General features: G+C 65.5%; 44 protein-coding genes and 2 pseudogenes. 21 read left to right on the top strand and 25 right to left on the bottom strand.

Annotated elements, in window-relative coordinates; translation table 11 throughout:
- Positions 1–47: 47 nt before the first annotated feature.
- Positions 48–578 carry a DedA family protein gene (locus Q2M23_RS23640; protein ID WP_028332199.1) on the bottom strand — a complete coding sequence of 177 codons (531 nt, stop codon included), beginning with the start codon at positions 576–578 and terminating at the stop codon, positions 48–50.
- Positions 579–763: 185 nt separating this feature from the next.
- Between Q2M23_RS23640 and Q2M23_RS23635 the strand changes: the two genes are divergently transcribed.
- From Q2M23_RS23635 to Q2M23_RS23620, 4 genes are all read left to right on the top strand, one after another.
- Positions 764–1,132, top strand: coding sequence for a hypothetical protein (locus Q2M23_RS23635; RefSeq protein ID WP_057018594.1), 369 nt, complete (start codon positions 764–766; stop codon positions 1,130–1,132).
- 126 nt (positions 1,133–1,258) lie between these two features.
- The gene (parE, locus tag Q2M23_RS23630; protein ID WP_316397211.1) at positions 1,259–3,319 is read left to right on the top strand and encodes a DNA topoisomerase IV subunit B; all 2,061 of its coding nucleotides are present in this window, start codon (positions 1,259–1,261) and stop codon (positions 3,317–3,319) included.
- A gap of 226 nt (positions 3,320–3,545) precedes the next feature.
- Positions 3,546–4,337 (top strand): outer membrane protein, encoded by a 792-nt coding sequence (locus Q2M23_RS23625; RefSeq protein WP_028332202.1) that lies wholly within the window; start codon positions 3,546–3,548, stop codon positions 4,335–4,337.
- 197 nt (positions 4,338–4,534) lie between these two features.
- Positions 4,535–5,305 (top strand): glucose 1-dehydrogenase, encoded by a 771-nt coding sequence (locus Q2M23_RS23620; protein WP_316397210.1) that lies wholly within the window; start codon positions 4,535–4,537, stop codon positions 5,303–5,305.
- Between the two features lie 39 nt (positions 5,306–5,344).
- Here Q2M23_RS23620 and Q2M23_RS23615 read toward each other — a convergent pair whose 3' ends face one another.
- Positions 5,345–6,589: an FAD-dependent oxidoreductase gene (locus Q2M23_RS23615; RefSeq protein ID WP_082653893.1), complete on the bottom strand. Its 1,245-nt coding sequence runs from the start codon at positions 6,587–6,589 to the stop codon at positions 5,345–5,347.
- Positions 6,590–6,660: 71 nt separating this feature from the next.
- On the bottom strand, positions 6,661–8,157 hold the full coding sequence (locus Q2M23_RS23610; protein ID WP_141341088.1) for a caspase domain-containing protein: 1,497 nt from the start codon (positions 8,155–8,157) through the stop codon (positions 6,661–6,663).
- 230 nt (positions 8,158–8,387) lie between these two features.
- On the opposite strand from Q2M23_RS23610, the gene Q2M23_RS23605 reads away from it, so the two are divergent.
- The 4 genes from Q2M23_RS23605 to Q2M23_RS23590 all read left to right on the top strand — a co-directional run bounded on the left by Q2M23_RS23605 (position 8,388) and on the right by Q2M23_RS23590 (position 13,519).
- Positions 8,388–9,341 carry a helix-turn-helix transcriptional regulator gene (locus Q2M23_RS23605; protein WP_316397209.1) on the top strand — a complete coding sequence of 318 codons (954 nt, stop codon included), beginning with the start codon at positions 8,388–8,390 and terminating at the stop codon, positions 9,339–9,341.
- Positions 9,342–9,548: 207 nt separating this feature from the next.
- Positions 9,549–10,289: a helix-turn-helix transcriptional regulator gene (locus Q2M23_RS23600; RefSeq protein ID WP_316397208.1), complete on the top strand. Its 741-nt coding sequence runs from the start codon at positions 9,549–9,551 to the stop codon at positions 10,287–10,289.
- A 251-nt stretch (positions 10,290–10,540) separates the two neighbouring features.
- Positions 10,541–12,034, top strand: coding sequence for a DEAD/DEAH box helicase (locus Q2M23_RS23595; RefSeq protein ID WP_057018600.1), 1,494 nt, complete (start codon positions 10,541–10,543; stop codon positions 12,032–12,034).
- A gap of 417 nt (positions 12,035–12,451) precedes the next feature.
- Positions 12,452–13,519, top strand: coding sequence for a GGDEF domain-containing protein (locus Q2M23_RS23590; protein ID WP_038386764.1), 1,068 nt, complete (start codon positions 12,452–12,454; stop codon positions 13,517–13,519).
- Positions 13,520–13,638: 119 nt separating this feature from the next.
- On the opposite strand, the gene Q2M23_RS23585 is transcribed toward Q2M23_RS23590, so the two are convergent.
- The 8 genes from Q2M23_RS23585 to Q2M23_RS23550 all read right to left on the bottom strand — a co-directional run bounded on the left by Q2M23_RS23585 (position 13,639) and on the right by Q2M23_RS23550 (position 21,342).
- A complete protein-coding gene (locus Q2M23_RS23585; RefSeq protein ID WP_316397207.1) occupies positions 13,639–14,106 on the bottom strand; it encodes a TfoX/Sxy family protein in 468 nt (155 codons plus the stop codon).
- Between the two features lie 177 nt (positions 14,107–14,283).
- The gene (locus Q2M23_RS23580; protein WP_050384272.1) at positions 14,284–14,673 is read right to left on the bottom strand and encodes a HesB/IscA family protein; all 390 of its coding nucleotides are present in this window, start codon (positions 14,671–14,673) and stop codon (positions 14,284–14,286) included.
- A 158-nt stretch (positions 14,674–14,831) separates the two neighbouring features.
- Positions 14,832–15,203: an SUF system Fe-S cluster assembly protein gene (locus Q2M23_RS23575; protein WP_016845787.1), complete on the bottom strand. Its 372-nt coding sequence runs from the start codon at positions 15,201–15,203 to the stop codon at positions 14,832–14,834.
- Positions 15,200–16,447 carry a cysteine desulfurase gene (locus Q2M23_RS23570; protein ID WP_141343348.1) on the bottom strand — a complete coding sequence of 416 codons (1,248 nt, stop codon included), beginning with the start codon at positions 16,445–16,447 and terminating at the stop codon, positions 15,200–15,202. Before Q2M23_RS23570 ends, Q2M23_RS23575 begins: the two co-directional genes overlap by 4 nt.
- On the bottom strand, positions 16,444–17,766 hold the full coding sequence (gene sufD / locus Q2M23_RS23565; RefSeq protein WP_316397206.1) for a Fe-S cluster assembly protein SufD: 1,323 nt from the start codon (positions 17,764–17,766) through the stop codon (positions 16,444–16,446). Before sufD ends, Q2M23_RS23570 begins: the two co-directional genes overlap by 4 nt.
- 17 nt (positions 17,767–17,783) lie before the next feature.
- A complete protein-coding gene (gene sufC, locus Q2M23_RS23560; RefSeq protein WP_057018615.1) occupies positions 17,784–18,536 on the bottom strand; it encodes a Fe-S cluster assembly ATPase SufC in 753 nt (250 codons plus the stop codon).
- 57 nt (positions 18,537–18,593) lie between these two features.
- Positions 18,594–20,090, bottom strand: a complete 1,497-nt coding sequence (gene sufB, locus Q2M23_RS23555) for a Fe-S cluster assembly protein SufB (protein ID WP_316397205.1) — start codon at positions 20,088–20,090, stop codon at positions 18,594–18,596.
- Between the two features lie 94 nt (positions 20,091–20,184).
- A complete protein-coding gene (locus Q2M23_RS23550; protein WP_253590347.1) occupies positions 20,185–21,342 on the bottom strand; it encodes a cysteine desulfurase family protein in 1,158 nt (385 codons plus the stop codon).
- A gap of 462 nt (positions 21,343–21,804) precedes the next feature.
- On the opposite strand from Q2M23_RS23550, the gene Q2M23_RS23545 reads away from it, so the two are divergent.
- Positions 21,805–22,452 carry an alpha/beta hydrolase gene (locus Q2M23_RS23545; protein ID WP_016843213.1) on the top strand — a complete coding sequence of 216 codons (648 nt, stop codon included), beginning with the start codon at positions 21,805–21,807 and terminating at the stop codon, positions 22,450–22,452.
- Between the two features lie 98 nt (positions 22,453–22,550).
- On the opposite strand, the gene Q2M23_RS23540 is transcribed toward Q2M23_RS23545, so the two are convergent.
- The 3 genes from Q2M23_RS23540 to Q2M23_RS23530 form a co-directional block, all read right to left on the bottom strand.
- A complete protein-coding gene (locus Q2M23_RS23540; protein ID WP_316397204.1) occupies positions 22,551–22,880 on the bottom strand; it encodes a multidrug efflux SMR transporter in 330 nt (109 codons plus the stop codon).
- 3 nt (positions 22,881–22,883) lie between these two features.
- Positions 22,884–23,561 (bottom strand): glutathione S-transferase family protein, encoded by a 678-nt coding sequence (locus Q2M23_RS23535; RefSeq protein ID WP_316397203.1) that lies wholly within the window; start codon positions 23,559–23,561, stop codon positions 22,884–22,886.
- Positions 23,562–23,643: 82 nt separating this feature from the next.
- Positions 23,644–24,747, bottom strand: a complete 1,104-nt coding sequence (locus tag Q2M23_RS23530; RefSeq protein WP_057020017.1) for an anhydro-N-acetylmuramic acid kinase — start codon at positions 24,745–24,747, stop codon at positions 23,644–23,646.
- Between the two features lie 152 nt (positions 24,748–24,899).
- Here Q2M23_RS23530 and tyrS point away from each other — a divergent pair, with 152 nt between their 5' ends.
- Entirely contained in the window at positions 24,900–26,153 is a 1,254-nt protein-coding gene (gene tyrS, locus Q2M23_RS23525; RefSeq protein WP_057020016.1) for a tyrosine--tRNA ligase, read from the top strand.
- A 56-nt stretch (positions 26,154–26,209) separates the two neighbouring features.
- Positions 26,210–27,457 (top strand): MFS transporter, encoded by a 1,248-nt coding sequence (locus Q2M23_RS23520; RefSeq protein WP_316397202.1) that lies wholly within the window; start codon positions 26,210–26,212, stop codon positions 27,455–27,457.
- Positions 27,458–28,131: 674 nt separating this feature from the next.
- Here Q2M23_RS23520 and Q2M23_RS23515 read toward each other — a convergent pair.
- Positions 28,132–31,836, bottom strand: a complete 3,705-nt coding sequence (locus tag Q2M23_RS23515) for a DUF3971 domain-containing protein (RefSeq protein ID WP_316397201.1) — start codon at positions 31,834–31,836, stop codon at positions 28,132–28,134.
- A 227-nt stretch (positions 31,837–32,063) separates the two neighbouring features.
- On the opposite strand from Q2M23_RS23515, the gene Q2M23_RS23510 reads away from it, so the two are divergent.
- Both Q2M23_RS23510 and Q2M23_RS23505 read left to right on the top strand, forming a co-directional pair.
- A complete protein-coding gene (locus Q2M23_RS23510; protein ID WP_253639874.1) occupies positions 32,064–32,774 on the top strand; it encodes a peroxiredoxin in 711 nt (236 codons plus the stop codon).
- Positions 32,775–32,874: 100 nt separating this feature from the next.
- Positions 32,875–34,230 carry a M23 family metallopeptidase gene (locus tag Q2M23_RS23505; protein ID WP_076832288.1) on the top strand — a complete coding sequence of 452 codons (1,356 nt, stop codon included), beginning with the start codon at positions 32,875–32,877 and terminating at the stop codon, positions 34,228–34,230.
- Positions 34,231–34,300: 70 nt separating this feature from the next.
- On the opposite strand, the gene Q2M23_RS23500 is transcribed toward Q2M23_RS23505, so the two are convergent.
- Genes Q2M23_RS23500 through Q2M23_RS23490 form a run of 3 tightly spaced genes read right to left on the bottom strand, consistent with a single transcriptional unit; the run spans position 34,301 to position 35,775 of the window.
- Positions 34,301–34,504: a hypothetical protein gene (locus tag Q2M23_RS23500; protein WP_076832286.1), complete on the bottom strand. Its 204-nt coding sequence runs from the start codon at positions 34,502–34,504 to the stop codon at positions 34,301–34,303.
- The gene (locus Q2M23_RS23495; protein WP_316397200.1) at positions 34,501–35,376 is read right to left on the bottom strand and encodes a DUF6502 family protein; all 876 of its coding nucleotides are present in this window, start codon (positions 35,374–35,376) and stop codon (positions 34,501–34,503) included. Before Q2M23_RS23495 ends, Q2M23_RS23500 begins: the two co-directional genes overlap by 4 nt.
- A 42-nt stretch (positions 35,377–35,418) precedes the next feature.
- Entirely contained in the window at positions 35,419–35,775 is a 357-nt protein-coding gene (locus Q2M23_RS23490; protein WP_316397199.1) for a hypothetical protein, read from the bottom strand.
- Positions 35,776–35,840: 65 nt separating this feature from the next.
- Here Q2M23_RS23490 and Q2M23_RS23485 point away from each other — a divergent pair, with 65 nt between their 5' ends.
- The 5 genes and pseudogenes from Q2M23_RS23485 to Q2M23_RS23455 all read left to right on the top strand — a co-directional run bounded on the left by Q2M23_RS23485 (position 35,841) and on the right by Q2M23_RS23455 (position 41,452).
- Positions 35,841–36,053 (top strand): hypothetical protein, encoded by a 213-nt coding sequence (locus tag Q2M23_RS23485; RefSeq protein WP_229193436.1) that lies wholly within the window; start codon positions 35,841–35,843, stop codon positions 36,051–36,053.
- A pseudogene (locus tag Q2M23_RS23480) lies at positions 36,050–37,992 on the top strand (glycosyltransferase). The gene Q2M23_RS23485 and the pseudogene Q2M23_RS23480 overlap by 4 nt, the downstream one beginning before the upstream one ends.
- Positions 37,993–37,995: 3 nt before the next feature.
- Positions 37,996–38,808: an ABC transporter ATP-binding protein gene (locus Q2M23_RS23470; RefSeq protein ID WP_316397196.1), complete on the top strand. Its 813-nt coding sequence runs from the start codon at positions 37,996–37,998 to the stop codon at positions 38,806–38,808.
- Positions 38,732–40,159, top strand: a pseudogene (locus Q2M23_RS44070) (glycosyltransferase family 4 protein). Before Q2M23_RS23470 ends, Q2M23_RS44070 begins: the two are co-directional and overlap by 77 nt.
- Before the next feature lie 6 nt (positions 40,160–40,165).
- A complete protein-coding gene (locus Q2M23_RS23455) occupies positions 40,166–41,452 on the top strand; it encodes an O-antigen ligase family protein (protein WP_316397193.1) in 1,287 nt (428 codons plus the stop codon).
- A gap of 198 nt (positions 41,453–41,650) precedes the next feature.
- Here Q2M23_RS23455 and Q2M23_RS23450 read toward each other — a convergent pair whose 3' ends face one another.
- A complete protein-coding gene (locus Q2M23_RS23450) occupies positions 41,651–42,886 on the bottom strand; it encodes an ABC transporter substrate-binding protein (RefSeq protein WP_057020008.1) in 1,236 nt (411 codons plus the stop codon).
- A gap of 160 nt (positions 42,887–43,046) precedes the next feature.
- Here Q2M23_RS23450 and Q2M23_RS23445 point away from each other — a divergent pair, with 160 nt between their 5' ends.
- Complete coding sequence (locus Q2M23_RS23445) at positions 43,047–45,200, top strand: carbamoyltransferase C-terminal domain-containing protein (protein ID WP_253623913.1); 2,154 nt, start codon at positions 43,047–43,049, stop codon at positions 45,198–45,200.
- Here Q2M23_RS23445 and Q2M23_RS23440 read toward each other — a convergent pair.
- The 6 genes from Q2M23_RS23440 to Q2M23_RS23415 all read right to left on the bottom strand — a co-directional run bounded on the left by Q2M23_RS23440 (position 45,160) and on the right by Q2M23_RS23415 (position 53,686).
- Complete coding sequence (locus Q2M23_RS23440) at positions 45,160–46,095, bottom strand: DMT family transporter (RefSeq protein WP_076832278.1); 936 nt, start codon at positions 46,093–46,095, stop codon at positions 45,160–45,162. The two genes, Q2M23_RS23445 and Q2M23_RS23440, sit on opposite strands and share 41 nt — an antisense overlap.
- 83 nt (positions 46,096–46,178) lie before the next feature.
- Positions 46,179–47,048 (bottom strand): NAD(P)-dependent oxidoreductase, encoded by an 870-nt coding sequence (locus tag Q2M23_RS23435; protein ID WP_057020005.1) that lies wholly within the window; start codon positions 47,046–47,048, stop codon positions 46,179–46,181.
- A 3-nt stretch (positions 47,049–47,051) separates the two neighbouring features.
- Positions 47,052–48,183, bottom strand: a protein-coding gene (gene prfB, locus Q2M23_RS23430; protein ID WP_156436500.1) for a peptide chain release factor 2 whose coding sequence is annotated in 2 segments (ribosomal slippage) — positions 47,052–48,113 and positions 48,115–48,183 — 1,131 coding nt in all. Because the reading frame shifts where the segments join, the coding sequence is not laid out codon by codon here.
- 106 nt (positions 48,184–48,289) lie between these two features.
- On the bottom strand, positions 48,290–50,791 hold the full coding sequence (locus Q2M23_RS23425; RefSeq protein ID WP_137483477.1) for a penicillin-binding protein 1A: 2,502 nt from the start codon (positions 50,789–50,791) through the stop codon (positions 48,290–48,292).
- Between the two features lie 237 nt (positions 50,792–51,028).
- Positions 51,029–52,339, bottom strand: coding sequence for an N-acetylmuramoyl-L-alanine amidase (locus tag Q2M23_RS23420; protein ID WP_057020002.1), 1,311 nt, complete (start codon positions 52,337–52,339; stop codon positions 51,029–51,031).
- A gap of 615 nt (positions 52,340–52,954) precedes the next feature.
- Positions 52,955–53,686: a hypothetical protein gene (locus tag Q2M23_RS23415; protein ID WP_199805339.1), complete on the bottom strand. Its 732-nt coding sequence runs from the start codon at positions 53,684–53,686 to the stop codon at positions 52,955–52,957.
- Positions 53,687–53,707: 21 nt separating this feature from the next.
- Here Q2M23_RS23415 and Q2M23_RS23410 point away from each other — a divergent pair, with 21 nt between their 5' ends.
- Both Q2M23_RS23410 and Q2M23_RS23405 read left to right on the top strand, forming a co-directional pair.
- On the top strand, positions 53,708–56,239 hold the full coding sequence (locus tag Q2M23_RS23410; protein WP_410469758.1) for an Rne/Rng family ribonuclease: 2,532 nt from the start codon (positions 53,708–53,710) through the stop codon (positions 56,237–56,239).
- Between the two features lie 106 nt (positions 56,240–56,345).
- Entirely contained in the window at positions 56,346–57,578 is a 1,233-nt protein-coding gene (locus Q2M23_RS23405; RefSeq protein ID WP_310884710.1) for an NAD(P)/FAD-dependent oxidoreductase, read from the top strand.
- The last annotated feature ends 93 nt before the right edge of the window (positions 57,579–57,671 follow it).

The raw sequence follows: 57,671 nt of genomic DNA, 5'->3' as shown, positions 1-57,671 counted from the left end.
TTACCCTCCCGCCTAACCCCTGCAGGTCGGCCTTATTCCGGAGCTTGCTACACCACCCGCCACACCCACTCGATGGCATGGGCAATGACGTCGCCGAACAGCAGCAGTGCCGCCGACCAGACCAGCGCGGAGACGAAATTGGCGATCTGGAATTGCCAGTACGACATCTCGAAAATGCCGGCCGCAAGCGGCACCGAGGCGCGCAGTGGACCGAAGAAGCGGCCGATGAAGATGCTGGGCACGCCCCAGCTCTTCACGAAGGCCTCGCCCCGCGGCAGGATCTCCGGGTAGCGCGACAGGGGCCACATCTGCGCGACCTGCTCCTTGTAGCGATAGCCGAACCAGTAGGAGACCCAGTCGCCGAGCGCGGCACCAACGCCGCCCGCGATCCAGATCGGCCAGAAGCTGATCCCGCTGACGCCGATCAGGGCGCCGATCGCGACCAGCGCGCCCCAGGCCGGAACCAGCAATGAAATGAAGGCGAGCGATTCAGCGAACGCCAGCAGCATGACGATCGGAGCGGCCCAGGCCTGGTGGTGCCGCACGAATTCGGCCAGGGCCCGCGCAAGGTCTTCCATCTCGTCGTGTGCCTTCCCGCTCCGTTGAACCTCGAATGAACCTTTCTAGCGGCACGCAGCCTAAGAACAGGTAAGCCAGCCGATTGCGTGACATCAAGTCACAAAGGCGGGGATCGACCGTGATTTCCCGTAAGGCCCCTGAGGTCCAGGTTGGCATCTCCCTCACAAGAAAAAGGAATTACTGGATGATCGGATCGCTGATGATGTGCGTGAGCGTTCTCGTCCTGCTGTTCGGAATGCTCGCGGGCATCGCCATGGGTATCCAGCACGACTTCACGTTGGGGCCGGCGCATGCGCATCTCAATCTGGTCGGCGGCGTGCTGCTGTTCCTGTTCGGCCTCTACTACCGGCTGGTGCCGGAAGCGGGCAGCATGCTGCTCGCCAGAATCCAGGGCTGGCTGCATATCGTCGGCGGCGTCCTGTTCCCGGCCGGCGTGGCCGCCGTGCTGCTGAAGGGACCGTCGTTCGAGGCGGCGCCGATCGTCGGGTCACTGCTGGTGGTCGCCGCCATGGCCCTGTTCACGGTCATTGTAATCCGCACCTCGCAGGCGTAATCGCGGTTTCCTATCTATGGGGATGGCCGGGCTCCAGGGCGCGGCCGTCCCCATTGGCAGCCCATCCGTGGCATAGTCAGAGCAACCGATTCGCCGCGCCGTGACCGGCGCGTCACTTGAAGAACCATGGCCAAATCATTGAAGTCGAACGCCAAAAGTAAATCTGCCGACGATCTGTTCGGAGCCCCGGAACTGAAGGGACGCGCCCCGGCGAAGGCTGCTTCGCGATCCGCTGGAAGCGCCGAAGCCGGCTATACGGCGGCTGACATCGAGGTGCTGGAAGGGCTGGAACCGGTCCGCCGGCGCCCCGGCATGTATATCGGCGGCACCGACGAGAAGGCCCTGCACCACCTGTTCGCCGAGGTGATCGACAACTGCATGGATGAGGCGCTGGCGGGCCACGCCACCTTCATCGACGTGGAGCTGACCGCCGATGGCTTCCTGACCGTGACCGACAATGGCCGCGGCATTCCGGTCGACCCGCATCCGAAATTCCCGAAGAAGTCGGCGCTCGAAGTCATCATGTGCACGCTGCACTCGGGCGGCAAGTTCGACTCCAAGGTCTACGAGACCTCGGGCGGCTTGCACGGTGTCGGTGTCTCCGTGGTCAACGCCCTCTCCTCGCGGCTCGAGGTCGAGGTTGCGCGCAGCGGGCAGTTGCATCGCATGACCTTCGAGCGCGGCCACCCCAAGGGCAAGCTCGAAGACCTCGGCAAGGTCAACAACCGCCGCGGCACGCGCATCCGCTTCAAGCCGGACACCGACATTTTCGGCGCCAAGGCGGCTTTCAAGCCGCAGCGTCTGTTCAAGATGACGCGCTCGAAGGCCTATCTGTTCGGCGGCGTCGAGATTCGCTGGCACTGCGACCAGGAGCTCCTGAAGGGCGTCGAAGACGTCCCGTCGGAAGCCAAGTTCCACTTCCCCGGCGGACTGAAGGATTATCTGGCCGCGGCGATCCACGCCGATACGCTGGTGCATCAGGATATCTTCTCCGGCAAATCCGGCCGCAGCGGCGCGCATGGCGCTTGCGAATGGGCCGTGGCCTGGACGGCCGATGCCGACGGCTTCCTGTCGTCCTACACCAACACGGTGCCGACGCCCGATGGCGGTACGCATGAATCCGGCCTGCGCAGCGCATTGTTGCGCGGTCTGAAGGACCACGCCGAACGCGCGGGCCAGGGCAAGCGCGCGGCGTCCATCACCTCGGAAGACGTGATGGTGGGCGCGGCCGTGATGCTCTCGGTGTTCGTGCGCGAGCCTGAATTCCAGGGCCAAACGAAGGACCGCCTCGCCACCGCCGAAGCGCAGCGCATCGTCGAACAGGCGATGAAGGATCCGTTCGACCACTGGCTGTCAGGCAATCCGAACCAGGCCAACCGGCTGCTCGATTTCGTGATCGATCGCGCCGAGGAGCGGCTGCGCCGCCGCCAGGAAAAGGAGACCGCGCGCAAGACGGCCGGCAAGAAACTGCGTCTGCCCGGCAAGCTCGCCGACTGCTCCGACGCCGGTACCGAAGGCTCTGAGCTCTTCATCGTCGAAGGTGACTCGGCCGGCGGCAGCGCCAAGCAGGCGCGCGACCGCAAGACGCAGGCCGTGCTGCCGCTGCGCGGCAAGATCCTCAACGTCGCCTCTGCCGGCAAGGACAAGCTGACCGCCAACGCGCAGCTCTCCGACCTCGTGCAGGCGATCGGCTGCGGCACGCTCGCGCATTACCGCGAAGAGGATCTGCGCTACCAGCGCATCATCATCATGACCGACGCCGACGTCGACGGGGCGCACATCGCATCGCTCCTGATCACCTTCTTCTACCGGCAGATGCCGCGGCTGATCGACGAAGGGCACCTCTATCTGGCGGTTCCGCCACTCTACAAGCTGAAGCACGGCACCAAGTCGATCTACGCCCGCGACGACGCGCACAAGGACGAGCTGCTGAAGAGCGAGTTCAACGCCAACGCCAAGGTCGAGGTGAACCGCTTCAAAGGCCTCGGCGAGATGATGCCGGCGCAGCTGAAGGAAACCACGATGGATCCGGCCAAGCGCACGCTGCTGCGCGTGGTGCTGCTGGCCGACGATCGCGAGGGCACCGCCGACTCGGTCGAGCGGCTGATGGGCACCAAGGCCGAAGCCCGCTTCGCCTTCATTTCCGACAAGGCCGAATTCGCCAGCGACGACCTACTCGACGTCTAGGCCCAACCGATTGATCTGAAATGAATTTCCGGCCGCCCCCAGATTGGGGCGGCCGTTGCCATTTTGCCCGTTCGGAGAGCCCCAGTGGCTTCGTTTTCGGCCGGATGTGTCTCACCAGCAACAGCATTTCCGGCGGAACCACGTATAGTTCGACCATGAGTTTCGGGAATCGGTGCCAGCGCACTCCCCTGAGCGACCTGATCGAACGCTAGTCGAGGATTTGGATATGAAGAAGATTTTGCTCGCTCTGACCGCGGTTGCTGCGATGACGGCATCGGCGTCGGCTGCCGATCTGGCCGCCCGCCCCTACACCAAGGCTCCTGCCCCGGTTCCGGTCGCTCCGAGCTGGACCGGCTTCTACATCTTCGGCGGTGGCGGCGGCGGCGTCTGGGATGCTGACACGGGCGTCCAGTCGACCGTGACGGGTGCGCCGATCCTCGGCTTCAACCAGCGCCAAGGCGGCGACGGCTGGTACGGCACCGTCGGCGCCGGTTACGACTGGCAGACCGCCAACAGCTGGGTCATCGGCGTGTTCGCCGACGGTCAGTTCGGCAGCCTGAAGGGCACCATCCAGGATCAGGGTCCGTTCGTCGCCGGCAACATCAAGAACGACTACAGCTGGGCGGCTGGTGCGCGCCTCGGCTACCTGATCGCGCCGAACGTCCTGTCCTACGTCAACGCCGGTTACTCCAGCTCCCACTGGAAGGGCACCACGCTGTTCAACACCGCGAGCGCGCTTCCCTCGGGTCTGCACACCAACGACTTCGATCGCGGCGGCTGGTTCGTCGGCGGCGGCGTCGAGAACAACCTGAACATCTTCGGCATCACCGCGCCGGGCTGGTTCATGAAGACCGAGTATCGCGCCGCTTACTACGACAACAAGAACATCTCGGAGCTGGTCGACGGCACCAACATCTCGAACGGCCGCGACATCACCTTCAAGCCGCTTGTCCAGACCATCAGCACCTCGCTGGTCTACCGTTTCAACTGGACCGGTCCGGTTGTCGCCAAGTACTGAGCTGCGTACTGATCCCTGCTGAGATAGCAGAGCAAAAGCCCCGGCATTGTCCGGGGCTTTTTTGTTGCCCGAACGTCATCGAAATCGCCCCATGCGCAAGCCCGCCGGCGCAGGGCGGACCGGCTGTAGCCGATCTGGTCAGCGCCGTGACGATCGGGCACTCTCGCGCCCGGTTCAAACCTCGGCGGACAACAACAATGAAAAACGGACAGTTTGATCTCTCGGGCCGGGTCGCCATCGTCACCGGCGGCAATGGCGGCATCGGGCTTGGCATGGCGCGCGGCCTGGCGGACGCCGGCGCGGCGGTTGCCGTGGTCGGCCGCAACGAGGCCAAGTCGAAGGCCGCCGTCGAGGATCTCGGCAAGCGCGGCGCCAAGGCGATCGCGGTGGCAACCGACGTGACCGACAAGGACGCCGTCGCCGCCATGATCGAACGGGTCGTTCGCGAGCTCGGCCGGATCGACATTCTCGTCAACAACGCCGGCATGAGCATCCGCAAGCCTCCGCACGAGCTCGAGCTGGAGGAGTGGAGCAAGGTGATCGACACCAACCTCACCAGCGCGTTCATGTGCTCGAAGGCGGCCTATCCGGCGCTCAAGGCGTCGGGGCACGGCAAGATCATCAATATCGGCTCGATGATGTCGATCTTCGGTGCGAGCTTCGCCGCGGCCTATGCCGCGAGCAAGGGCGGCATCGTGCAGTACACCCGCGCCTGCGCCAACGCCTGGGCTCCCGACAACATCCAGGTCAACGCCATCCTGCCCGGCTGGATCGATACCGACCTGACCAAAGGTGCGCGCCAGCAGGTGGCCGGGCTGCACGAGCGCGTGCTTGCGCGCACGCCGGCGGCACGCTGGGGGGCGATCGACGACTTCGCCGGCATCGCCGTGTTCCTGGCATCGCCGGCGTCGGACTTCGTCACCGGCACCGCGATCCCCGTCGACGGCGGCTATTCGGTGATGGCCTGAAAACACAGCAACCCGGCGCTTGCGAGCGCGGCGCGCAGTTCAGCCCGCGGCCGGCGAATGCACGTGCTCCGGCCGCACCCCGACGGCGACCAGACGTGCGGTGAGGCCCTGCAGCCAGGGCATTGCCGTGATCAACCGCAGCGCCAACGGCACCGGCTGATCGCCGGCCTTCAGCGCCGCGCTGATGATGTTGTTCTGCGCGATCACCTGCATGCGCTGTGTCACGCGCACCGGGAATTCGCGGCGCCGTCGCACCGCATCGAGCTCGTCTTCCGATGGCACGCCGTGAAAGAGCTTCGCCGCCAGGATGTTGGCGGTCGCGACCGCATCCTGCACCGCGAGGTTGACGCCGACGCCGCCGATCGGCGACATCGCATGCGCGGCGTCGCCGATGCAGAGCAGGCCGGGACGGGTCCAGCGCGTCAGGCGATTGATCGCGACCGTGAGCAGCTTGACGTCGTCAAAGCTCTTCACGTCGGCAATGCCGGCCTTGAGGATCGGCGCCAGCCGCAGCACGTCGTCGAGCAGCGCCGGCAATCCCCTCGCCTTCACCGCCTCGTATTGGCCCTTGGCGATCACATAGGCGCATTGCCAGTAGTCGCCGCGATCGAACGTCACCATCATCTTGCCGTGCTCGACGCGGGCGAACAAATTCTCGGTCTCATCCGGACGCCGCCCGACGCGAAACCACAAAACGTCCATCGGCGCGCCGATCTCCTCGACGTCGAGGCCGGCGCGCTCGCGCACGATCGAATGACGTCCGTCGCAGCCGACGGTGAGATCCGCCTCGATCTCGACCGGGCCGTCGAGTGTGTTCGCGTGCACGCCCGCGACAGCATCGCCGCGCCGGATCAGATCGGTCGCCTCGGCCTTCATCAGCACCTTCAGCGAGGGGAAGCGCTTGCCGCTCTCGCGCAGGTAATTGAGGAAGTCCCACTGTGGCATCATCGCGATGAAGGGGTATTTGACGCTGAGGCGGCGGAGATCGGCGATCCGCACCGAGGTGCCGCCGAACATGCCGTCGAGCGTCTGGATGTCCTGATGCGGCAGCTTCAGGAAGCCGTCGATCAGGCCGAGTTCGTCCATCACCTGCAGGGTCGACGGATGCACGGTGTCGCCGCGGAAGTCGCGGAAGAAGTCGGCGTGCTTCTCCAGCACCACGACATCGACCCCGGCGCGTCCGAGCAGATAGCCAAGCATCATGCCGGCCGGCCCACCACCGACCACGCAGCAGCGCGCCCTGATCTGACGCGTGTTCGGCCCTGCCGGATTGCCTGCATCCATGAGCCGTCCTCACCGCTGCCTCGCCCCTCAGAATCCGATTGTAACGCGGATCTGGCGGCAAGGATGCAAGGCTATCGCCTGAAGGTCTTGATTTCCGACACGCTGCCGTCGCGATAGGTCAGCTCGACCGAGACCGCCCTGGTCTGCGGCGCAAGCTTCAGATAAGGCTGCGCGTCAGACGGGATCGCGCTGGGATCGCGCGAATTGCAGGATGGCATCTTCAGGACCTTGTCCGGCACCGCGGTGTCGATGCCGATGCGCACCTCGCGGATCGCGCAGCGATACGACATCAGGTGCGTATAGTAGACCAGCAGCCCGTTGAACTCGCGGAATGACAGCCAGCTGGTCGCGGTCATGTCGAGGATCTTGCGCTGGTCGCGGATCAGCGCGGCGTCGGGATCGAACTTGATCGGGAACGGCCCCTGCATCATGCCTTGCGTATCGACATAGCGAATCTCGATCGTGGCGGCCGGCGCATCGGCCGGCAGCTCGACCGACGGATTGGGCATCCGCTTGCGCGTGCGCGGATCGAGCGTGTCGATGAAGCCGGTTTCGCGGAAATCGCCGCTGTCGCCGATCCGCCAGGAAATCCCGAGCGTCGGATCGGCGATCGAGAACACCACGGTCCAGCCGCCATTGTGCCGCGAGAAGCTCGCGATCGGCGCGTTGATCGAATCCTCCTTAGGCAGCTTCGGCACCGCGACCGGCGGCAGCGCGGCCACCTGCTGCGGCGGCGCGGATGGCTTGGTCGCCTCGGCCTGCCCCTTCGCGATCCCGTTCAAGAAGACATCGTCGACCATCTGGTCGAAATAGACCGGGATCTGCTTGTGCTTCACGGTCTCGGCCATCTCACTGACCAGGCGCCGCGTGCGCTGCGCGACCTGCACGAGATTCTCGCCGGGCTGCAGCAGCTCCTTGGCGAAGGTCCGCGTGAATACCGAATTGGGATTGGCATCATCGTTCGAAAGACGGTCGAGCGCGGTCTGGCGCGGCCCCGCCGAGAACACCGAGAACACGCCCTCCGGCAGTTGCGTCATCGGCGCGAGGCCACCGCCGCCGGCGACCGCGCGTGTGCCGGCGCGCTCGAACGGATTGTTGCGGCAGGCGTCGAACACCAGGATCGAGGTGCGCGCCTTCTTGTTCTGCAAGCGCTCGACGATGCGGTCGGCGAGAACAGAGGCGTCGCGCACCAATTCCTCCTGCCCTTCGGTGGCGGCCGGCACGTCGGTCGGCAGCAGGAAATTCTGGCCGGCGATCTCGAAGCCGTGGCCGGCATAGAAGAAGAACGCGGTATCGCCGGGTTCGACGGCGCGGTCGAACGCGAGCAGCGTCTCGGAGAACGCCTGCCGGTTGAGGTTCTCGGCTACCATGACGCTGAAGCCGAGCTGCTTCAGCGTGTCGCCCATGGTGCGGGCGTCGTTGACCGCCTTCTGCAGCCTGGGCACGTTCCTGTAGTCATTATTGCCGATCACCAGCGCGACGCGCTTTTCGGCCTGGGCGGGTGCGGCCGATGCGACAAATGCAACCGCCCAAAGGATCGCCGAAAGTCTCGAAAGCCAGCTCTTCATCCCGTTTCCCCGCCTGCACGACAAATGCGCCGCCCGTGCGACCGCCGTCTAATAGTCGGACCAGCCGTTTCGCCGGTTCAAGGCCGGCCGCGGACGGCCGTTCCGGCCGGCCACGCCAGGCCGAAATGAGGGATCCGATTTGTCTTAGGTCAAGTTTCTTTTTACGGCCCGCGTGATAGATTCGAAGCTCCATCCGGTTCGAGCTCTCCGCACGTCGCAACGGCTTTTCCGTGCACACATGGTCTACTGATCAAGTCGATCCCAAGGATCGCTTCGACTATTGGCGCGAGGTCCGCGCCAAGGGGCTGTTCGGCGTCACCGCCGAGTTGGAAGCCGACCGGCGCCGCGACTTCTTCGGCGAGTTCTCGCTGCGCAAGCTCGGCGATGCCGGGCTGGTCGAGCTGCGGGCCTCGCCGTACCGCGTCGAGCGGCGCACGGGCGACATCGCCGATGCGGCCAGCGACAGCCTGTGCATCTACCAGCAGCTTGGCGGCGGCGGCTGGTTCGGCGGCGCGCGGCTCGATGAATTTGCCGTTCGCGACGGCATGTTCGCGACCAGCTATTCGGACCTGCCCTATCGCACTGTCCCCCTGCACGATGACGGCTTCCACCTGCGCATCATCAAGGTCCCGGTGGCCAACATCGTCCCGCCGGGCGCCGAGCTCGGCGAACTCGTCCCCAGGCCCGTGCAGGATGAGACCGCGCTGCGGGCCCTGCTGGAAGCATGCTTCCGCGACCTCATCGAAAGCAATGATGCCGCGGCGGCGGGCACAGCGCCGACGGTGCAGGCGCTGGCGCATATCGCGCTGATCGAACGCGGCGTCATGCGGCCGAAGAGCCGGCTCGCGCAGCAGGCCTTGCGAACCGCCCATTTGTCGCTGGCCCGGCGCCTGATCCGGCGCCACCTGGCGCGTGCGGCGCTGTCGCCAACCCTGATTGCCGGCCTGCTCGGCATCTCGGTCCGTCATCTGCACATTCTGTTCGAGGAAACCGAGATGAGCTTCTCGGAGACCGTCACCGCGCTCCGGCTCGAACAAAGCCGCCGCCTGCTCCGCGAGCAGCCCAGGCAGACGATCGCCGAGGTCGCCTTTGCCTGCGGCTTCGAGAGCCTTGCGACGTTCTACCGCCTCTTCAATGCATCCGAATCCATGACGCCGGGCGACTATCGCGCACAAACGGCCTGAGCGCCCGTCCGGACCGGCCGGGACACCACGCTCGCAATTCGCCGAAGCTTGGCCGCGCCCCCTTCACCTCCTTGAACTTCACATCGCCGCGCGATCCGACGTTCGCTGAACCGAAGTGATCAGCCTGCGCGCATTGAGAAGATATTTTCCGGCCATTTCGCCAGAACCACTGCGGCGCTTCGCCCGGGTTCGGCACCGCAAATTTCCTTGCCGGCGACGCGCGCGCTCATGCAGAGCGAGGGATCAGTCACGATGCGCGGTGGTAAGCACGGGGATCATAGCCAGGAAACGCCAGCTACAGGCGCGACGCGCATTTATCTCGATGCCGCGGACCTGCGAGCGGATCAAATCCCGGCATCTGAGCCAGCCCGTCAGGGCTCAGCGGCGACCGGCAATCACGGCTGGACGCCGCTGCTCGAAGCTTGCCTCGCCGACTTCAAGGAAGCCACGGAGGCCGGTGATACCGCTTGCATTCCTGCGCTGGTCAAGATCGTGGCGGACCTTGCGCTGATCGAGCGCGGTGTGATCAGGCCGGGCAGCCGCCGGGCGCAGCAGGCGCTGCGCGTCGGCCGGCTCAGCCTCGCGCGCCACCTGATCACGCGCCATCTTGCCAAGCCAAGCCTGTCGCCAGGGATGGTCGCCGGCATGCTCGGCGTCTCGGTCCGCTACCTGCACGTCCTGTTCGAGGCGACCGGGGCAAGCTTTTCGCAGACCGTCACCGCCCAACGCCTGAGCGAGAGCCGAAGGTTGCTTTGCGAGAAGCCGCCGCGGCCGATCGCCGACATCGCCCTCACCTGCGGGTTCGGCAGCCTCGCCACCTTCTACCGGATATTCGGCGATTCCGAAGGCCTGACGCCCGGCGGATTCAGGATGAAAAACAGCGCGGAGGCCCCCGCTGTGACCTCGCCGTCCGGGGCGGGGGTCGTGATTCATTTGACCGCCAAATGACGAAAAGACGCGTATTTCAGTCAAAACGTTAAGCTTTTTCGGCCATCCGGCTGGTTCCAAGATTGACTTTACCGCTTTCGCCCCTATGTTGCGGGCAACGCGGCCCTCGGATCGAAACGCGATTCGTCAGGTTTGCCGTCCGTCGGCGTTAGTCAGAGCCCCCGAGCTTTATAGAAAAGCGAGCCGTTTCGGGGCCGAACGCGACAGCCTTTTACCTGCGATGCCGAACGGCGGTTTCGACCAGAGGCTCAATGTCTTTTTCCAATCTAGGCCTGTCCGATAAGGTCCTCGCCGCAGTTGCGGCCACCGGTTACACCAATCCCACTCCGATCCAGGAACAGGCAATCCCGCACGTTCTCGCCCGGCGCGACGTCCTCGGCATTGCCCAGACCGGCACCGGCAAGACCGCTGCCTTCGTTCTCCCGATGCTTACCCTGCTCGAGAAGGGCCGCGCCCGGGCACGGATGCCGCGCACCCTGATCCTCGAGCCGACCCGCGAGCTTGCCGCGCAGGTGAAGGAGCAGTTCGACAAATACGGCGCCGGTCAGAAATTGAACGTGGCGCTCCTGATCGGCGGCGTCTCGTTCGGCGACCAGGACTCCAAGCTGATGCGCGGCGTCGACGTCCTGATCGCTACGCCCGGCCGCCTGCTCGACCACACCGAACGCGGCGGATTGCTGCTCACCGGCGTCGAGCTGCTGGTGATCGACGAAGCCGATCGCATGCTCGACATGGGTTTCATCCCCGACATCGAGCGCATCTGCAAGCTCGTCCCGTTCACGCGGCAGACCCTGTTCTTCACCGCGACGATGCCTCCGGAGATCAGCCGCATCACCGAGGCCTTCCTGCACAATCCTGCGCGGATCGAAGTCTCCAGGCCCGCGACCACCGCCGTCACCGTGACGCAATTGCAGGTCCCGGCCGGTCGCGAAGCGCATGACAAGCGCGAGATCCTCCGCCGCCTGCTGCGCGATGCCAAGGATCTCAACAACGCGATTATCTTCTGCAATCGCAAGCGCGAAGTCGCCGTCCTTCACAAGTCACTCCAGAAGCACGGCTTCAGCGTCGGTGCCCTGCACGGCGATATGGATCAATCCGCCCGCACCGCGGCCCTCGATCAATTCCGGAAGGGCGAGATTCCGCTGCTCGTCGCCTCCGACGTCGCCGCCCGTGGTCTCGACATTCCCGCGGTGAGCCACGTCTTCAATTTCGACGTACCGCACCACCCCGACGACTATGTCCACCGCATTGGCCGTACTGGCCGCGCCGGACGCACCGGTACTGCGATCTCCATCGTCACCTCGCTCGATAGCAAGTCGATGACCGCGATCGAGAAGCTGATCGGCCAGCCGATCCCGCGCGCTGAGGGCGACTACACCGTTCACAGCGAAGCCTCCGACGAGGACGCCGCGCCGCGCCGCTCGCGTGGCCGCGAAGGTTCGCGCGATGGTGCCCGCGGCGGCCGCAAGCCGCGCCGCGAGCGCGAGGCGCGCCACGGTGAACGCGAGCCGCGTCACGGTGAACGCGAAGCGCGTCACGAGCGGGAGCCCCGCGAGGAGCGCGCAGCGAAGCCGGAGCGTGAACCGCGCCACGGCCGCAATTCGGCTCCGCAGGCCGCTCCGTCGCACGTGCCGTCGATCGGGCGTGCCGAGCCACGGCGGCCGCAGCGCGAGGTGGACCATGAGCCCGCCGATCATTCGCACCTGCCCGCCTTCCTGCTACGACCTGTGCGCGCACGCGCATAAGGCCTGCTCTGATGCCGCCGCGCCAGCGGCGGTATTCCGGACACTTCTGTTACCGCCCACGACCGGCGCACGCGCTGATCCTCAGCGTTTGAAGCAAATGCGCCCAGTTTGCGCCTCGCACCAAAGCGCGATGAGATTTGCGCGAAGCGTCATCGCGCCTTAGCTCGTTGTTTGAGCATGATCTTTTCGGAAAACCGCTGCGCACTTTTCCGGATCATGCTGTAGCGAGCAAACGAAAAGCGCCCGAAAGTGGCGCTCAAGGCGGACAAACATCGGGCGCGCCGCATGGTCGCCGCAGCCGGCTTCCCCGTAGTTCCACTGTTTACCTTGCCTTCACTCTCGTCCCGTACCCTCGCCCCAATAGTTTAGTCATTGCTGCCGGGTTTAATCGGCATTGCGTGCATTGAGGACGTGACAGTGGTCAAGCTGCTGGACGAACACGAACGTACGTTGGCCTTTGCCGAAGTCGCGCTTGGCCAGATCCGCTCGCTTCGCCAGACCGCAGTCCCCCGCAACTATGAAATCTGGTACGTCTACGCGACCGGATACAACGCGCCGCTCAACAAGGTCATCAACGAGACGCTGGCGCGCAGTGGCAAGCTCTCTGAATCCGATCTCGAGCAGATCTACGAAACCTACCTTTCGCACATCAAGACCTCGGACCGCATCGACAAGGTCGGCGCGCGCGTCATCGGCGAGATCGACGCCGTCATGAAGCTGATCACCGATGCGCTCGGCGTGTCCGCGACCTATGACGCCAGCCTCGTCGGCGCCAGCGATAAGCTTGCGAGCGCGACCACCCGCGATCACATCAAGGCAATCGTCGATAGCCTGGCGAAATCGACGCGCGAGATGCGCGAGACCAATCAGGCATTGGAGAACCGGCTCGCGCTGTCGAAGTCGGAGATCAGCGACCTGCAGCATAGCCTCGAGGCGATCCGTGCCGAGAGCCTGACCGATCCGCTCACCGGCCTCGGCAACCGGAAATATTTCGACCGCTCGATCGACATGGCGGTGCAAGCCGCACTCGCCAGCGGCGAGCCGCTGTCGCTCCTGATGTTCGACATCGACCACTTCAAATCGTTCAACGACTCCTACGGCCATCTCACCGGCGACCAGGTGCTGCGGCTGGTGGCACAGTCGCTGAAGCAGAACATCAAGGGCCAGGACATCACCGCCCGCTATGGCGGCGAGGAATTCGCAGTGGTGCTTCCCAACACGGCGCTGCGGCAGGCGCTGACGGTCGCCGACCACATCCGCCGCGCCGTGATGGCCAAGGAGCTGAAGAAGAAGTCGACCGGCGAGATCCTCGGCCGCGTCACGATCTCGGTCGGCGTCTCCATGCTGAAGCCGACTGACGACACCGACTCGCTGATTGAGCGCGCCGACGCCTGCCTCTATGCCGCCAAGCGCGCCGGCCGCAACCGTGTGATCTGCGAGGCCGATCCGGAATACAGCACCGAGATCCAGACCCGCGTGGCGTGATCTGGTCGCTCAACTGCCTCCACCGTCATTGCGAGCGAAGCGAAGCAATCCACCTGCCGCATATGCGGATCCATGGATTGCTTCGCTTCGCTCGCAATGACGTGGATGGATTGGCTGCCTCAGGATGCGGATCGCTTCTTTGCCGATCGCTTCTTCTTGGCCGATGGCCTCTTCGCGACCGCCTTTTCTGCCGTAGCTTTCTTGCCCGCAGCCTTCTTCGCTGGCGCCTTCGACTTTCGCGCAGCCGCTCGTTTCCTCGGCCGCTTGCGCAGCGCGGCGCGCTGGGCGGCGCCGAGTGCCGACCGTGCCCAGACTGCGAGTTCTTCCGAATCATCGAACAGCCGTGCCGGCAGCTGCCAGTAGGAGTTCACCGTGACGGTCTTCGACCGTGTCTGATATTGGAATGGCCCGCAGCCCTCCGCCTCAAATTGCGGGATGGTCTGCTCGTCGGCACGAAAGTAGAGCCCGGCACGCAAGGCGAGCGCGAAGTTAGTGCCGTCCGCGGAGATGCCGTAGCCGGAGAACATCCGGCGCAGCGTGACCGGGCCGAAATCGGCGAACAGGTCGGTGAGGAATTCGCGGTCCATGTGCCGATCGCCCCCGTTTCTGTCGCCTCATGGTAAGGAGTACGTCTCCATCCATGTCATTGCGAGCGTAGCGAAGCAATCCATCGCGCAACAAGCGGAAACATGGATTGCTTCGCTACGCTCGCAATGACGGGCAACACAGGTGCCGATCACACAACAATCGATATGCGGACGTCTCTAAACCGTGGCCGGCTTGAGCTGCACCGATTCGCCGCAGCCGCAGGCGGAGACCTGGTTCGGGTTGTTGAACACGAACTGGGCCTGCATCTTGTCGGCCACATAGTCCATCTCGGTTCCAAGCAGGAACAGCACGGCCTTCGGATCGACCAGGATCTTCACGCCCTTGTCCTCGACCACTTCATCGGTCGGACGGATCTCGTGAGCGTATTCGACGGTATAGGACTGTCCGGCGCAGCCACCATTCTTGATGCCGACGCGCAGCCCGACGATCTCGGAATCCGCGCGCTTGGTCAGCTCGGTGATCCGCTCCGCGGCGGCATCGGTCAGTTTCATGACCTGCGGGCGCGGCCGCTTCGGCTTGGCCGGGGTTGGTGAAGCTTGCGTCATGTCACTCATGTGGTCAGTCCCAGCGGCAAATCAATTGCCGATCTTCTTGAGCCTAAGTCCAATCCGTAAAGGTTCTTGATCAGAACCTTTACCTCTTGTTCTGACGCGTTTTCTTCACGCGAACCGGCATCCACTTCGCTCGAAAACGCTGCGACGCATCACCACATATTGAGGACGAGGCGCGCCTCGTCCGACATCCGGTCCGGCGTCCAGGCCGGATCCCACACCAGGTTGACGTTGACGACGCCGACGCCGGGAACGCTGGCGACCGCGTTCTCCACCATCTGCGGCAACTCGCCGGCGGCCGGGCAGTTCGGCGTGGTCAGCGTCATCATGATGTCGACCGAGCGATCATCCTTGAGATCGACCTTGTAGATCAGGCCGAGTTCGTAGATGTCGGCCGGGATTTCCGGGTCGAACACCGTCTTCAGCGCCGCGACGATCTCGCCGCTCATGCGCTCGGTCTCCTCCGCCGGCAGTGCCGAGGTGGTTTCCATGGTGGCCGTCTTGACTTCGGCTGTATCGGTCATGCGAACAATTCCCGCGCCTTGATCAGCGCCTGCGCCAGATGGTCGACTTCTTCCCTGGTATTATACATCCCGAAGGATGCACGGCAGGTGGCCGTCACGTTGAACCGCTCTAAAAGCGGCATCACGCAATGCGTGCCGGCGCGCACCGCAATACCCTGGCGGTCGATCACGGTCGCGACATCGTGGGGATGCGCCCCCTTCATCTCGAACGAGATCACCGGTCCCTTGTTGCGGGCGGTTCCGATCACACGCAGCGAGTTGATCTCGCGCAAGCGCTCCTGCGCATAGGTAAGCAGTTCATGCTCATGCGCGGCGATGCGCTCCTTGCCGATCGAATTGACGTAGTCGATCGCAGCCCCCAGCCCGATGGCCTCGACGATCGGCGGCGTCCCGGCCTCGAACTTGTGCGGCGGATCGCCATAGGTGACCCAGTCCTTGGCCACCTCACGGATCATCTCGCCGCCGCCGTTGAACGGCCGCATCGCCACCAGATGCTCGTGCTTGGCATAGAGCGCGCCGATGCCGGTCGGTCCGTACACCTTGTGACCGGTAAAGGCGTAGAAATCGCAATCGAGGTCCTGGACGTCGATCGGCAGGTGCACCGCGCCCTGTGCGCCGTCTACCAGCACCGGGATGCCGCGAGCGTGCGCCAGCCGGATCACCTCCTTGACCGGAACCAGCGTGCCGAGCGCGTTCGACATCTGGGTGATCGCGACGATCTTGGTACGCGGGGTCAGAAGCTTCTCGAACTCCTCGATCAGGAAGTTGCCCTCGTCGTCGACCGGTGCCCACTTGATCACGGCACCATGGCGCTCCCTGAGGAAATGCCAGGGCACGATGTTGGAGTGGTGCTCCATGATCGAGAGGACGATCTCGTCACCCTCCTTGATGTTCACCCCGCCCCAGGACGACGCCACCAGGTTGATCGCCTCGGTGACGTTGCGGGTGAAGACGATCTCTTCATTGCGGCGGGCGTTGATGAACTGCGCGACCTTGCCGCGGGCGCCCTCATAGGCCTCGGTCGCGGCATTGGCGAGGTAATGCAGGCCGCGATGCACATTGGCGTATTCGCTCTTGTAGGCCTCGGTCATGCGGTCGAGCACCGCATTCGGCTTCTGCGCCGAGGCCGCGTTGTCGAGATAGACCAGCGGCTTGCCGTAGATCTGCATGGCGAGCGCCGGGAAATCCTGCCGCACCAGCGCGACGTCGTAACTGCCGTTGGCGACCGCCTTGTGCATGCTCACGCCCTCGCCTGAAGCCAGCGCTGCGCGGTGGCAATTGCGACCTCGCGCAACGCGTCGCTGGCGATGGTCTCGATCGCCTCGCCGACGAAGGCCTGGATCAGGAGCGCCTGCGCTTCCTTCTCGGGCAGTCCGCGGGCGCGCATGTAGAACAGCAGGCTTTCGTCGAGCGCGCCGGTGGTCGCACCGTGACCGCAGGTGACGTCGTCGGCGAAGATCTCGAGTTCGGGCTTGTTGTCGGCCTCCGCGTCGTCGGACAGAAGCAACGCACGGGTCATCATCTTGGCGTCGGTCTTCTGCGCGTCGGGGCGGACGATGATGCGGCCCTGGAACACCGAATGGGCGCGGTCGTCGACAACGGCACGGAAGATCTCGCGGCTCGCGCAGTGCGGCACCGCGTGATCCATGAACAGCGTGGTGTCGGCGTGCTGCTTGCCGTTGATCAGATTGACGCCGTTGGTCTCGACCGTCGAGCCCTCGCCGGCGCAGGTCACCGCCAGCTGATAGCGGCTGACATGACCGCCCGAGGTCAGGCCGAAGGTGTTGAAATGGGCATGCGCGCCGAGCGACACCGTCGCCGAGGAAATGTTGAAGGCATCGACGCTGTCTTCGACCAGGCGCACGTGATCGAGCCGTGAATTGTCACCGATCGCAACAACCAGTCCGTCATGGGTCTGGTAGGCCTTGGCGCCGTCGGCGGCGAGATAGCTCTCCACCAGCGTCACGCCGGTATCGCGGCCGAGCCGGAGCAGCGACCGCGTGAACGTCGAGGCCGGCGCAGTGCCGGATGCGACATGCACGATGTGCAGCGGCTGGATCAGCACCGTGCCGTTGGCGACGTCGATGACGACCCCGTCGGTCGCCATCGCGCCATTCAGCGCGATCATGGGGTTGGCGACATCAGACGCGAGAGCCTGTGTCGCGACGATCTCGTCGCCGGCTTCCAGCGCGAGGCGCAGCGGATTGATCGAGAGCCCTTTCTCCAGATCTCGCCAATCGGAGAGATCAGGCGCGAACGCGCCGTCGACCAGCACCAGACGCCGGACGCCTTCGATCGCGCGGGCCTGTACGACGGCCCTGGCGCGGCTCAGCGCGGCATCATCCGGTGCCGCCGCGAGCGGCAGCACCTCGCGCATCAGCGCGCGCAGGTCGGTGTATTTCCAGTCCTCGATCCGGCGATGCGGCAGGCCTGATCGTTCATAAGCCTCGAAGGCCTGGCGCCGCTGATCGGCGACCTTGCCCTCGCCCGGCAGACGGTTGCGCACCACGGCGAATGCATCGCCCAGCGCGCGCCCGGTCTCGGTCTTTGCAACAACGTTCATCACAAAACCCGCGTTTGTCAGGCAGCGTCTTCGAACTGCGCGTAACCGGACTCTTCCAGCTCCAGCGCCAGTTCCTTGCCGCCGCTCTTCACCACCCGGCCCTTCGACATCACGTGCACGAAGTCCGGCACGATGTAGTTGAGCAGCCGCTGATAGTGGGTGATCACGACCATCGCGCGCTGCGGCGAGCGCAGTGCGTTGACGCCGTCGGCCGCGATCCGCAGCGCGTCGATGTCGAGGCCGGAATCCATTTCGTCGAGGATGCAGACGGCCGGCTCGAACAGCGCCATCTGCAGAATCTCGTTGCGCTTCTTTTCGCCGCCGGAGAAGCCGACATTGACGCCGCGCTTCAACATGTCCTGCGGAATGTTCAGCGACTTGGCGACCTCGCGGACCTTCTTGAGGAAGGCCGGCGACGAGATCTCCTCCTCGCCGCGCGCCTTGCGCTGGGCGTTGAGCGCCGCGTGCAGGAAATTCCAGGTGGTGACGCCGGGGATCTCGACCGGATACTGGAACGCCAGGAACACGCCCTTGGCGGCGCGCTCGTTGGGCTCCATCTCCAGCAGGTCCTCGCCCCTGAACAGGATCTGCCCGCCGGTGACTTCATAGCCCGGCTTGCCGGCGATGACGTGGGAGAGCGTCGACTTGCCGGAGCCGTTCGGCCCCATGATCGCGTGCACCTCGCCCGGGTTCACTGTGAGCGACAGCCCGTGGAGGATCTCACGCTCCTCGACACGAACCTGCAGATCTTTCACTTCAAGCAGAGACATCTGATTTTTCCTGAGCATCACCCCGAGGCGCGTCGGCCGCGCCGTTGGCGGGATGGATTAGCCAACCGAACCTTCAAGGCTGATCGAGATCAGCTTCTGCGCTTCCACCGCGAACTCCATCGGCAGTTGCTGCAGCACGTCCTTCACGAAGCCGTTGACGACGAGGCCGACGGCTTCCTCCTGCGAGAGCCCGCGCTGGATGCAGTAGAACAGCACGTCCTCGGAAATCTTCGACGTCGTCGCTTCATGCTCGAACGTCGCCGAGGAATTCTTGGCCTCGACATAGGGCACGGTGTGCGCGCCGCATTTGTCGCCGATCAGAAGCGAGTCGCAGGCGGTGTAGTTGCGCGCGCCGGTGGCCTTGCGGTGCGCGCTGACCAGGCCGCGATAGGTGTTCTGCGACTTGCCGGCGGCGATGCCCTTGGAGATGATCCGGCTCGACGTGTTCTTGCCGAGATGGATCATCTTGGTGCCGCTGTCGACCTGCTGGAAGCCGTTCGAGATCGCGATCGAGTAGAACTCGCCGCTCGAATTGTCGCCGCGCAGGATGCAGCTCGGATATTTCCAGGTGATCGCCGAACCGGTCTCGACCTGGGTCCAGGAGATCTTCGAATTGCGACCACGGCAGTCGCCACGCTTGGTGACGAAATTGTAGATGCCGCCCTTGCCTTCCGAATTGCCCGGGTACCAGTTCTGCACCGTCGAATATTTGATCTCGGCATCGTCGAGCGTGACGAGCTCGACCACGGCGGCGTGCAGCTGGTTCTCGTCGCGCTGCGGCGCGGTGCAGCCCTCGAGATAGGAGACGTAGGAGCCCTTGTCGGCGATGATCAGCGTGCGCTCGAACTGGCCGGTGTTGCGCTCGTTGATGCGGAAATAGGTCGACAGCTCCATCGGGCAGCGCACGCCCGGCGGCACGTAGACGAATGAGCCGTCGGAGAACACAGCCGAATTCAATGTCGCGAAGTAATTGTCCGAGGTCGGCACCACGGTGCCGAGATATTTCTGCACCAGCTCGGGATGCTCGCGGATCGCCTCCGAGATCGGCATGAAGATCACGCCGGCCGCCTTCAGCTCCTTCTGGAAGGTGGTCGCAACAGAAACCGAATCGAACACGGCGTCGACCGCGATCTTGCGGTTCGGCGTCTGCTCGCCACCGGGCGGCGGCTCGACGCCCTCGAGGATCGCGACCTCGCGCAAGGGGATACCGAGCTTCTCGTAGGTCTTGAGGATTTCCGGATCGATCTCGTCGATCGAGGACAGCGTCTTCTTCGGCTTCGGCGCCGCGTAGTAGTAGATGTCCTGGTAGTCGATCTTCGGATAGTCGACGCGCGCCCAGGTCGGCTCGGCCATGGTTAGCCAGCGGCGATACGCCTCCAGGCGCCATTCCAGCATCCAGGCCGGTTCGTTCTTCTTTGCGGAGATGAAGCGGACGGTGTCTTCCGACAACCCCTTCGGGGCCTTGTCGGACTCGATCAGCGTCTCAAACCCATATCGATACTGGTCGACGTCGATGCGCCGGACGCGCTCGACCGTCTCTTGTACAGCAGGCATTCAATCCTCCGCTCGCGGTTTCAAGGACCGCGGTGGATCTCAAGTTCCGAAAATCTCTTACGATGCTTTGATGACGAAATCCGCTTAGAACAGTTCAAGCTGTGTTTCGTCGTCCCCCCTTAACTAAGGTATCGGCGAGCTTTCGCCAAGCCTTGAGGGTCAAATCCACGTCTGTCTCCGTGGTAGACCAGCCAAGACTAAGCCGCACCGCTCCCTGGGACACCTCCGAACGGTATCCCATTGCCTCCAGCACGTGGGACGGCTGGACCTTGCCCGAGGAGCAGGCGGAACCGGACGAGACCGCGATTCCCCCAAGGTCGAACCCGATGACCGCCGTCTCGGCCTTCATTCCGGGCGCCGTGAACAGAACGGTATTAGGCAACCGCTTGACGTCATCGGAGAACACCAGCACGTCCGGCGTCTGCCGCAGCCCGTGCTCGAGCCGGTCGCGCAGTCCCCTGACGCGGGCTGCATCGGCCTTCAGCGCCGCCATCGCGGCCTTGGCGGCCGCACCGAACCCGGCGATGCCGGCGATATTCTCGGTCCCTGCCCGCCGCCCGAGCTCCTGCCCGCCGCCGCGCAGAAACGCCTCAAGGCCCTCGACGCCCTCGGCGAGCACCAGCGCGCCTGCGCCCTTCGGTCCGCCGATCTTGTGCGCCGACAGCGTCACCAGGTCGGCCTGCGTCGAGGCCAGATCGAACGGGATCTTGCCGAACGCCTGGATCGCATCGACATGCAGCAGACCGCCAGCCGCATGGACGATTTCGGCGACATCAGCCACCGGCTGAATGGCACCGGTCTCGTTGTTCGCCAGCATCACCGAGACCAGAGCCGGCGGACCATCGGCCAGCAGTGCGCGCAGATGGTTGAGATCGATCACACCGGCCCGCGTGACATGGATTGCGGAGGTCGCCTCCGTCGCAAACCGACCGCCCGCGAGCACGGACGCGTGCTCGATCGCCGACACCAGGAGCCGCTGCACCGGCGCGCCCGCAGCGCGGCGCAATCCCGGCGTCAGTGCGAGCGCATTGGCTTCGGTCCCACCGGAGAGAAACACCACGTCCCGCGGCCGGCCGCCGACCGCCTTCGCCACGGCATTGCGGGCATCCTCAAGCAGCCGTCGCGCCCGCCGTCCCTCGCTGTGCACCGAGGACGGGTTGCCGATCAATTCCCACGCCGCAGCCATCGCCGCCTTCGCCTCCTGGCGAAGCGGCGTGGTGGCATTCCAGTCGAGATAGACGCGATCGTCCATGGAGCTATCCGCGGCAACCACCATGGTTGCGGCCTTCACTGCGAGATAACGACAGTTAACGACCGAGACCAGATCAGACGTCACCGGCACGGGAGATTTTTCCCGCGCGGCGGGAGCCTCGCGCTGCAGCCAGACACGGCGTTCGCGGTCCCCCAAGCGCGATCGCATTTTGACAGACTGAAACTTCAGGTAGCCTCCGAAGCAATCCGGCCGTGTCGATCCGGATCGCCGTCGCCGCGTCGGCAACGTGCGCGTCGCGACGCGGATTCGCGACCGCCAAGCGGCACAATTTCCTTGATTTTTGCCCCTTGCGTCATGCTAGAAGGCCTCCAGCGTGCCGCGCGGCGGTGCCTGCGCCGATTTCATCACGAGCTGCTCTGTTCGCGAACCGTCGCTGAAGATGGCTCCAACCGGTTGATTGATCGACGTCAATCAAGGGAACGCGGCAATCAAGGGAACACAATGCCTGAAGTCATTTTCACCGGCCCTGCTGGCCGCCTCGAGGGCCGCTACCACCCGGCCAAGCAGAAGAACGCGCCGATTGCGATGATCCTGCATCCGCATCCGCAGTTCCACGGCACGATGAACCACCAGATCGTCTATCAGTGCTACTACGCGTTCGCGCATCGCGGCTTCTCGGTGCTGCGCTTCAACTTCCGTGGCGTCGGCCGCAGCCAGGGCTCGTTCGATCACGGCACCGGCGAATTGTCCGATGCCGCGAGCGCGCTCGACTGGGCGCAGGCGATCAATCCGGAGGCGCGCGCCTGCTGGGTTGCGGGCTTCTCGTTCGGCGCTTGGATCGGCATGCAGCTTCTGATGCGCCGGCCGGAGGTTGAGGGATTCATCTCGATCGCGCCGCCCGCCAATCTCTACGACTTCTCGTTCCTCGCGCCCTGCCCGTCGTCGGGCCTGATCGTGCACGGCGACAAGGATGCCGTGGTGCCGCCCAAGGACGTCAACACGCTCGTCGAGAAGCTGAAGACGCAAAAGGGCATCGTGATCGACCAGCAGGTCATCCCCGGCGCCAACCACTTCTTCGACGGCAAGCTCGAGCCGCTGATGGAGACGGTGACCGGCTATCTCGACATGCGTCTCGCCAACGTGCGCTGACGACGCCGACCTTGTAGCCCGCATGAGCGAAGCGACATGCGGGTCGCGGCCGACAAGACCCCGGATATCGCTGCGCTCATCCGGGCTACGGCACTGACCTATTCCGGCGCCAGCTTCAGCGCCGCAATCCCGACCAGCACCAGCGCAATCCCTGCGACCTTCATCGGATTGAGCGCCTCGTTGAACAGCAGCACACCCATGGCCAGCGTGCCGGCCGCGCCGATGCCGGTCCACACGGTGTAGGCGACGCCGACGCCGAGCACCTGCAGCGCGCGTCCGAGCAGGAACACGAACGCGGCGAGCAGCATCAGCGAGACCAGCGTCCAGCCGAGCCGCGTATAGCCTTCGGCATATTTCATCGAAATCGCCCAGCCGACGTCCAGCAGGCCGGCGACGACGAGCGCGATCCAGGCAACCGAATGCGACATGGCTTACGCGGCGAGCTTCAGCATATGCGCGCGGTGGCCGACCAGGAAAGCGTGCAGCAGCGCCGGATAGTCAGGCGACACCGCACTGCGTACGCTCGGCCGCTGTGCCAGCGCGCTGCGCCAGGCGCGAAGTTTTGGCGTGTGCGTGAAAACAGCGAGATCGGTCAGCTGGTCGAACAGATCGAAATAGCGGAAGATCGGCGCGAACACCGCATCCACCAGACTGAAATTCTGGCCAGCGAAGAACGGACCGGCGCCGAGCGCAGCCTCGACGCGCGCGAATTTTGCCACGACCGCCTGCCGCTTGCTCTCGAAGGCCGCGGCATCGGTGGCAGTCTCGAGCCCCCAGAGATCGCCGAGAATGGCCGAGCCGAACTCCATCCAGGCGCGATGCTCGGCGCGCGTGAGCGCGTCCTCGGGATGCAGCTTGGCGCCGGCTTGCGTCTCCTCGATGTACTCGCAGATCACATTGCTCTCGAACAGCGCGACCTCCTTGCCGTCGTCGCGCGTCACCACCAGCACCGGCACCTTGCCGAGCGGCGAGATCTTCAGGAACCAGTCCGGCTTGTTGGCGAGATCGATGTCGATCCGCTCGAACGGCACGCCCTTCTCACGCAGTGCGATCACCGCGCGTTGCACATAGGGGCAGAGCTTGTGGCTGATCAGTTTCAGGGCGGCCATGACGAACCTCGCGTTCAATGCAACTGCATCGAATTAAATGCAGCGGCATGGAACTGTCAAGGTAGATGCATTTGCATCTAAATCACGGTCGCGCGATAATGCCCCCGGTCATCGGGATCGGCACCCCCGTTGTGGCAGGGTAGCTCAGAGGCAGGCCCTTCATGCCGCGCGCGGCAAGGAAGCCGAACGCCTGCGCCTCGATCGCATCCGCCGCCCAGCCGAGCGCCTCGGCCGGCTCGACGGTCGCCGGCGCGAGGCGCTCGCGCAGCATCCGCAGCATCGTGAGGTTGGAGGCGCCGCCGCCACAGATGATCCAGCTTTTCGGCTGTTTCGGCAGCAGCGGCACGACGCGGGCGATGGCCGCGGCCGTGAAGGCGGTCAGTGTCGCGGCGCCATCGGCCGGCGCCACGGCGCCGAGCTTGAGACTGGCGAAGTCGTTGCGGTCGAGCGATTTCGGCGGCGGCAGCGCAAAGAACGGCAGCTTCAGCGCCTGTGCGATCCAGGCGTCGTCGGGCTTGCCCATTGCGGCGAACTTGCCGGCGGTGTCGAACGGCTGATGCATCTGACGGAACATGAAGTCGTCGAGCAGCGCATTGCCCGGCCCGGTGTCGCAGGCGATCAGCGTGTCCGTGCCGTCGATATACGTGATATTGGAGACGCCGCCGATATTGACCACGACGATCGGCCCCTCGCGGTTCAGCGATTGCGCCAGCGCGCGGTGGTAGACCGGCACGAACGGCGCGCCCTGCCCGCCGGCCTCGACGTCAGCGGCACGGAAATCGTGCATCACCGGAATGTGGATCACCTTGGCGAGCGCCAGGGCATCGCCGATCTGCACCGTCAACCTCCGCTCGGGGCGATGCAGCACGGTCTGGCCATGGAACCCGACGATGTCGATATCCTGGGCCGAGATCCGGTGCTGTGCCGTGAAGCTGGCGACCGCCTCGGCATGGGCCGTGGTGACGGCCTGCTCGGCCTGCCGCAAAATCCCCGGCCGGGCGTCGCGCCGCGACAGATGGACCGCCTCCGTCAGCGCCTGGCGCAGCAGGCTGCGCTCGCCTTCGGTATAAGGCCGATAGCCCGAGGGGCCGAAGGCCTTGATCTGGCGGCCGTCGGTCTCGATCAATGCCACGTCGACCCCGTCGAGCGAGGTGCCGCTCATCAGACCGAGTGCCGTTAACATCATGCTGGAAGCGCCCCAGCCGGGAACCCCCGGCTTGTCTCAAACAAGTACATCCTATAATGCCACTGCGCGTCCGCCTGCGGCAGCCTCAAGCATCAAGGTTCCGCAAATAGATGCAAAAACCGTAAAACAAGAATGATCTGGCTCGCCGACAAATGACTGCATTTAAATCGGATTTCCTGAACACTTTACAGGAACGCGGCTTCGTCCACCAGTGCTCCGATTTCGAGGGCCTCGACGCGCTCGCCGCGAAGGGCCAGGCGACCGCCTATGTCGGCTATGACTGCACCGCGCCGTCGCTGCACATCGGCAACTTCCTCACCATGATGATGCTGTACTGGCTGCAGCAGAGCGGCAACAAGCCGATCACGCTGATGGGCGGCGGCACCACGATGGTCGGCGACCCCTCCGGCAAGGACGAGACGCGCGCAATGCGCACGGTTGCGGAGATCGAAGCCAACAAGGTCTCGATCCGCGGCGTGTTCGCCAAGGTGCTGCGCTATGGCAACGGGCCTTCCGACGCCATCATGCTCGACAATGCCGAGTGGCTGACCAAATTGAACTGGATCGAGATGCTGCGCGACATCGGCCGGCACTTCTCGGTCAACCGCATGCTGACCATGGACTCGGTGCGGCTCCGGCTCGAGCGCGAGCAGGAGATGAGCTTCATCGAATTCAACTACATGGTCTGCCAGGCCTACGACTTCGTCGAGCTGTCGCGCCGCGCGGGCTGCCGGCTGCAGATGGGCGGCTCCGACCAGTGGGGCAATATCGTCAACGGCGTCGATCTCGGCCGCCGCATGGGCACGCCGCAGCTGTTCGCGCTGACCACGCCGCTGCTCACCACCGCCTCCGGCGACAAGATGGGCAAGACCGCCAAGGGCGCGGTGTGGCTCAACGCCGACCAGTTCTCGCCCTACGATTTCTGGCAGTACTGGCGCAATGTCGAGGACGCCGACGTCGTCAAGTTCCTCAAGCTGTTCACCATCCTGCCGATGAGCGAGATCAGCAAGCTTGCGGCGCTGGCCGGCGGCGAGATCAACGAGGCCAAGAAGGTGCTGGCGACCGAAGCGACCGCCCTGCTTCATGGCCGCGATGCAGCGAACGAAGCCGCCGAGACCGCGCGCCGCACCTTCGAGGAAGGTGCGCTGGCCGAAACCTTGCCGACGGTGGAAATTCCGCGCGGCGAATTTGAAGCCGGCGTCGGCGTGCTGGTCGCCTTCGTCAAGGCCGAGCTCGTCGCTTCCAACGGCGAAGCGCGCCGGCAGATCAAGGGCGGCGGCCTGCGCGTCAACGATGCAGCCGTGACCGATGAGAAGATGCTGCTGACTTCGGCCAATCTCACGCCGGAAGGCGTGGTGAAACTGTCGCTCGGCAAGAAGCGCCACGTCCTGCTGAAGCCTGCATAGGCGCATTCGCATTTGTCGGTTGTCGGGAGCGCGGAAAGCGCGCTCCCATCTTTCCGATGGACCAGACCACGCCTCCGAACGACATGCTTGCAACGCCGGCGAAGCAGTCCCGCGTCGCGCTGAACGTGCTCGCGCTCTGCTTCGTGCTGTCGGTGCTTGGGCGCGGCCTTAGCGACAGCTTCACCGTTTTCCTGAAACCGATCTCGGAAAATTTCGGCTGGGACCGCGCCTCTGTGGTGTCGGTCTACTCGCTGACCTGGCTCGCCAGCGGCCTGACCGCGCCACTGGTCGGACGCCTGTTCGACCGCTCGGGTCCGCGCCTGGTCTATGCGCTCGGCCTCTCGCTGCTCGGTTGCGCCTTCCTCGTCGCCTCGCGCGCGCAAGCGCTCTGGCAATTCCAGCTCAGCGTCGGCCTCTGCGTCGGTTTCGGCACCGCGCTGATCGGCAATGTGTCGAATTCGATCCTGCTCGGCCGCTGGTTCGGACCACGCCTTCCGACCGCGATGGCCGTGATGTATTCGGCGACCGGCGCCGGCCTGTTGCTGCTGTTGCCGCTGTCGCAGGTTCTGATCGACCGGATCGGCTGGCGCGAGGCCTATCAGGTGTTCGGCGTCGGCGCGCTCTGCCTGCTTGTTCCGCTGGTCTTTCTGCCGTGGCGGCTGCTCGCCGGCGGATCGCCGCATATCGTCCGGAAAGCGGAAAGCAGCTTGGCCGACGAAGGCTGGACACTGCTCAGCGCGATGCGCCACCACGCCTTCTGGGCGCTGTTCTCCACCTTCTTCTTCACCGCGATCGCGATGTATGCGCTGACCGCGCAGATCGTCGCCTATCTGATCGATGTCGGCTTCCCGCCGCTACAGGCGGCAACCGCCTGGGGCTTCTCCGGCGTCGCGCTGTTCGTCGGCATGCTCGGCGTGTCCACCCTCGACGGCATCATCGGCCGCCGGCCCTCGGTGCTGTTCAGCTACGGCGTCTCGATCCTCGGCATCATTCTGCTCTGGCTGCTGCAGTGGTATCCGAACTACTGGCTGCTGACCGGCTTCATCATCTGCTTCGGCAGCATGATCGGCTCGCGCGGCCCGTTGATCACCGCGACCGCGCTGAAGATATTTCGGGGCGAGCGCGTCGGTACGATCTACGGCACGATCATGATCGGCAGCGGCCTTGGATCAGGGCTAGGCTCATGGGGCGGCGGCCTGATCCACGACTGGACCCACAGCTACAATCCGCTGATCGCCTTCGCGCTGGTCAATGTGGTGCTCGGCCTGATCCCGTTCCTGGTGGTGCCGGCGCTGCGACGGTGAGTTCGGACGCGTCCGCTTGCCCCTGCGGAGGCGATGTGGAATCCGACACGAACGCATGCCGGCCTTGGGCCAACGCCTTTGGGCCGACAGGCGGCATTCGCGAAATGAAACAGGCCGCCAACAGCAGCGGCCCTAGTCGATGGCTCCAATTCCTTGATTGCGAGAACCGACTCGAGCAGGCTTGTAAGCCCGGAGGTCGATCCTCTGGTCCGGTACTGCTAGCCGCAGCGACGAACTCTCCGGACCGATCCGTCGTCACGCTCGATCGTGACGGTGCGGCATCCGCGATATCCGCGATCATACCCGTAGGCGCGATAAGCGGGTCGATCGTAGTCTCGGTAGTAACGGGGCTCCGGGCCCACTCTCACGCCGCCGAGCGGAGTATCAACGGCAACCTGAGCTGACGCGGGTGCAATGGAGATCGGCGTGGCCATAGCGAAACCGGCGACCGCCAGTACACCAGCCAATAACAGGGCTCTCATGAGAGTTCCTCCTGAGTTGTTGAATTGCTCTCCAACATCCCAGACAGGGCAAGGTTCCTGCGCGAACTTCATCCGGGCGGCGGCCGCTCGGACTTGGTCGCAGCCTCGGATGAATGCGGACAGGAACCCGCCGCTGCGCGTCAGCGCGCGAACTCGACCGACCTTGAAAGCAGGCGTCGATGAGCGAGCGTTCTAGTTGTTCGTCGTCGGCAGATCGTTCGGGCCGTACTGCTTGAACTCGAAGATCTTGCGCGTCAGGCCGGGCGCCAGCGCGGAGATCGGGTTGACGCGCAGCACCGGCGCGCTCGGCGTTCCCACCACTTCATACGTCACGCCGATCAGGCCTTCATTGCTGCCGGCGCCGAGGAAAATCCCGAAGAACGGGATCTGGCCGAACATGTTGTTCAACCCGTACATCGGAATGAAGGTGCCGTTCATCCGCACCTGGTTTCCGATATAGTCGATGCTGCCTTCGATGGTCGCGCCGATGGTCGGTCCCTTGACCACACCATTGCGGATCGAAAGCTGGCCGCTCTGGCGCGTGAATTCGGCGCGCAGCGCGTCGAACCCGATGCCGTTCTGGGTGCTGACCGGCCCGCCGGCAACGGCGCGATCGAGTTGGGTTTCGCCCTTCACCGAGAATCCGGTGATATTGATGAGCCCCTCCCTGGGGCTCGGCTCGGGGATCGGCGGCTCCATCGCGAGCGTAAGCTGGCCGCCGACCACCTTCGAATAAGTGTCGATGAAGCGCAGGAACGCACCGGCGTCGCTGGTCTGCAGATAGATCACCTCGCGGCCCTGCTGGCGTCCGCGCATATCGACCGTGACGGGGGTGTCGCGGCCGACCTTGCCGCTCAGCGTGAACGCCTTGAAGAACCCGTTGCGGCGCGAGACCTTGGCGTCAACGCTGCGCAGCGCTTCGCCGTTGAATCCTGCGACCGCGCCGAGTTTCAGATCGACATCGAAATCGGTGGTCCTGGTCTTGCTCTTGGGATCGCTATCGCGGCCGGAGATCGCCGACTTCAGGAAGCCGCGGCCGTCGAACACGTCGCCGCGCATCGTCACCTTGATCACGCCGTCGGGACCGCGATCGGCCCGCAGCGAGGTCTTGTCGCCTTCCGACGGCGCGTAGGTCGGGAAGTACGCATTCATGAGATCGCCGTTCTGGTCGACCTCGAGCGCCCCCTTGATCGACACGCCGGCGCCGTCGATCGAGATATCCTCGAACCGGGTCGATTGCCCCTTCGGCACCACGTTGAAGGTCGCCTTGCCGGCCCGGCCCTGCGCCTTGACCCAGCCCGGCAGGATGTTGTCGAGCTTGAGCTGGGTCAGGTCGGCCTCGACGCCCATCTTGGTGGTGGGATTGTCGCCGCTGCCGATCTTGCCGCTCAGCTTGATCGGGATCGCGCCCGAGACCGCGGGACCGAGGTCGAGCCCGAGGCGCGCGCGGCTCGCATCGTCCAGCGTCGCCTGCAGCTTGACGTCGGCGTCGCCCTCAGCCGGCTTGCGGTAGTCGAGCGAGGCCGCCTGCCCGTTGATCTTGACATCGCCCTTGACCTGGAAACCGGCATTGCTGGCGATCACCTTCAGCGCGTTGGCTTCGAGCTTCTGGTTCATCACCAGCTTGTCGACGGCAACGCCGGAGATGTCGGCGGTGACCGAGTAGAGCGTATCGGCCTTGGTCAGCTCGCCCTTCACAGGCATGCCGAGATTGATCGTCGCGGTGACGTTGCCCTTGCTGGCGTTGGGATCGATCGGCGGACCGGAGAGATCGCTGAGCCGGTCGGAGGCGAGGATTTCGGCGGCAGCCGGCACCGGACAGTCGACCCGGAACTTGACCTTCGACGGCGACGGCTTCGGCGCCATGTCCGGCACCTCGAAGGTGAAGTCCGACAGCGTGATCTTGCGGCCCGCCGGCGTGTCGGCAATGCCCTGGTTGATGGTCACGGTCGCGGTGCGGCCGGTCACCCTGGCCTTCAGATCCGCGTCATGCACCGCGGGCATCTGGTCCACCGGACGCACCGTGACACCCGAGGCAACAATGTTGACCGAGAGGCCGTCATCCGGGATCGGCGGTCCCTTGCGCGACAGGTTGTGTACCGGCGAATTGACGCCGACATCGATACGCTGGAGCGTGCCGCGGTCGATCCGCTCGAGCACCCATTCACGCACCTCGGGCACGATGATGACTGGCCACATCCGTTTCAGGGCCGAGGACGACATCGGCGTGCCGGCGAATCCGAGCTGCAGCCGCGGCTCGCCGGAATAGTCGATGCTGCCGGTTCCGGCGACGCCGATCTCGCCATTGGAGATGTCGGCCTGGGTCAGCAGCACGCGCTTCTTGTCGGTATCGAACCGGAAGCCGATGTTGATGCGATTGAAGATCAACGGCGGTTCGTTCTTGTCGGCGCCGGCCAGCACGATGGTGCCGCCCGACAGGCCGGCCTGCCAGTCGGTGACGTTGTCGTTCGGCGGCTCGAGATGGCCGAGCAGCGTGATGCGATTGGCGCCCGAGACGACCTTGATCGGCGCCAGCAGTACGCGCCGGCCCGAATCCCATTCCACGCTCATCTCGGCCGCATCGATCGGCATCGGATAGTCGGGCGTGTCGGTGTCGATGATGTTGCCGGCGCCGACATTGATCTTGCCCCGGAAGTATGTCGGCAGGCCGTCGCGGCCGAGTTCGCCCTTCATCTCGCCCGACAGCGGCAGGTCGGCGGTGTAGGTCAGATCCTTGGTCCGGAGCGCGAGCAGAATGTTCCGGGTGGAAACCTTGTCGGCTTTGATGTCGACCGAGCGCACGCCGTTCTGCTGTGGTCCGACCAGCACGCGCACCGACCAGGGCTTTGCGCCCTCCTCGCCGAAGCTGAGCGCGACGCCGCCGCCGCTCGGGCGCCGCAGGCTGAGGCTGATGTTCTCGAAGCTCCATTTGTTGCCGCGCTGCTGATCGTCGACGACGAGATTGCCGTTCTTCAGGCCGATCTCGTTGAGGTTCTGCCCGTCGAGGCCGGTCATGCTGAGGCTGTCGAGCCAATCGAGACCGGCGAGCAGCCCGCTCTGAGCCGAATCGGACGCGCCCGCGGAGGGCTCGGCGGCAGCTGGCGGCGAGGCAACCGGCGGCGGCGGGGCTGCGGGTGTCGGACGCGGGAATGTCGGCGGCATCCCCGCCTCCCGCTTGGAGGCAACGCCGGTGGCCAGCGGTTTTGCGGTGTCACCGGCGGACACGGTGACATTGCCGTCCGGCGTGATGCGCACCGACAGCTCCGCATCGACCAGATTGAGGCTCTCCGCCCGCAACTGGCCCATCAAGAGCGCGGTTCCCGACAGGCGCACTTCGGCCTTGGGCGCGCTCGCAACCACCGCATGGTCGCGGTCGCGGACGATGATGTCGCGGATGCGCACCGCGATCCTGACGCGGCCGGCGCGCTCGATCTGCGTTCCGCCGACCTCGACCGTGTTGCCGTGGCCGATGTTCTCCTCGATCGCCGCGGCGAGCCACGGCGTCGCCATGTCGAGATTGATCGGGCCGGCGCCGAGCCGCCACCACAGCCCGCCGAAGCAGGTCGCGAACATCGCGACCAGCACCACGAGGACCAGTCCGATGCGACGGATCCAGCGCTCGCCGTTCAACCAGCGCCGCATGCCGGAGCAGAAATCGGTGAAGCGATGCAGGTTGGTGTGGGAACGCGCCAGCAATTGCCGCGCACGGTTGCCCGCCGCCTCATCCTGCTCGTCCCACGCAGCGTCGTCCTCCCATTGCGAGAGGTCAGCCCCGGCGCGCGGATTTGGACCCTGCGGCGACGTGTTCCTTGCCATTGCCTCTCGGTGCTGACGGCGAAGCTGATCGCCGCCATCGGGGCGCCCGTCGATCCGTATCGAGCGCTCCTGTGCCGGCATCGCCGCCTATCCTCGCCTAATCATGTTACTCGCCGATGGCCCCCAGAGCGGACCAAACCAACCAATCAAAAGCCAATTCAGCAAGCGGACGGGTCACGCGTCGAATTCCTTGTCACCATACTCCGTGGCCATCAAACTTGCCCAGCGGCCGGTGCGAATCCGGCCGCCGCCAATAAGACCGCAATACCCCAATGGTTGAGCTTCGGAAAGCGACGAAAGGAAGGCGTATGTCCAAGAAAACGCGCAAGAAATCCTCCAACACAACCGGGAAGCGGGTCGCAACAAAGGTTGCGCGCGCCGCAAGCGCAAGCACTGGGAAGTCCGCGACGAAAACCCGCACGGCGGTTGCGAAGAAGGCAGCCAAGAAAACGACCAAGGCGACCGCAGCGGGTGTTCGAAGCAAAGCCTCGCACAAGGCGGCATCGAAACCGTTAAAGCGAGAGCCGGCCGCGACCGTGACCAGTTCGTCCGCCGTCACACTTGCCGAGGGCGCCGCGGCGCCTGGCTTCAACCTGCCGCGCGACGGCGGGGACAGCGTTTCGCTGAAGGATTTTGCCGGCAAGAAGCTGGTGCTGTTCTTCTACCCCCGCGCCGACACCCCCGGCTGCACCCGGGAGGCGATCGATTTCACCCGGCTCAAAAGCGAGTTCGTAGCGGCAGGGACCGAAGTGGTCGGCATTTCCGCCGACACGGTTAAGGCGCAGGAGTCATTTCGAAACAAACACCAGCTGTCGGTGCCGTTGGTCTCGGACCCAGCCCACCAGATGCTGGAGGCCTATGGCGCCTGGGGCGAAAAATCCATGTATGGCAGGACCTTCATGGGAATTATTCGCACGACGGTTCTGGTCGATTCCGGTGGAAAAATTGCCCGGATCTGGCGTCATGTGAAGGTCGACGGCCACGCCGAAGCGGTATTGGAGGCTGCCCGGGCGCTCTGATCGGACGGGTTCCGTTTCCTGAAAATTAACCATGACGGGCTCAAATCGGCCCCGCAAATTAGCCGTACGGAGCTTGGTCCGACCGGCCGCGGGAGTACCGATGTCGAGCCGGTCCGGTCACCACAAACACCATCATCCGCAGGACCATGGCCGGACGCCGGTACGCCGTCCGGCAGCCCATCACCCCGCACCTGCCGCCGCGGCGGTGGCGGCCTCCGGCGAGGGCTATACACTGGTCCATGCCGGCAAGCAGGTCCGGTTCGGGCCGGTGGTGTTCTGGATCATCGTCGGCACCGTGGTGCTGCTCGGCATGTGGTCGGCCGCGACCGCGACCTATTTCGCGTTCCGCGACGACGTGCTGACCCGGCTGATCGCGCGCCAGGCCGAGATGCAATACGCCTATGAGGACCGCATCTCGGAGCTGCGCGCCAAGGTCGACCGCACCACCAGCCGCCAGCTGCTCGACCAGGAGCAGTTCGACCAGAAGCTCGACCAGATCATGAAGCGGCAGTCGACGCTGGAATCGCGCGCCACCGCGCTCGGCGCGATGCCTGACGTCACCAGCACCGGATCGATCAAGCCGCAGGGCCGCGCCGAGGCGGCGCCGTCCTCGGGCACCCTGAAACCCTCCCCGATCAGCGACACCGTGATCTTCGTGGCGCCGCCGGATCGCGAGGCACGACTGGAATCGCGCGCGCCACTGATCGCCAAGATGCAGCCGAACCAGTTCGCCAAGGCCCAGGGCGTCGACAACGTGCTGGTCCGCCTGCAGACCTCGCTTGACCAGGTCGAGCGGCGCCAGGTTGCCGCGCTCGCCTCGGTCGAGGACAGCATCGATTCCAGGGTGCGCCGGATGCGCGGCGTGATCTCCGATCTCGGCCTCAACATGGCGCAGCTCGAGGCGGCGACGCCGCGCTCCGGCATGGGCGGGCCCTTTGTCCCTGTGAAACTCTCTGCCGACGCCGGCGCGTTCGAACGCCAGCTCTATCGCATCAACATCAACCGGGCACAGATGCAGCGACTGAACCAGACGCTGGCGCTGGTGCCTTACCGCAAGCCGGTGGTCGGTGAAGTCGAATTCACCAGCGGCTTCGGCGTGCGCTCCGACCCCTTCCTCGGCCGGCCGGCAATGCATACCGGCCTCGACTTCCGCGCCGCGCAAGGCGATCCGGTGCGTGTCACCGCCAACGGCAAGGTGGTGTCGGCGGGCTGGGCCGGCGGCTATGGCCGCATGGTCGAGGTCGATCACGGCAACGGGCTCTCGACCCGCTACGGCCATCTCTCCGAGATCGGCGTCAAGGTCGGTGAATACGTCAAGATCGGCCAGGTGATCGGCGCCGTCGGCTCGACCGGCCGCTCCACCGGTCCGCATCTGCACTATGAAACCCGCATCGACGGCGAAGCGGTCGATCCGCAGAAATTCCTCCGCGCCGGCGTCCGGCTCAGCGCCGGCTAGCTCAATCTCACGATGATCGATCTGAAGATCGGCGCAAGCGATCTCGCTTGCGCCGATCTTGTTTGTGGTTTCAGCGGCGGCCGCCGCCCATGCCGCCGGGCGGTCCGCCGCCACCGAATCCGCCGCCGGGCCCGAACGGACCACCGCCACCGCCGCCAGGGCCGTTGCCCTGGTCGTTGCCGCGCTTCTTGACCTGCGCGCCCGCGAGCGACGTTCCGGCAAGCCAGAACGCTGCCAACAGCGCGCGGCGCGAAATGACCGGCGGGCGCTTCACGCTGCACCGCCTTCGTCGGCATCGTCATCGACCGGACCATCCGGCCCCTCGCGGTAGATGTAGATGCCGAAATTCAAGCGATAGTCGCCGCCCTTGTCTTTTGCGAGCGCGCGGTTGGCCTCGCGGTTGGCGACCTTGAGCGCCTCCATTGCCAGCTCGCGCGAGCGGCCCTCGAGCCGTTTCGCCAGCTTCGCCGACAGGCCGTCGTAATGCACCGCGCGTTCGAGGAAGCGCGGCGCGGCCGACGACACGTTCATCTCGGCGGCCGCCACGTGATCATGCAGGTTGCGGCCGAGATAGTGCCATTTGCGGTCGTCGTCGCCATGCGGCACGAAGGCCTCCTCGACCAGCATGATCTCGTCGTCGTCATTGATGGTGACGAGCTTGCGGTCGAGCCATTCGTCCAGCACGGCGCGCGGCCGCACATCCTTGGTGATCGATTCGACCAGCGTCTCGAACGACGGCGCGCCTCCGTCCGCGGTGCGCGGCAGCGGCAGCGGATCGCCCTTGGCATCGGTGAACTCGGGCCCGGCCAGCCAGCGCGCGATGATCGCGCTGGTGCGCGACAGCGTCGCCGCCACCGCATTGACCGGCGCGCCGGCGCCGCGCAGCCGCGCCACCTCCTTGCGGTGGATGCCGGTCAGCAGGCTGACGCGGCTGTCGGTCTGCTCCTTGCCCTCGAGCGCGAAGTCGTGCTCGGCGACGTTGACATAGAGCTCGCGCAGCAGCTGGGTCAGCGCCGGAAACGTCATGCCGCCGCGGATGCAAAGCCGCACCAGCGGGCGCAACATCCGCGCCAGCGGCGCATGCAGCTTCGCTGCGGCGATCGGCGCGAACGATCCCACCTTCGACTTCGGGGCCTTGGCATTCATGCCTAACTTTTAGCCGTCCGCGCCGTGGGACACAATCCCACCTCACTTGACGTGTGATATTTTCCCACTTATGGGAAACAAAATCATCTCCGGACAAGGTTCGCGCGCTCGCCAGCGGGTGTCACGGAGTCCGGCACTGCTGCCATCGCCACGGACCGCTCCATGACGTCTGCCCGATTCGACCTTGCGATCGCGGAAGCCTGCCGGATCGCCCAGGTTCCGTTTGAGGAGTTCGTGTCGACGGTGATGGCGGGCGGCTATCCCTGCCTGCCGGGCGTTGCGCCCGGAACGCCGCGCCGCTTCGACGAAACCGACCTGCTCGCGCTCTACATCTACGGCCGCCTGCTCGCCTTCGGCTTCGGCGGCCTGCGCGCCGGCGAATATGCCTGCCGCGCGCATGCGGGCCTCCGCGCCGAGCCCCGCGCGCAATCGATCTCGATTCATCCAAAAGGGAATCCGACCCAATGTCTCTTCGTTCGGCCCGCGAATCCTGTTCGTTTCACGAACCCGGTCGGTTCGCCGCCACCGCACTCCGTTTCACGCCGCAGGCGCCATTCCGCTTCACGCCGCAGGCGCCCTGCGGCCCGATCGAGCCGGTATTTCCGGCGCTGCTGCGCTCGCTGGTGTTCGCCGCCGCGCTGGCGCTGCCGTTCATCGTCGCCCTGTTCGTCGCATGATCCGGATCGAGCCGCCCATGATCGTCGTCGACGAGCCGGCCCGGCGTCCGTCGGTGCTCCACATCTTCAAGGTCTACTATCCCGACCTGTTCGGCGGCACGCTGACGGTGATCCGCGATATCTGCGCCGGACTGAAGGACACGTTCAGCGCCGCCGTGCCGGTCTGCTCGCGCTCCGGTGAGCGGCAGATCGTGGTCAATGACGTTGCGGTCGAGCGCGAGCACTCGTTCGGCGACGTGCTGTCGCTGCCGGCGGCGCCGACCTATCCGTGGCGGCTGTGGCGCCGCATCGCCGAGCACGATCTGCTGGCGCTGCACGCCCCCTTCCCGCTCGCCGACCTCGTCTTCGCATTCGGGCTCGGCCGCACCCGCCCGCTGGTCGTGCACTGGCACGCCGACATCGTCTCGCACGCGGCCTTGCGCTTCCTCGTCGTGCCGATGATGCGGCGAACGCGGCGCCGGGCCGCCGCGATCATCGTCTCCGATCCGGTGCTGATCGAAACCACGCCGCTGCTGCAGGAATTTTCCGACAAGTGCCACGCCGTTCCGTTCGGCGTCGATGTCGCGAAATATGACCGGCCGGCCGCCCAGGCCGACGACGTCAACGTCCGCGGCCGTCTCGTGCTCGCCTGCGGACGGCTGGTGCCCTACAAGGGTTTTGACGTGCTGGTGCGCGCCGCGCATGCCCGCAATTTCGAGGTCTGGATCGTCGGCGAGGGCCGCGAGCGCGACAACCTCGAGCAGCTGATCCGCGACTATGGCTTGCAGGACCGCGTCCGCCTGCTCGGCTCGGTGTCCGAGAGCGAACGCGTCAAGCTGATGCGCATTGCCGACGTCTTCGTGATGCCGTCGGTGACCAATGCGGACACTTTCGGGCTGGCGCAACTCGAGGCGATGGCCGCAAGCCGGCCCGTCGTCAACACCGCACTCGACACCGGCGTTCCGCATGTCGCCCGCGACGGCCTCGAGGCCATCACGGTGCCGCCCGGCGATCCCACCGCGCTCGCCGACGCCATCGAGACGCTGATCAACGATCCCGAGCGGCGCCGCCGCATGGGTCAGGCCGCACGCCATCGCGCGATGACGAAATACTCAACCGCAGCCTTCAAGGAGGGAGTCGAGACCGTGTATCGCAAGGTCGTTACCGAGGAGGCCGCCGCAAGGGACGCGGGGTCGACAGCCCCAGCCCCGCGTCCCCGAACGGCAGGTTTCGTCGGCGCGATCCAGATCGCGGCAACACTGGCCTGGTCCGACGTGCGTCATCGCTACGTCCGCTCCCTCCTTGGACCCTTCTGGATGTCGATCCAGATGGCGATCATGGTGGCCGTGCTCGGCTCGGTCATCGGCCATCTCTCCAACGCGAGCGCGGTGGCGCGGCTGCCGATGCTGGCGGCGAGCCTCACCGCCTGGACCTTCCTCAACAGCGTGATGCTCGACGCCACCACCGCGCTGCAGGGCTCGGCCAGCCTGATCAAGGATCGTGCGCTGCCGCCGGTGATCTTCCTGCTGCAATGTACCTTCCGCCAGGCGCTGTTCGCCGCCCATAACGCGGTCGTGCCGCTGCTCCTCTGGCTCGTGCTGACGCCGCGCGATGCGGCGCCATCGCCGCCCTCCCCGGCCTCGCCCTGTTCGTGGTCTGCACGCTGGGGCTGAGCCTCGTGCTCGGCGCGCTGGCGACGCGTTACCGGGACATCAAACCGATCATCGAGTCCTCGCTGACGCTGGCCTTCCTGGCCTCGCCGATCATCTGGACATCCGAGATGATCGATCGCGGCTCGACCGTGATGCGGCTCAATCCGCTGACGCATTGGCGCGACCCGCTGGCGACCGGTCATGTCGCAACGGCAAGCGTGATCTACGTGCTGGCGTGCCTGGCCGCGCTCGCGGTCGCCGCGACCATCACCGTCGCCCATCTGCGCAAAGCGGCATTCTGGATCTAGGGCATGGCAAGCATCCACCTCCGCGACGTCCGCCTGGATTATCTGCTGTACGGCGCCTACGACTTCTCGCTGAAGCGCCGCCTGCTCGGCCGCCTGTTCCGCCAGACCAGCGAGATGCGGACCATCCGCGCGGTCGACAGCATCTCGATCGAGGCGAAGGCCGGCGCACGCATCGGCCTCGCCGGCCCGAACGGCTCCGGCAAGTCCACCCTGCTGCGGCTGATCGCCGGCGTGTTTCCGGCGACCAGCGGCCGCGTCGAGATATCAGGCAATATCGTGCCGCTGCTCGGCCTCGGTGCCGGCGTCAATCTCGATTTCGTCGCCGCCGACAATATCAGCCTGCTGCTGCGGATCTCGGGACGCAAGCCGACGCCGGCGATCCTGGACGAGATCTGGGCGTTCACCGAACTGGAGCAGCGCACGCGGCGGCTGCCGCTGCGCATGTTCTCGTCGGGCATGCTGATGCGCGTGCTGTTCGCGACCGCGACCGCGTTTCCCGCCGATATCCTGCTGCTCGACGAGTGGCTCAGCGTGGTCGACGAGAATTTCTCGGCCAAGGCCGAGCAGCGGCTGCGCAAGATGGTCGAGACCGCGGCGATCGTGATCATCGCCTCGCACGACCACGCCCTGCTGCGCCGGACCTGCAACAGCATCATCAATCTCGATCACGGCCGCATCGCCAGCACCGTCGCGCTGGATGCGCCCGCCCGCATCACCTCGAGCTCAGAGAAATCAGCGCATGACAAAGATCCTGGTCGTCAGGGAGGCGCTTGGCGAGCCCAACCACAAGCGCGGCGTCTTCCATTTCACCCGTGAATTGATCCGCTCGCTGGCCGGCGACGGACATGCCCTGACCCTCGTCGTGGAGACCACGCGCCGGTACCGGAAGCTGCGCCGCGGGCAGCAGCGGACGCGCCTGTTGTCCGAGGACTCCCGGCTGATCGAGCTGCTCGCGCTCTATCGTTACCTCGATGAAACAGACATGAACTCGCCGATCATGCGCGGCGGCCTGCGCCGCACCGTCGACTGGTTCAAGCACAAGCTCAACGCGGCGACCTCGCTCGAATTCATCATCGCCTTCCTGCGCTCGATTCATCTGCTGCCGACCAGCGTTAAGCTGATCGAGAACCGGACCGAGGGCCTCGAATACATTCCGACCGACTTGCGCCATCTCGAATTGTTCGGCGATTTCCTGCTCGAGCCCGGCTTCTACAGCTATCAGGACACCTCGGCCCTGACCCGGTTGCCGCCGCCGCGGGTCGATGCGCGCGACTACGACGTCATTCTCGTCGACACTCCGACCCGGGTTGCGATCCAGCGCCGCCCGGGCGCAAAGGTGATTTGCGTCGTGCACGACCTGTTGCCGATCACCGATCTCAAGCTGGACGACATCGCGACACGCCTGTTCCTGTCGCGTCTTTACACCAGCGTGAATCAGGCTGACGAGCTCGCCTTCGTCTCGAACTACAGCATGAACCGCTTCCGCGCCCTGCTCCCGCAATATGCGCACATTCCGGCGTGAGTGGTCTATCCGCGGACCCGTTTCGACGTCGCGGAAGCGCCGCTTGCGGCGGCGCCAACCGCCGTCCCGGCACGGCCGAGCTTCGTCGTCATCGTTTCAAACGAGCCCCGCAAGAACCTCGCCGCCGTCATCCGCGCCTTCCGCAAGTTGCCGGAGGCCGATCTCGTCGTGATCGGCTATGCCGGTGGCGCCAACCAGGCGCGCAACCTGCCGAAGAACGTCCGCTTCTCCGGCTATGTCGACGAGCACGAGAAGGCGGCACTGATCGCGGACGCGCATGGCCTGATCATGCCGAGCCTCGCCGAAGGCTTTGGCGTCCCGATCATCGAGGCATTCGCGGCCAACACTCCTGTGCTGTGCTCCGATATTGCCGTGTTCCGCGAGGTCGCGGGCGAGCTTGCCGACTATTTCGATCCGTTCTCGACCGACTCGATCTGCGCCTCGGTGCGACGCGTGCTGGCGCAGCAGGAGCAATGGCGCGACCGGATCCGCGCGCGGCGGGCCGAGCTGGCCGAGCGCTTCGGCCACCACACCCAGGCGCGCGACCTGCTGTCGCATCGTGCTGCCCCGGACGTCGCGGCCGCTGCTGCGGCGCTCACCGCCGCGATGGCGACCTTCGACGGTGCAACCGCGCACGGCGTGTAACCGGTCATGAGCACCGATTCCGACGCCATTGGTCTCGCAATCGAACCGCCAGCACGATGGCGCGATCGCGTCCGCACCTGGTCCGCCTCAGTCGCCTATGTCCGCGCCACCGATACCCTGATCGCCCTGGCCACGGCGTCGCTACCCTGGTCGACCACGGCATTCGCCGTCTTCATGCTGCTCTGGCTTGTCGCCGTGATCCCGACCATCGACTGGGAGCAGTTCGTGCTCGACCTCGCGCGGCCTTCCTTTGCGTTGCCGATCGCGCTGGTCGCACTCGCCGTGATCGGTGTGGCGTGGTCGGAGACGAGCTGGGCCGAGCGGCTGCAAGGCATCAAGCCGCTCAGCAAGCTGCTGCTGCTGCCGTTCCTGCTCGGCTATTTCCAGCCCTCACAGCGCGGGCTTTGGGTATTCGTAGCCTTCCTGGTATCGTGCACGCTGCTGATGATCCTGTCCTGGATCGCGCTGTCGGTGCCGCAGCTCAAGCTCGCGCACACCGCCTCCGACGGCGTGCCGGTCAAGAACTACCTCGACCAGAGCCAGGAGTTCGCGCTCTGCGCGTTCGCGCTGGCGCTGCCGGCATTGACGGCGCTGCGGGCCCGGCAATGGCGCTTCGCGGCCGGCGCCATCGCGCTGATGCTGCTGTTCGTCGCCAACATGCTCTACGTCGTCTCGGCGCGGACCGCGCTGGTCTACATGCCGGTGCTGTTGATCCTGTTCGCCTCGCTGCATCTGTCGCGGCGCGCCACGCGGCTGCTGTTCGCCGGCGTCGCGGTCACCAGCCTTGTGGTCTGGACCACGTCCCCCTACCTCCGCCAACGCATCGCTGACGTCGGCATCGAGTATCGCGCCCACGACACCTCGGGCCTCGCCTCGACCGCGCAGCGCCTGACCTATTGGCGGAAGTCGGTGAAGTTCATCGCCGAGGCGCCTTGGCTCGGCCACGGCACCGGCTCGATCAGGCAAATGTTCACGCAGGGTGCCGTCGGACAAGCCGGTCTTGAGGCCGAGGTGATCAACAACCCGCACAACCAGACCCTTAATGCGGGGGTCCAGTGGGGGCTGATCGGCATCCTGCTGCTCTACGCGATGTGGATCACCCACGTCAGGCTGTTCGCCGGGCGCGATCTCGCGAGCTGGATCGGACTCGCCGTGGTCGTGCAGAACATCACAAGCTCTCTGCTCAATTCGCATCTGTCCGATTTTCACGAGGGCTGGATGTACGTGATCGGCGTCGGCGTCGCCGGCGGCATGGCGCTCCGCGCCCGCCGGCCGGAGAAGATTTTGGCGTAGATTTGTGACTCACGCCGCGCAGCACATTCGGTGTCGTCCCCGCAAAAGCAGGGAACCATAACCATAAATGCTGATTGTTGCGCGATGCTGGAACGACGGGTCCCTTCAACAACATCCGCTGCGGCGTATGGGTCCGGCTTTCGCCGGGACGACAGTCGTGTTTGCGGCGCTAGCAACGCCTTTCTAAGAACCGATCGCCTACCGCGACGCTTCGTGCCCGACCTCGCCGGTGATGACGTCACCGAACAGCTCCCACGCATCGCCGTTGAAGCGCATCAGCTGCATCTGCTCGATCGGGAAGTAGTCGTCGGGAGAGGTGTTGACCATGACGCCCGGCAGCATCAGGTCGGAGTGGAAGTTCTTCAGGTTGGCGGCCTGCTTCATCACGTTCTCGCGCGTGAGATTGTCGCCGCATTGCTTCAGCACCTGCATCATCGCCTCGGCCTGGACATAGCCATAGAGGTTGTTGGCATTGGCCTTGTCGCCGTCGGGATAATACTTGTCCATGAAGGCGCGCCAGCTTTGCACCGCCGGATCCTTGTCCCAGGTCGGATCGGTCGGGTCCTTCAGGTAGGCGGTCGAGATGATGCCCTTGGAGAACTCGAGGCCGGCCGGTTTCAGCACCGAGGCGACCGAGGTCGCGGTGTTGGCGAGGAAGAATTTCGGCTTCCAGCCGAGCTCGCCCACTTTCCGGATCGCCTGCGCCGAGCCCTTCGGCGCCGCCCAGGAGAAGAAGATGTCGGCGCCGGAATCGTGCAGCGCGACGATCTGCGAATCGATCGAGGGATCGGAGACCTCGTAGGACTTGTCGGCGATGATCATGCCGACCTTGTCGCCGAGCCCGTCCTTCAGGCCCTTGAACTGATCCTTGCCGGCATCGTCATTCTGCCAGAACACCGCGATCTTGCTGTCGGGGAATTTGTCGCGAATGTACTTTGCGTAGATGCGGCCCTCGCTCTGGTAGTTGGGCTGGAAGCCCATCGTCCAGGGAAAGTTCTTGGGATCACCGAACTTGGTGCCGCCGGAGGCGACGAACAATTGCGGCACCTTCTTGGCATTCATGTATTTCATGATTGCCGAATTGGACGGCGTGCCGAGCGGCTGGAAGATCAGCAGCACCTCGTCGCTCTCGACCAGCTTGCGCGCCTGCTCGATCGCCTTCGGAGGCGAATAGGCGTCGTCGTAGCTGATAAAGTTGATCTTGCGGCCGTTGATGCCACCCTGCTCGTTGGTCATCTTGAAGAACGCGGCCTCGGTCTTGCCGATCACCCCATAGGACGACGCCGGGCCGCTGTATGGCATGATGTTGCCGATCTTGATTTCGCCATCACTCGCGCCGGGATCGTATTTCTTCTGCGCGGTGGCCGAGGTCGCGATCAGTGCCGCACTTGCGAACGCCGCGATTGCGCCAATATATCCGAAACGAGCCGGCATCGTTTTCTCCCGATTTTTGTCGTTGGTTTTGGCGGCAAGTCTCGCAAGAGACGCATGTGCTGGCAAGCGCTGGGTTTTTCCGTTGGGCGAAACGGCATTGTTGCCTGGCGCTATTTATGATTGAAGGTCGATCTGGGGATCACGAGTCGAGGCGTTCTGATTGCGTAAACCGGACATCCGTACCGGTCCGCGGCATCCGCATCTTGCGGCCGCGGGCTATGAGATCACGCGCCGCCTCAGCGAGTCTGCGCTGGCGAAGCGTGGCCTGCACAAGGCCAATGGCGCGTTCGCGCAGCGCACGATCGCCTCGATCCGCGAAAAGCTGCAGCGCGGCGAGACCGTCTATATCGCAGGCCTCGCCTGCCCCGGCACGCACAATACCGGCGTCGCGCTGGTCGAGATCACCCAGAAGGACGGACCGCGCCTGATCGTCAACAACGAGGAAGAGCGCTTCTCCGGTAACAAGCACACCAACGAGTTCCCGCAACACGCGCTCGACGACATGCGCAAGGTGTTGCAGCGGATGGGCCGCGACATCGGCGATATCGCCGCCTTCGTCACGACATGGGACTATCCGGCGCTGCTGGCGATGCTGATCCGCACCTCGCTCGAGGAAGCGCCGGCCAGCCTCAAACTGCTGCGCGCCCCGATCGCACCGGCGATCAATCTGCGCCAGCTGGATCAGGTGCGGCGGCTGTCGCACCGGCTCGGCAGGATGTACGGGCTCGACAAGCAATTGCCGCTGATCTGCATGCCGCATCACGACAATCACGCTTGGTACTCGTTCACGGCCTCGCCATTCGCCGATGCGCGCGAGCGTGTCGCGATCGCGGTGCTCGACGGTACCGGCGACGTCGGCTCGATCTCGCTCTATGTCGCCGAGAACGGCGAGATGAAGCAGCTCTATTGCAACGAGAGCCTGTTCGACTCGCTCGGTGCTTTCTACACCGTGATCTCATCCAGCCAGGGCGGCTGGACTTGGCTGTCCAGCGAGGGACGCTACATGGGCGCCGCCGCCTGGGGCGACATGAATCGCGCCACCAATCCGTATTATCAGCGCTTGAAGGCGGTGCTGCAGCTCGGGCCCAACGGCAGCGTGCAGCTCAATCGCGCGATGGCCAATTGGTACGCCGATCCCGCCGACAATCCCTATCGTCAGCCGCTGATCGACATTCTCGGCCCGCCGCTGCGCCCGGACCAGCTCTGGAATCCCGACGCCGTGCTGCGCGTCGAGGACATCAATCACCGCCCCGACACCAAGGACCGCGTTGATAAGGCAGCCGCGACGCAACTGGTGTTCGAGGACGCGATGATCCATGTCATCGACCATCTCCTGCGCACCACCGGCACCGACCGCCTGGTGCTGACCGGGGGCGTCGCGCTGAACGCGCTCGGCAACATGCGGCTGCTCGAGCATTTCGACGAGGCGTGGTTCGAGCGGGCGCAGCAGCGCAAGACGCGACTGCATATGTGGGTGCCGCCGGTGCCCGGCGATCCCGGCGTGCCGATCGGCGCCGCCTGGCTGTTCGCGCATATGGCGGGCGCGCCGCGCGGCGCGCCGCTCTCGCACGCATTCTATTGCGGCCTGCCGCCCTCGAACGCCGGCATCACCGCGGCGCTGCATGCCGACGACATCGCCTCGACCGAGATCGGCAATGTGGCGACGTCAGAAGGGCGCGATGCGGTTGCCGACCTGATGGCATCCATGGTCGCGCAAGGCGGCGTGATCGCGATCTATCAGGGCGCCGCCGAAACCGGCCCGCGCGCGCTCGGCCATCGCTCGATCCTCGCCAATCCCTGCGATCCCGAGGTGCGCGAGCGGCTCAACGAGCGGGTCAAGTATCGCGAGGCGATCCGGCCGCTGGCGCCGATGGCGACGCTGCAAGCTGCGCGCGATTATTTCGAGCTGGAAGACGGCGCCTCCGACGCTGACTACAACGCCTATAACTACATGGTGCTCACGGCGCATTCGAAGCCCGAGGCGCGCGCGAAGATTCCGGCGGTGGTGCATGCCGACGGCACCGGCCGCATCCAGATCGTGCGCGAGGCCGACGATCCCCTCACCTATGCCTATCTGAAGGCGCTCGGCCGTCATATCGGCGTCGAGATGTCGGTCAACACCTCGTTCAACGTCGCAGGTCCGATCGCGCAGACGCCGGCGCAGGCGATGGACACGCTGCGCCGCTCCAAGGGGCTCGATGCCGTGGTGTTGGTCGCCGACGACGGCACCGCCTACGCCGCCTGGCACGGCGGCGAGCGCGACAGCGGCCGCTTCAGCGGATGGTATGCGGCGTGGAAGCAGGCGCGCGGCTGAACCAAACCAGCACGCGGCCGTCGATCAAGAGCAGCGCGCTCGCGATCACCAGCGCGCCGATCACCTCGCGCAGTGCGATCGGCTCGCCGAGCACGAGATAGCCGAGCAGCATCGCGGTGACCGGAATCAGCAGCGTCACCAGCATCACATTGGTCGCTCCGGAGCGCTGCAGGATCTGAAAGAACACGATATAGGCCAGCGCCGTCGACAGCGCCGCGAGCCCGAGCACGGCGAGCCATGTCGCGGGATGCGGCATCGGCAACAGCCACGGCCGATCGACGACGGCGGCGATGGGCGCCATCAGCACCGCCGAGGCCATCATCTGGAACGTCGCGGTGCCCAAGGGCGGCACGCGCTGCGGCAGCCGCCGTCCGACCAGCGCCGCGATGCCGTAGCTGAAGGCGCCCGCGAGGCACAGCAGGATGCCGATGCCCTGCCGGCTCTCGAAGCCGAGCGCATCGCCATGCAGGATCGCAACCCCGATCAGCCCGACCAGAACGCCCGCCACGCGGCGCGCTTGCAACCGTTCCTCGCCGGCCGCCGCCATCACGACCACCGCGAACAGCGGCGTCGTCGCGTTGAGGATCGAGGCCAGCCCGCTCGGAATATAGGTCTGCCCGAACACGATCAGCGCGAACGGCAGCACATTGTTGAACAGCCCCATCGCAACGAACGGCGCCCAGCCGGACAGGCTGCGCGGGAATTCGATTCCGGCGGCCCGCAGCAGCGGCAGCAGGATGATCGTGCCGAGCACGACGCGCAACAGCACCAGGGTCAGCGGCGGCAATTCGCGCAGGATCACGCCGTTGAAGAAGAACGAGCCGCCCCAGAGTACCGACAGCAGGACAAGCAGCCCCCAGTCGCGGCGATCGATCCAGTTGTCGGCGGAAGGCATGTCGGGCACTCACCTGCAGTCGGACTGGTGACTAGGGCAGCGCCGCGAATATTCCCACCCGATTTCCGACAATGGCGGCCCGCCTATTTCGGCCGCGACACGATCTCGATCATCTGGCCCTCGTCGGCGTCGGGCGCATGGGCCTTCGCCTTGTCGTAGGCGGCGAGCGCGGCGCGGCTCACGGGCACGCCGGGCAGCAAGGTCTCGGCGAGCCGCACGGCGTAGTCGGCATCCTTGTGGCGCAGCGCCGCGGTGAACGATGCGCCGGAGAAGTTGCGGTCGATCATCCGCTTGGAGTGGCGGATCACCTGCGGGCTCGCCACCGCGCCGGTCGCCAGCGCCTCGGCCACCAATTGCATGTCGAGGCCCGCCTGCTCGGCGATCGCCACGCCCTCGGCGAGGCTTGCGATCTGCACCGCGCCGATCAGGTTGTTGATCAACTTGAACACAGTGCCGGTGCCAACCGCGCCGAAATGGCGGATCGTGCTGCCGATCGGCGCTAGGAACGGCCGCGCCCGATCGAGATCGGCGGGATCAGCGCCCACCAGCAGCGTCAGCTTGCCGGCCGCCGCCGCCTCCGGCAGGCCGGTGACCGGGCAATCGATGTAGACCAAGCCACGGCTCTGCAGTTCGCGCGCCATCTCGACCGTGTGCTGGTACGAGACCGTGGAGCATTCGATCGCGAGCGTGCCGGCCTTCATGTTGGCGGCGGCGCCGTCCCTGGTCAGCCAGACCGCGCGCGAGGCTTCGTCGTCGGCGACCATGGTCACGACAGCATCGGCGTCGATTGCGGCATCCTCCGGCGAGGTCGCCCACAGCGCGCCGCGAGCGATCAGGTCCGCGGCCTTGGCCTTGCTGCGGTTCCACACGGCGACCGTGAAGCCGGCATCGAGGTAACGGCCGGCCATGCCGTGGCCCATGCGTCCCAATCCGATGAAAGCGACGCGCGGCATGGGCTAATCCACATCTTCAACGGAGCCGGGCCCGGTGCCGAAGGCACGCTGCGCCAAGGTCGCCGCCATGAATTCATCGAGGTCGCCATCGAGCACCCCCGACGTGTCGGAGGTCTGCACACCGGTGCGCAGGTCCTTCACCATCTGATAGGGCTGCAACACATAGGAGCGGATCTGGTGACCCCAGCCGATGTCGGTCTTGGCGGCCTGATCGGCGGCAGCCTGCTCCTCGCGCTTCTTCAGCTCGATCTCGTAGAGCCGCGCGCGCAGCATGTCCCAGGCCTGCGCCCGGTTCTTGTGCTGCGAGCGGCCGGCCTGGCAGACCACCGCGATGCCGGTCGGGATGTGCGTCAGGCGCACCGCCGACTCGGTCTTGTTGACGTGCTGGCCGCCGGCGCCGCCCGACCGCATGGTGTCGGTGCGAACATCGGACTCCTTGATCTCGATCTTGATGGAGTCGTCGATCACCGGGAAGATCTGCACCGACGAGAACGAGGTGTGCCGCCGCGCGTTGGAATCGAACGGCGAGATGCGCACCAGGCGATGCACGCCGGCCTCGGTCTTCAACCAGCCATAGGCGTTGTGGCCGGAGATCTGGATGGTGGCGGACTTGATGCCGGCTTCTTCACCCTGGGACTCTTCGAGGAACTCGATCTTGAAACCGTGCTTCTCCGCCCAGCGCGTGTACATGCGCAGCAGCATCTGCGCCCAGTCCTGGCTCTCGGTGCCGCCGGCGCCGGCATGGACTTCGAGATAGGAATCGAACTTGTCGGCCTCGCCCGACAGCAGCGCCTCCAGCTCGCGCCGGGCGACCTCCTTCTTGAGATCCTTAAGCGCCTTCTCGGCCTCGGCGACCACGCCCTCATCGTCCTCGGCCTCGCCGAGCTCGATCATGCCGATATTGTCCTCGAGCTCGCGCTCGACCTTGCCGATGCCTGAGAGCGCGTCCTCCAGTGAGGTACGCTCCTGCATCAGCCGCTGGGCCTTCTGGGGATCGTTCCAGAGATTGGGGTCTTCTGCGAGCTTGTTCAGCTCAGCGAGGCGTGCCGTCGATTGTTCGACGTCAAAGATGCCTCCTCAGCAGCCCGACTGACTGCTTAATCTCTTCAACAAGGCGTTCGATTTCCGCGCGCATGGTCTTTCAGGTGTTGGCTAAAAAGGTTCCGGGGGATGTAGCGACCGGCGCGGCAAAGCGCAATCGACTTGGCCGCACTATCCCGGCGATTTGGCCGGATCGACCGCTAGTAAAGCCCCCCGGTTCCCGGACGCATGAAGAAGCCGCCATCCGGCTGCGCCCCATTCTGCGACGGCTGCGGGCCAGGCGCAGGGCCGCGCCCATCGGCATCGGCGACGCCGATGACCGAATAGTTCTCCGGCGGCGCGGTGCCCGGCTTGAAGGCTTCGAGGATGGTGTTGCCGCCGTCGCCGGGACCGGCGCGCATGCCGGACTTGGCGTCGACGCGGATCAGCTTGATGCCGGCCGGAACCTTGAACGGTGTCGGCGGCTTGTCGGCGAGCGCAAGCTTGAGGAAGTCGCGGGCGATCGGCGCTGCGACGTGGCCGCCGGTGGCGGCGCGGCCGAGATTGCGCGGCTTGTCGTAGCCCATGTAAACGCCGACTGCGAGATCCGGCGAGAAGCCGACGAACCAGACGTCCTTCTCGTCGTTGGTGGTGCCGGTCTTGCCGGCGATCGGCTTGCCGACCTCCTTCACGACGGTCGCGGTGCCGCGCTGGACCACACCTTCCATCATCTCGGTGATCTGGTAGGCGGTCATCGGATCGAGCACCTGCTCGCGGCGGTCGACGAGCTGCGGCTCCGGCTGGCTCTTCCAGCCCCCGGGCGCGTCGCAGCCGCGGCATTCGCGAGTGTCGTGCTTGAAAATGGTATGCCCGTAGCGATCCTGGATGCGATCGATCAGCGTCGGCTTCACCCGGCGGCCGCCATTGGCGAACATCGAATAGGCCGTGACCATGCGCATCACGGTCGTCTCGCCGGCACCGAGCGCATACGACAGATAGTTCGGCAATTCGTCATAGACGCCGAAGCGCTTGGCGTATTCGCCGACCAGCGGCATGCCGATGTCCTGCGCGAGCCGCACCGTCACAGTGTTGAGCGAGCGCTGCAGCGCGTTGCGCAGCGTGGTCGGGCCGTAATATTTGCCGGTCGAATAGTTTTCCGGACGCCACACGCCGGCGCCCTGCCCCTGATCGATCTCGATCGGCGCGTCGATAACCGTGGTCGACGGCGTATAGCCGTTGTCCAGCGCCGACGAGTACACGATCGGCTTGAACGACGAACCCGGCTGCCGGTAGGCCTGCGTCGCGCGGTTGAACTGACTCTGGTCGAACGAGAAGCCGCCGACCATCGCGAGCACGCGGCCGGTCCACGGATCCATCGCCACCATCGCGCCGGACACTTCAGGCAATTGCCGCAGGCGATACTGGCCTTCGACCGCGTTGCCGTCCTTGGTCACCAGCGGATCGGCGTAGATCACGTCACCCGGCTGCAGCACCTGCGAAACCGCGCTCGGCGCCTTGCCCTTGGTCTTGGCCCAGCGCACGCCGTCCATCGTGATGATGCCGGTCTGCCGCTCCTTGCTGACCGCGCCGCCGAGCTCGCGGCCCGGCTGGAAGCCGATCCGCGCCGACTGATCGCTGGTCTCGAGCACGACAGCCATCCGCCACGGCGAGATGTCGGAGAGCGACTTCACGTCGGCAAGCTTGACGCCCCAGTCACCGGAAATGTCGAGCTTGTGCAGCGCCCCGCGCCAACCCTGCGCCTCGTCGTAATTGACGAGCCCCGCGACCATGGTCTTGCGCGCCATCACCTGGATCTTGGGATCGAGCGTGGTGCGCACCGACAGACCACCCTCGTAGAGCTTCTTTTCGCCGTAGCGCTCGAAGATGTCGCGGCGGACCTCCTCGGCGAAATATTCGCCGGCGAAGATATGCGCGCCGTTCGAGCGGCTGGTGACGTTGAGCGGGTCCTTGCGCGCCTTGTCGGCGTCGGCCTGCTTGATCCAGCCGTTCTCCAGCAGACGATCGATCACATAATTGCGGCGCTCGATCGCGCGGTCGCGGTTGCGCACCGGATGCAGCGCCGCCGGCGCTTTCGGCAGCGCGGCGAGATAGGACGCCTCCGCGATCGTCAGCTCGTTGACCGACTTGTCGAAATAGACCAGCGACGCCGCCGCGATGCCGTAGGCACCGAGGCCGAGATAGATTTCGTTCAGATAGAGCTCGAGGATGCGGTCCTTGGAATAGGCGCGCTCGATGCGCATCGCCAGCAAGGCTTCCTTGATCTTGCGGCTGAACGAGACCTCGTTGGTGAGCAGGAAGTTCTTCGCGACCTGCTGGGTGATGGTCGAGGCGCCCTGCGGGCGACGGTTCGAGCCGTAGTTCTGCGCATAAAGGATCGCGGCGCGCGCCATGCCCTGATAGTCGATGCCGCCGTGCTCGTAGAAGTTCTTGTCTTCGGCGGCGAGGAAGGCGTTGATCACGAGTTTCGGCACCGCCTGGATCGGCAGATAGAGCCGGCGCTCCTTGGAGTATTCGCCAAGCAGGGCGCCGTCGGCGGCATGCACGCGGGTCATGACCGGCGGCTCATAGTCCTGCAGCTGCGAGTAGTCGGGCAGATCCTTGGAGAAATGCCAGATGGCGCCAGCGACCGCGGCGACACCGACCAGGAACACGACGGTTCCGGCGGCGAACAAGAAACCCATAAACCGCACGAGCAGGCGCATTATCGACGTTCCGTTCCTACCCTCCGGCGCTCAGTCGTCAGAAGCGCCTGTCCAAAAGTGCGAAAGCCTCACACAACGAAGCTTTGGCCCAGCGAGCCACCTTGCGCACGCGAGTATACAAGAGCCGCCGGACAATATGGTCGATTCTGCGGACCTGCGGTCCATTGTCTATACCGTCGCGGCTGTGGCCAAACTAGGGCTTCGGCGCAACGGCCCCGGCTTTTCAGCGAGCCGATTTCACTTTGCCGACCCGGCAGTTGCCAGCCGTTTGGCGAAGAACGTGTCGATCGCCTGCACCATCGAGCCGACCGCCTTGTTCCGCCAGCTCTCCGAGACCAGGTGCTCGAGGTCCCCCTTGTTGGAGACGTAGCCGATCTCGACCAGCACGGACGGCACGTCGGGCGCCTTCAGCACCCGGAAGCCGGCCGATTTGAGCGGATGCTTGTGCATCCGCACCGTGGTCTTCATCTCGTCCATCAGAAGACGGGCGAAGCGATTGGAAAACGTCTTGGTTTCACGCTGCGCGAGGTCGATCAGGATGTCGGCGACCTCGGTCGGTTCGTCGGTCAGGTTCACCCCGCCGATGGCGTCGGCCTTGTTTTCCGCCTCCGCCAGCCGTTCGGCCTCGGCGTCGGAGGCCTTGTCCGACACCGTGTAGATCGTGGCGCCCTGGGCATCGCCCTCGCGGCGCGGCAGGGCGTCGGCGTGGATCGAGACGAACAGCGCCGCGGACTGGGAGCGCGCGATCTTCACCCGATCGTTGAGCGGGATGAAGGTGTCGTCGGACCGCGTCATGACCACCCGATACTTGCCCGACTTCTCGATCCGGTCGCGCAGGGCAAGGCCAAAGCCGAGCACCAGGTTCTTCTCGGTCTGGTCGCCGGATTGCGTGCCGTTGTCGATGCCGCCGTGACCGGGATCGATCACGATCAGCGGGCGCGCGTCGGTGACCGCGACCGGCGGCAGCGCCGCCGAGGTGACGGCCGGAATGGTGGCGGTGGTGGATTCGGAAATCGCCGGTTTCGATTCGGGCCGGCTCGCGGGCGCCAGCGACTGCACGAAGCTGGTGCGGTCGACCTCCTCGAAGTCCAGCACAAGCCGCGGCGGCTGGCCGTTGGCGGCGTCGAGCACGTAGGAATTCGCGATCTTCACCGGTCCGGTCAGGTCGAACACGATCCGCGAGCCGCCGGGCATCACGAGGCCATAGCGGAACGCCTTCACCAGGCCCCGCCCCGCCGAGCCGGTGCCGGCCGCGAGCTGAAAATCGACCTGCGGGATATCGACCACGACGCGGTAGGGGTCAGCCAGCGGGAAGGCGCGAAATTCGATCTTGCGGTCGAGGTCGAGGATGAATCGGGTCTGCTTGGCGTCGCCGGCGAGCCTGGCGCCGGATGCGACCGGGAAATTCGGGGAGCTCGCGGCCGGCGCAGGCGGGCTGTTCTGCGGGCCCTCAGCGGCGCTCGGGGCGCCGGCAATGGCAAACACCGATGTTGCGGCGCAAAATAGCCCGCATCCCAGAAAAACAAGGTGTTTTGCGCGGTTCGCCACCCGATTCGTAGCCTCCCAGCTGCTTCTTACCGCATTAGAACCACACGGTTAATCGCCCCCTAATGACGCTCCGGCGAAAAGAACCGAGTGTTGCGGCGGCGTGACGCTTCCCTTGCACGCGGCGGTCAATCCACGTATGTACGAGGTGCTGACGGTTAGTACTCCCGGTTGTGTCGCGTTCAGCCTCCCGGTGCAGCGGTGGAACCTTCCTGATCGAAGATCCCGCCGTGTTTTTCCGGTCCCTCCCCAGCCAGCGCCGCGCGCGGCTGACACGGAGTGGCGGATTCAAGCCCGAGCGGCGTCCGGTCCCAGGCACACTCCCTCGCCAGAGGGACGGTTTGAGACACGGCATAACCGATTATCCGGTCCCTTGGGGCCTCGATATGCGATGGCCGGCAGGCGCTTCGGCGCCAGACGGGGCTTTCAGCAAAAGATACGGCGGTATTTTTCGCCGCCAACATGTTTAGACGGGCCGACGCTTAATGCGCCAGACTGCATTGCCGACCAGGATCCCCCGAATGATCGCGCTGACGCGAGGTGAAAACTTCGCCCGTCGCATCATCCCGGTGAGTTCCCGTCCGGCGCTGCGCCGCGAGATGCGTTTCGGCCTTCCCCTCACCCCCGAATCAGGTGGACCGTCGCGTCACCGGGCGGCGCAGTTTGCGCGCGCCATGATCCGCGCCCGCCGCCGTCAAGAGCTCCAAAATGCCCAACAAGATGTTGATCGATGCCACCCACCCGGAAGAGACCCGGGTCGTTGTGGTCCGTGGCAATCGCGTCGAAGAGTTTGATTTCGAGACCGCCCAGCGCAAACAGCTGCGCGGCAACATTTATCTCGCCAAGGTTACGCGCGTAGAGCCGTCGCTGCAGGCCGCCTTCATCGAGTATGGCGGCAACCGGCATGGCTTCCTGGCCTTCAGCGAAATCCATCCCGACTATTACCAGATCCCGGTCGCCGACCGTCAGGCGCTGATCGAGGCCGACGAGCGCGCCCATCGCGAGGCCGAGGAAGAGCACGAGAACCGCGGCCATCGCCGCCGGTCGCGCCATCGCAATGCCCGTCGCCGCGGCCATGGCGAGCGCGTCCAGAGCGAGGTGATCGAGGGCGCGAACGACACCCAGGCGCTGCCCACCATCGAGGCCCACGAACATCCCGTCGATGCCGAGCATCATGAACATGATGCCGGGCACCACGATCACGGCGTGGTCGCCCACGAAGGCCACGAGCATGAGGCGCATGATCATGCGCATCACGAGGACCATGAGCATCACCATGATCATGACCACGACGATCATGGCCACCACGATCATGGTCACGACGACCATCACGACCACGATCATGCCCATGATCACGACCACGCCCCCGAGGTGAGCGAGGCGGCGGTTGCCGACGCCCCCTCCGACCCCGTCGTTGCGGTGGTCGAAGCCTCCGCCGCGTCGGCCGCGCCTGAGACCGTCGAGACGATCGAGGTCAATCACGAGCCCGAGCGCGCCCATGAGGAGCAGATCGAGGAAAACGCCGCGCATGCCGACGACGCGCCGCGCGTGGCTTCCGACGAGCTTCACGCCGCCGCGGATGAACACGCGGTCGCCGAATATGGCGCGCTCGCCGAGGTGGTCGCGCCCGAGACCGGGCCTGGCGACGAGGCCGGCGAAGATGACGAAGAGGATGAGGGCGAGGAAGGCGAGGAAGAGGACGTCGTCGAGTCGGTCGGCGGCGACGACGTGCTCGAGGAGGTTCCGGAGCGCCCGTTCCGCCCGCGCCGCCAGTACAAGATCCAGGAAGTGATCAAGCGCCGGCAGGTGATGCTGGTGCAGGTCGTCAAGGAAGAGCGCGGCAACAAGGGCGCCGCGCTGACCACCTATCTGTCGCTCGCCGGCCGCTACGCCGTGCTGATGCCCAACACCGCGCGCGGCGGCGGCATCAGCCGCAAGATCACCTCCGCCCAGGACCGTTCGCGGCTGAAGGAAGTGGTGCAGGATCTCGACGTGCCCGAGGGCATGGGGATCATCCTGCGCACCGCCGGCGCCTCCCGCAGCAAGCCGGAGATCAAGCGCGACTTCGAATATCTGATCCGGATGTGGGAAACGGTGCGCGACCTGACGCTGAAGTCGCAGGCGCCGACGCTGGTCTACGAGGAAGGTTCGCTGATCAAGCGCTCGCTCCGCGACCTCTACAACAAGGAGATCGACGAGATCCAGGTGGCCGGCGAAGCCGGCTACCGTGAAGCGCGCGACTTCATGAAGATGCTGATGCCGGCCAATGTGCGCGCGGTGAAGCAGTATCGCGACGGTCAGCCGCTGTTCTCGCGCATGGGCGTCGAAAGCCAGCTCGACGCAATGTTCTCGCCGACCGTGCAATTGCGCTCCGGCGGCTACATCGTGATCAACCAGACCGAGGCGCTGGTCTCGATCGACGTCAACTCCGGCCGCGCCACGCGCGAGCACCATATCGAGGACACCGCGCTCAAGACCAATCTGGAAGCGGCGGAAGAAGTCGCGCGCCAATTGCGCCTGCGTGACCTCGCCGGCCTGATCGTCATCGACTTCATCGACATGGACGAGAAGCGCAACAACCGCGCGGTCGAGCGCAAGCTGTCCGACTGCCTGCGCCAGGACCGTGCGCGGATCCAGGTCGGCCGCATCTCGCATTTCGGCCTCTTGGAAATGTCGCGCCAGCGCATCCGCGCCAGCGTGCTCGAAAGCTCGACGGAGCCCTGCCCGCAATGCGGCGGAAGCGGTCACGTCCGCTCGGTCTCGTCGGTGGCGCTGCAGCTCTTGCGCGGCATCGAGGAGATCCTGATGAAGGGCGCGACCCACAACCTGGTGGTCCGCACCCGCACCGACGTCGCGCTCTACGTGCTCAACCACAAGCGCGGCCATCTGCGCGACCTCGAAGACTCCTTCCGGGTTTCGCTGTCGATCGTCGCGGATGCCACGGTGCACGGCCAGCAGTCCTACATCATCGACCGCGGCGAGCAGGTGCATACGCTCGAAGCCGCCAAGGCGCTGCTCGCTGCGCAGGCTGCCGCTGCGCCGGCCCAGGCCGAAGAGGCCGATGACGAGGAAGAACTGTTCGAATACGAGGCCGAGATCGAGACCGACGAGACCGAGGGTCTCGCCGACGAGCGGGCGGCCGGTGATGAAGCAAGCGCCGCTGATGGAGAAGGCGACGGCCAGCGCCGCAAGCGGCGCCGCCGGCGCCGCGGCCGCGGTGGCGGCAGCGAGGCGCGTGAAGGCGCCCAGCAGCTGCGCGAGGACGGCGATCTCATGCATGTCCTGCCCGAAGGCACCGAGGCGGTTGCCGCCGCCGATGCCGAAGGCGATGAGGACGAAGGTGACGAGCAGCAGGGCGCTGCCCGCGACGACCAGGCCGGCAATGGCGATCGTCGTCCGCGGCGCCGCGGACGCCGTGGCGGCCGCCGCCGGCGCGGCAGTGGCGGACCGGATGACGGTCTCGCCGGATCGATCTCCGATGAGTTGAGCCCGGCGGCGACGTCGGAGGCCTCCGACGCAGTCGCCGATTTCGATAGTCATGACGCGGAGCCGGCTCCCTCGCTGACGCAGCCCGAACTGGTGGCCGAGCCGCCGGAGTGGCAGCCGACCGAGGTCGCCCCCGTCGAGCCGGTCGCGGCACCCGAGCCCGAAACCGCCGCGGCGTCTGCCGCCGAGGACACTGCCGAAGGCGACCGCGCCCAGCGTCGCCGCTCGACGGTGCGCGAAAAGGTCAACTTCGCATCGAGCCCGCAGCCCGAGGCATCAGCGGCGCTGGTTCAAAGCCCGGCGGAGGAAGCTGCCCCTGAGCCGGCCGCGGCTGCTCCAGAGCCGGCACCGGCCGCTGCGGCCGAGGCTCCGGCCCGCAAGGGCTGGTGGTCGCGCCGCTTCGGCGGCGGCAACTAGCACCACCTGCAAGTCAAAACGCCCGGCTCACGCCGGGCGTTTTTATTGAACAGGCAATCCGTTCGTCAGATGCCGGCGCAACGGAGCCTGACGGAGACGGATCCCAATGCAAAGCGCGATCGTTCTTGGCGGCGGCATGGTGGGTGTCAGCACGGCGCTGCATCTGCAGCGCCGCGGCTGGTCGGTGACGCTCGTCGACCGCAAGGAACCGGGCCGCGAAACCAGCTACGGCAATGCCGGCATCATTCAGAGCGAAGCGGTTCGGCCCTACCCGATGCCGCGCGATCCCGCCATCCTCGCCCGGATCGCGATGGGGCGCACCAACGACGTGCGCTACCGCCTGGCGTCGCTGCCGCAGCATGCCGGCCCGCTGCTGCGCTATTGGTGGAACTCGACGCCCGAGCGGCACCGCGAAGCCACCATCGCGTGGGCGCGCCTGATCGCCTACGCCACCGCGGAGCACGACACGCTGATCCGCGACGCCCATGCCGACAATCTGATCCGCCGCGCCGGCTATCGCCTGCTGCATCGCGACCCGGCCGCGCTGGAGCAGGCCATTGCAATCGCCGAGGAGAACCAGCGCGACTTCGGCGTGACGTTTCGCGTGCTTGATGGCCGCGAGCTCGCCAAGGCGGAACCGTTGCTGCGCGACGACCTGCCCGGCGCCATTCACTGGCTTGGGCCCTGGACCGTGTCGGACCCCGGCGGACTTGTTTCCGCCTATGCCGGACTGTTCGAACGTCTCGGCGGCACGCTGTTGCGCGGCGATGCGCAGACGCTGACGGAGACGACGTCCGGCTGGTCGGTCGACACCAGTGGCGGCCGGATCGATGCCGCCCATGTCGTGGTCACGCTCGGCCCGTGGTCACCGCAATTGCTCCGCAAGTTCGGCTACCGGATCCCGCTGGTGCGCAAGCGCGGCTACCACATGCACTACCAGGGCGGCCGCTCGCTCGACCTGCCGCTGGTCGACACCGCGAACGGCTATGCGATGGCGCCGATGGCCAAGGGCATCCGCATCACCACCGGCGCGGAGCTGACCAGTCCCGACGCACCGGCGACGCCGATCCAGCTCGGCTACGCCGAAGCGGCCGCGCGCGAGCTGATCGAGATCGGCAGCCGCGTCGAGCCCGAGCCGTGGTTCGGTACCCGCCCCTGCACGACCGACATGCTGCCTGTGCTCGGGCCGGTGCCGCGGCATCGCGGGCTGTGGGTGAATTTCGGCCACGGCCATCAGGGCTTCACGCTCGGCCCCGCGACCGCGCGCGTGCTGGCCGAAACGATGAACGGCGAGGCATCCGCGGTGGACACCTCGCCGTATCGGCTGGACCGGTTCTGAGACGTCGAAGCAGACTTAGCAGGCTGTTGAAGAAGTCTTTGAACGGCGCGCGATGAATGGGATGTTGTCGCCGTTGAGGAGGCAAACCTCCCC

Origin of the sequence: Bradyrhizobium sp. 33ap4 (genome assembly GCF_032654765.1) — a bacterium.
Classification (GTDB): Bacteria; Pseudomonadota; Alphaproteobacteria; order Rhizobiales; family Xanthobacteraceae; genus Bradyrhizobium; species Bradyrhizobium australafricanum.
The sequence above is the reverse complement of the archived record's forward strand: the minus strand, read 5'-3'. Positions and strand labels throughout refer to the sequence as shown.

What these genes read in the sequence shown, in the direction of transcription:
- Q2M23_RS23640 (WP_028332199.1), bottom strand. Translation starts at nt 578, where the DNA reads ATGGAAGACCTTGCGCGGGCCCTGGCCGAATTCGTGCGGCACCACCAG.
- Q2M23_RS23635 (WP_057018594.1), top strand. Translation starts at nt 764, where the DNA reads ATGATCGGATCGCTGATGATGTGCGTGAGCGTTCTCGTCCTGCTGTTC.
- parE (WP_316397211.1), top strand. Translation starts at nt 1,259, where the DNA reads ATGGCCAAATCATTGAAGTCGAACGCCAAAAGTAAATCTGCCGACGAT.
- Q2M23_RS23625 (WP_028332202.1), top strand. Translation starts at nt 3,546, where the DNA reads ATGAAGAAGATTTTGCTCGCTCTGACCGCGGTTGCTGCGATGACGGCA.
- Q2M23_RS23620 (WP_316397210.1), top strand. Translation starts at nt 4,535, where the DNA reads ATGAAAAACGGACAGTTTGATCTCTCGGGCCGGGTCGCCATCGTCACC.
- Q2M23_RS23615 (WP_082653893.1), bottom strand. Translation starts at nt 6,589, where the DNA reads ATGGATGCAGGCAATCCGGCAGGGCCGAACACGCGTCAGATCAGGGCG.
- Q2M23_RS23610 (WP_141341088.1), bottom strand. Translation starts at nt 8,157, where the DNA reads ATGAAGAGCTGGCTTTCGAGACTTTCGGCGATCCTTTGGGCGGTTGCA.
- Q2M23_RS23595 (WP_057018600.1), top strand. Translation starts at nt 10,541, where the DNA reads ATGTCTTTTTCCAATCTAGGCCTGTCCGATAAGGTCCTCGCCGCAGTT.
- Q2M23_RS23585 (WP_316397207.1), bottom strand. Translation starts at nt 14,106, where the DNA reads ATGGACCGCGAATTCCTCACCGACCTGTTCGCCGATTTCGGCCCGGTC.
- Q2M23_RS23580 (WP_050384272.1), bottom strand. Translation starts at nt 14,673, where the DNA reads ATGACGCAAGCTTCACCAACCCCGGCCAAGCCGAAGCGGCCGCGCCCG.
- Q2M23_RS23575 (WP_016845787.1), bottom strand. Translation starts at nt 15,203, where the DNA reads ATGACCGATACAGCCGAAGTCAAGACGGCCACCATGGAAACCACCTCG.
- sufD (WP_316397206.1), bottom strand. Translation starts at nt 17,766, where the DNA reads ATGAACGTTGTTGCAAAGACCGAGACCGGGCGCGCGCTGGGCGATGCA.
- sufC (WP_057018615.1), bottom strand. Translation starts at nt 18,536, where the DNA reads ATGTCTCTGCTTGAAGTGAAAGATCTGCAGGTTCGTGTCGAGGAGCGT.
- sufB (WP_316397205.1), bottom strand. Translation starts at nt 20,090, where the DNA reads ATGCCTGCTGTACAAGAGACGGTCGAGCGCGTCCGGCGCATCGACGTC.
- Q2M23_RS23550 (WP_253590347.1), bottom strand. Translation starts at nt 21,342, where the DNA reads ATGGACGATCGCGTCTATCTCGACTGGAATGCCACCACGCCGCTTCGC.
- Q2M23_RS23545 (WP_016843213.1), top strand. Translation starts at nt 21,805, where the DNA reads ATGCCTGAAGTCATTTTCACCGGCCCTGCTGGCCGCCTCGAGGGCCGC.
- Q2M23_RS23540 (WP_316397204.1), bottom strand. Translation starts at nt 22,880, where the DNA reads ATGTCGCATTCGGTTGCCTGGATCGCGCTCGTCGTCGCCGGCCTGCTG.
- Q2M23_RS23535 (WP_316397203.1), bottom strand. Translation starts at nt 23,561, where the DNA reads ATGGCCGCCCTGAAACTGATCAGCCACAAGCTCTGCCCCTATGTGCAA.
- Q2M23_RS23530 (WP_057020017.1), bottom strand. Translation starts at nt 24,747, where the DNA reads ATGATGTTAACGGCACTCGGTCTGATGAGCGGCACCTCGCTCGACGGG.
- tyrS (WP_057020016.1), top strand. Translation starts at nt 24,900, where the DNA reads ATGACTGCATTTAAATCGGATTTCCTGAACACTTTACAGGAACGCGGC.
- Q2M23_RS23520 (WP_316397202.1), top strand. Translation starts at nt 26,210, where the DNA reads ATGGACCAGACCACGCCTCCGAACGACATGCTTGCAACGCCGGCGAAG.
- Q2M23_RS23515 (WP_316397201.1), bottom strand. Translation starts at nt 31,836, where the DNA reads ATGCCGGCACAGGAGCGCTCGATACGGATCGACGGGCGCCCCGATGGC.
- Q2M23_RS23510 (WP_253639874.1), top strand. Translation starts at nt 32,064, where the DNA reads ATGTCCAAGAAAACGCGCAAGAAATCCTCCAACACAACCGGGAAGCGG.
- Q2M23_RS23505 (WP_076832288.1), top strand. Translation starts at nt 32,875, where the DNA reads ATGTCGAGCCGGTCCGGTCACCACAAACACCATCATCCGCAGGACCAT.
- Q2M23_RS23495 (WP_316397200.1), bottom strand. Translation starts at nt 35,376, where the DNA reads ATGAATGCCAAGGCCCCGAAGTCGAAGGTGGGATCGTTCGCGCCGATC.
- Q2M23_RS23490 (WP_316397199.1), bottom strand. Translation starts at nt 35,775, where the DNA reads ATGCGCGCGGCAGGCATATTCGCCGGCGCGCAGGCCGCCGAAGCCGAA.
- Q2M23_RS23485 (WP_229193436.1), top strand. Translation starts at nt 35,841, where the DNA reads ATGTCTCTTCGTTCGGCCCGCGAATCCTGTTCGTTTCACGAACCCGGT.
- Q2M23_RS23470 (WP_316397196.1), top strand. Translation starts at nt 37,996, where the DNA reads ATGGCAAGCATCCACCTCCGCGACGTCCGCCTGGATTATCTGCTGTAC.
- Q2M23_RS23455 (WP_316397193.1), top strand. Translation starts at nt 40,166, where the DNA reads ATGAGCACCGATTCCGACGCCATTGGTCTCGCAATCGAACCGCCAGCA.
- Q2M23_RS23450 (WP_057020008.1), bottom strand. Translation starts at nt 42,886, where the DNA reads ATGCCGGCTCGTTTCGGATATATTGGCGCAATCGCGGCGTTCGCAAGT.
- Q2M23_RS23440 (WP_076832278.1), bottom strand. Translation starts at nt 46,095, where the DNA reads ATGCCTTCCGCCGACAACTGGATCGATCGCCGCGACTGGGGGCTGCTT.
- Q2M23_RS23435 (WP_057020005.1), bottom strand. Translation starts at nt 47,048, where the DNA reads ATGCCGCGCGTCGCTTTCATCGGATTGGGACGCATGGGCCACGGCATG.
- Q2M23_RS23425 (WP_137483477.1), bottom strand. Translation starts at nt 50,791, where the DNA reads ATGCGCCTGCTCGTGCGGTTTATGGGTTTCTTGTTCGCCGCCGGAACC.
- Q2M23_RS23415 (WP_199805339.1), bottom strand. Translation starts at nt 53,686, where the DNA reads ATGGGCATGATCGTGGTCGTGATGGTCGTCGTGACCATGATCGTGGTG.
- Q2M23_RS23405 (WP_310884710.1), top strand. Translation starts at nt 56,346, where the DNA reads ATGCAAAGCGCGATCGTTCTTGGCGGCGGCATGGTGGGTGTCAGCACG.